The following is a 57,671-nucleotide window of genomic DNA, read 5'->3' on the forward strand; positions in this document are numbered from 1 at the left end:
ATTGCTTTGGAGAAAATTCTACTTTTAACCACCGCTAATTTTCGGGGGGATTACCTCACATTTCATGATCTCAGACATGAGGCAGCAAGCTGGACAGTTGATTTGTAGTAGTTCGATGTGGTCTGGCAGTAATGCCATTAGCGTGAGGAGACCTGCTTGCGAAATGCATTGGTGGGTTCCACTACGAGAACACGTTGTACGGTCTATAATAATTCTAGCGTCATCATCAGTGATGTCTTGACGTATTTCAGTGGGTAAACGGTGATAGCTGGGTCGTCATGTGTTGATACGTGAGCAAGTACTGCGTGTATGGAACTAAGCTGGATGATGCTCACTCCATGCCCTCTGACTAGGCGAACGGTCTCAACCTCAACTCGGTGTCCTTCAAATTAAGGACAGGCCAATACCAGCGAAGACTGGATGTTGTTCCTGAAAGCACATAATCTTGAATCCAGCATGACCTGCTGGCCAATCTCATCGAATTGGGGAGTGGAGTGCAGACTCAAGCTAGCAATTTTCCTTGGGGTCAAACTTGATCAACTCGTATTGACCGTTGTTGTTTCGATAGCCTATGCCCATCATGAGGGAAGTGCCTCGTGCAGCGATGTAAGCTGCTGTTGCTTTGCGTTCGGTAGAGTATTCATGTTCCGTGAAGACCAATCTCAAAAAACCTAGAGCGTCATTTTTTCGACGTGTCTCGTCGCGCAGAAACTGAATAAATGATTGCTGTTTTAGTGCAAAGTCCGCCTCCAAATCCTTCGGGTATCCATCTTCAAATTCGATGCCGTAGATGAAAGCCATGCCGCCGGACTCGACAAACAGTATGTTCTCGAAAATCTCGTGCTGAATATCTTGATGACACACTTTTAAGTCTGCCATCCAGAGTTCATCTGGACTGTCTGGGAAGTTAGATATGCGTCGTGCGTTCGTCGCTGTAAACGTGATTAAAGAAATATTAAAGTTATTAATATCAGACATTTATTCTCTCCATAGGTGGTTTAATTTGACCGTTGTCTAGGCTTCATAATGTCTCCTCAACCTCTATAGTTTGAGGCTCTTGAGGTGGGCTAAGAAGGTGGTGGCGATTTAAGGTCTTTGTAATTCCTGATCCACGCGCTGCACTGCGAGATAATGCCTTATGTGTCAATGTCGGGTACTATGAATCACAAGCTAATGGTGTTTATCATTCTGTGTAGAATCAATTCACTGTGCACGCGGGGGGGGGATTACCGTATGGCGCGTAGCAATTTTGTGTCTACATCTCGTTGGACATGACGAGTTTACTATATGAATAGACTTTTTTGAGGTTTGGGAATAATAAGGTCGGTGTCTTTTGGCAGCCCTGACCTACTTTTTATTTTTCCATTCTTTGAGACTATCAGGATATCAGCTCTAATTTCTGGAGTGCAGAATGTTTCTCTGATAAATTTCTCTGTGGCAGGTGTGTAATTGGCTTGTTCAGTGATCAGCCTTTTGAAGCTGATACCTTGGGTATAATGATCATGGATTAATTTGGGTAATTGGCATTGTAAGGTATTCAGTGTTAGTGCTTTTGCATCCTTGCAAAATCCATACATGTCTGCCGTGGTATTAGTATTATACCCTCTCAAAGAGTACATATCTAAGCCAGCTCCACCATAATGAACAAAATGATTACCATGCGTCCAATGAATATCTACCATTACATTACGGGCAGTGATATTTCTTGATAAATGCACTAACCAGTAATCACCCAGTCCATTAATTCCGCGAATATAAAAAGTTGTGTGATGCCCTGCGGCATTAGGTAGGCAATCTCTAATAAGATCCTGATGTAATATCGCTTGAGCAGCTAGTCTCCATTCTTCCGGCCTAGTGTTTTTATCATGAAGTCCACTATCTAGTAAGTGAGTTATTGAAAATCCTGTTTTCTTATGAAAGTTCTTTAGATTTTTCTCATTTAGAAATTTTAATAGTGAGTCTACATGAAAGGTGAGTAGGATTTCAGCGCCTGGTAATTCATTGAAGATATATTTAATAAGGTCTCTAGGTACTTCGGAATAACCATATTGATCTAATAAAAATAATGATCTAGCACGCTTTGACCGGTGTTTTATGTCGTCAATGATTCCTCGGACTTTATTCTCAAAATAATCATGAAATAACCATATATCTTGATTGTTATTAATTCTATCACTATAGCCTTTATCAATCAGCGTTTGTTTTAAGGTGTTGAATCCATCAGAATCTTTTTCGACGAAGTAAAACTTAGCATCTAATTTGAATGGTTTGTGACGAATGGATTGTGCGTCTCTCTGTGCATCTTGACATGCTTCTAATATCGTAAATGGTGATCCATAAACTATTTTTGAGGAGTCCCATCCAGCAGTATAGCGACCACTTCCAGCAAACCCGTCTACAATCGCAATTTTGAAAGAATCTATCTTTATATTCTGAGTAAGAGTTGCTACATATTGTTTAATATAGTCTCTTAGTATCTTGTGCTTTACCGTACTGTGATAGTCAATCAATGGGGTGTTAGCGTAGTCATAGTGTTTCTGGACCATTACTTGAATCTTTCTTCATTAACTTAAAAATTAATTTAGCTAATATCGGAGTTCGGAAATATAAATTCCAAAATTACGCTACATACTAATTACTCATCGAAGGTTGAGAAAAAACACTACTCAATCATTAAACTTTTGATTTAATTTTTAGCATAGCAGATTTCTTAATTTACCTAGGAGGTTATTACATGTTGATAGGCACTTTGCTTTTCAAGTCTATGTAAATGATATATATTTCATAGTCTTAGAGTTTAGGTTGCTAAATCTATGATTAATATTCTATCTCTTGCTCCTCCTGTCCCCGATGACTATCCAGGTGCATCTATAGAAAAAGCAAAAAATGGTCAAGGTGTTGGGTCTTGGGTACATCAAGACAAGCATACTCTACTTTGTAAATTTTTGATTGGCTCTCATGCTGCTGCAAAAAGGTTTCCCAGCTGGGTATTCATCGATCCATTTTGTGGGCCAGGTCGATTACAAGTTAAAGGGGAAAGTTTTACCAGACCAAATGGAGCCATGATTGCCTGGCTTCAGTCTATAGAATGTGGAAGACCATTTGACGTAATGTTAATTAATGACTTTGACAGCAATAGAACAGAGGCTTGCAAGAAAAGGCTTGAGTTAAAAGGTATGCATAATGTAATAGCCTTTTCAGGCCCTGCCAAAGATGTAGTGCCTAAAATGATTGAGCAGGTTCCAATAGGAGCTCTTTGCACTGTTTACCTCGATCCTTATAACTTAGCTTTGCTTAATTACGAGATGATCTCTGCGCTCAGTACTCTTAAATATGTGGATTTTGTAATAAACTTTTCTACAATGGACCTAATGAGGAATGGTGATCTTGAACTGGATCCTTCCAGAGCTAGATTCGATGAGGTGTTGCCCGGTTGGAGTAGCTCGGGACCAATTGCGAAACAAAGGCTGCAAGAGGTATTTATCTCTACATGGATGCAAAAAATAGAGAGTTTGGGATTTACTTTTAGTAATAGCGCACCAATGATCAATAATGATGATCACCGAGGAATTTATAGGCTAATGTGTTTTGCTAGGCACGAAATTCCGCTTAGGGTATGGCGTGATATTTCCAGAAATGCTACAAAGGACTTATTTTCCTAAAGACTAACTGAACGAGGATAATTGTCATGTATTTTGCCATTTAAAGCGCGGCCATTGGATTTTTTATCTCGTTTTACGCCGTCAGGCCCATATGCTCCCCATTGTTTAAAGAAGAAAGCAACTTCCGCCGCAGTACACTGATTGTGAACATTTTGTACCCACTCTTCCTTCATAGGCCTAGCGCCATGTCCTGACTCTCCACCAACAATCACCCAGTGTATGCTATCAAGGTTAATGCAGCCAATATCTTCAAGTAATGGTTCTATTGATAAAAATCGAGTAGCAGCTCGTACTTTCCTTAACTCATCGATACGTGGCACGCCGTACTTTTTATCCTCTACTGATACGCCTAACCACATATTCTCAGGTACTGATCGATTGGCAAAATATTCTGGCAGTCGTGTTGCCCGTTTCGTTAGTACCTGATAGGTGTGATGTGGTGTTTGCATGATGACATCTACCACTTGATCAATAAATGTGTCAGGCACACTCTCATGGAACAGATCACTCATAGAGTTCACAAAGTAAGTGGTGGCACGTTTGCGATTTAAAGGTTGGCTAAGCCTTTCTGGATGCAAAGTGAGCTTAAAACCATCTTCATAGCCTGGTGTACCCATTGCTTTCAATCGGTGAGCCATTACTTCAGCATAGCAATGTTTGCAGCCAGGGCTGATCTTGGTGCACCCAGTTACAGGGTTCCATGTTTGCTCAGTCCATTCAATTCTGCTTTCGGTAGCCATGATTCGAATTGTCCCATTTAAATCAGTAAATAACAACGTGTTCTGAGTGTGGTTAATTAAGTTGTTACTTCTGGTAAATGGATAGTAGGGGAGATTCAATGACAACCATTGGATCAGTGATACCCATATCTAATTAATGCGATTCCTTCTCTATGACATTCAGTTCGTGTTTAATAAAAGTTACTTCAAAAGCCTTGCATGGGCGGTATTGCTGTAGTCGATTAGTGAAGGTAAAGGTATCGTTCATCTCGTAGTGTTGGAAGATGTCGAGGCCACGATCCAACGAGATTTTCCAGCCGTGGTCGGTCATGATGTGGCGTGCGTGGATTGTGCCGGTACAGTCGAATTCCCAGGTGAAGTTCACGCCCACTGCGCTAGCGGACTCCTTCATTTTCTCGAAGTTTTCCTTTTGTTGTTCGCCTTTGAACTCGTCTTCCGTCGTTACCAGATGAACGGACACCTCCTCATCTGGAGTCTTGTGCTTGACTACAGTCTCCAAAAACTCCATGAAGTTGCGCACTTGATAGAACAGGCGGATGTATGGATCAGTGACTTTGATCGTATTCGAACCCTTAAGATAGGGGCCAAGTAGCGTATCGAAGGATAGGCCTTTTTGATTCTCTTGAAATGTGAGATGCTTTTCCTTGAGGCCGGGCTCGGTAGGAGCCAGTAGTTCGGATGGAGTTGACAGAGTGTCCGTTTGTGCGGCTTCTACGATTACCCCTTCTTTGCCTTCGACAATGGTCTTATGGTAGTAGCTGGGGTATTCCTCCTCTTCGAGCGTGGTGACAGGCTTGTCCCGACCGTCCGTTCCAAGATAGGAAAATTGAACATTACCGTAGGTTGAGTCGATGCGCATCAGTTGGTCTTTGACGCGCTTGCGGCCCTCAATCGCGAAGCGCAGCAGCTCTTCGACCTCCTCCTTGGTCGCTCCATCATGCGGGAAAATGATTTTCATCAAACCGGAGAATGTTTTGTTGATGCCATCACGGTCTCTCGTCGAAATATCGGAGGAGAGGAAGAAGTACTCCTTATAGCGGTCCGAGTAATCGTGATTGCGCAACGAGCGAAGGATCTCGGCTAGGTAGTCCACTACGAATCCATACCCACTGGAGAACATCTCGCCTCGAATGATATCGGCCTCCCAACCAGGAATGTAAAAGTGGATGCGATCCAGAAACGCGGAGTCGTAGAACTTATCGGGTAGCTCGCAAAACAGGTCAGAATGCTTGAGCATGTAAGGTACGGTGTGCTGAGTATTGCCTACTAGCACTATGGAGGCTTCCGCGCCAAGGGTTTCAACACCTCGTGAGAACGATTTGTTTGCCATGTAGTTCTTCATGATGTCGACCAGGGCCTTGTCCACACGCTTTTGTTTTCCGGCAAACTCGTCGAAGGCGATGCAATCCCAGTAACCGACGAGGCCAATCTTTCCGGAAGCGTTGTTTACGAATAGCTTGGGAACCGTTACCTCGCCGCCTGAGATCAAGATGCCGTGCGGTGAGAACTCTGAGTAGATGTGTGATTTGCCGGTTCCCTTGGGACCAAGTTCAATCAGGTTGTAGTTTCGCTCGCAAAACGGGATCAGGCGGACCAGTTGGGTCAACTTGCTGCGCTTACCAAACATATCTGGGTTGAAGCCAATGCTTTGTACTAAAAGGTCGATCCACTCATCGGTGGTGAATTGTGCTCTAGCCTCAACGTAGTCGTCGAAATCGAAATGAGAGAGCTGGATCGGTTTGAGGGCCGACAATATCCAGGGGCTGGTACTTTTGTCTTCGGCAAACTCGTATTCCAAATCAGCAATGCACCACACTCCACTAACCAAGAGCTTGGGATGCTTTTTCACCGTCCCGGAATCAACAAGAACCTCCTTGATTCCGAGGTTGGAGAACTGTGCTTCGTAGAGATCCTTCTTGTCGTTCAGGTCAACGCTGATCTTGTCGATGATCTTGTAGCGCCCTTTTTCTTTGATGTTCGAGCGGATTAGCCCGGCTTCATTCCGGTGAACATAATGCTTAGCGAGAATCTCCTTGACCGTCTCGATACCGGTCTGTATGGTCGACTCATCACTGGTGGCGCAATACTGACCCAGCAGGTATTCCAGCACGTAGGAAGGAACGATGGCGTTACCCTTGACCGTCTTGACGAGATCTTTTCGGACAACAAGCCCTGGGAAGTATGTGTTGATTTTCTGGTCAAGCCCGTTCATTGGATACCTGTCCTTTAAAAGTCAAAGTCGCTGGTAAATGAGCGCCGCATCAAGTACCGGAGCGACTTGTATTCCTTGTAATGTGAAGTCCCGGCGTGTTTTTCCTCCAGCCGTAGAATGACCTCCTGGCCGTTGGCCTCATCGGCCTTGCGGGTCAGCACGAAGCGCACCTGTAGCTCCCGCTCCCGGGGGTTGTCCGAGCTCAGGTCGAAGGTCAGATCATGGCTGTCGGAGATCAGGTCGCCTGCCTCGGTGTAGATGCCAGCCCGCAGCACACGCGGCTGGATCTTGTCCGTCACCGGCCCGGCCTGGTACATGGTCACCGCCAGTTGCCCGGAGGTAATCACCGAGCTGGCTCCACGCAGGATGTCCACTTCAACGGCGGTGACATCGCTCTGGCGCTTCTTGTTGATCTTGAGCACCGGGATCACCACTTCCTGCAGCGATGCGCCGCCATGTACAAAACGGCTCCCGGAGCCCTTCAGACGCAGGCGGTTGATCGACTTGGGAATCTGGACTTCGACCTCCCCGGAAAGACCCAGCTGTTCAGACGAGAAGCTGTGCAGGCTGGCTGACTCAGCAAGCCCCTTGCCGAGCACGAAACGCCTGTCACGGTACAGAATCACCTCACCCTTAGCCTCGACACTGGCAAAGTCGCTCTCGTCCAGCGGTCGATGTTGGTAGATGAAACCATGATCGGCGGTGACCAGAATATTGTTGGCATTCGCCGCGGTCAGTTTCTTCACCAGCCTGACGATATCGCCTAGCGTTTGCTCAGCCGCTTCAAACGCTTGCCCCTCCGAATGCATCTTGTCGCCAGTATGGTCTATGCGATTGTGGTAGATGTAGAGCACATCGTTGCTTTTCAGCAGTTCGCGGCTGCCATCCCGATCCAGCTGCATAAAGTCTTCGGCGGTAATGGCTTCACCACGGCCATTCAGTGCAGCCTGCAGGATCTTGGTGCGATTAACCGTACCCTGGGAGCTTTGCCCATCCACCAGCACGGTGCCGGTTTCGTTGTCGACAATCGCCAGCGCCTTGTTTGGCAGGAGCGCCGCCATGCCGAGCTGGGTGTAGCTGGGCAACATCGATAGCGCCGGTTCCAGTTCGGCGCTGTAACGGTCCTCCTGCCGGATCAGGCTCAGCAGCTCATCGCCGATCTCGTAGCGCATGGCGTCGGAGATGATCACGCAGACCTTGTTGTCCTTGCGCAGGAACGGCCGTACCCAGTACTCGAAAAACTCCTTCTGCTTACGCACCGGGAAGGCTTCCCACTTCGATGCCGCATCCACGAAGGTCTGGAAGCGGTCGCCCAGCTTCAGCAGGTAGTTGTTGGTATAGAGGTTTTCAATCTGCTCGGTCAGGCTGCCCATCAGCGACGCCTGTCCTGACATGCGCACGTGGTAGGTGAACTTGCGGTAGAGCTGATCGAGCAGATACCAGAAGCGGCTGTAGCGCTGCACGCCTTCGGCTAGGCTGTCCATGGCGAGTTTGGCCTCGCCCAGGGCGTGGGTAAACTGGGCGGCGTAATCGACTGCCTCGTACAGATGCCGGTATTCGCGGTACCAGTGGCCTTGTCGCCGCTGTCGAACCCAGATCGCCACGTCACCGCTGGAGGCCGTGCGGGCTGCCACCGCCCGCACCAGGTCGCTGATGATCTTCTGGTCGATCAGGCGGAAGTAATCCAGCTCGATCAGCTGGCGGAAATCCCGCTTGGCCAGATCCTGCTCAATGCCGAGGACCTCGGCGCATTCTCCCGAGAGGGTCTCGAAGCCGCCTTCGAACTGACGGCTGTCCTTCCAGCGCTTGAGAAACACCATGGCGTCGCCGGTCAGTTTCACATGGCCGTCGGTGCCCATGGCGTAGCAGGACTTGAACAGCTCGATGGCGAAGTCGCGGATGCCCGGCTCGTCGGACTTGTAGCCATAGCAGCGGCTCATCTGTTCCCAGAGAAAGCCGTCCAGGCTGCATCGGCCGATCAGCTTGATCTTCTCGTCCCGGCCGTCGGCCAGTTCCTGCAGCAGGTTTTCCACCACCGCATCCATGCGCGGCTCGCTGCCGGTGCATACCGCCAGCATCTTCAGGCGAATCTGTCCGGCGGTGTCGTCCGCTTTCAGCAGTTTCTTGAGGGCATCCTTGCGCTTGATCGCCTGAAAGAACTCCGCATGGGCCTGCACCACATCCGTGAACTCCAGCCCGAGCTCCAGTTCGGACAGCCAGATGGCCACCTGGTCGGTGCGGAACTCGCCATGGGCCAGTTGCACATCCAGCAGCCAGTTATCCAGGTCGGCGGGTTGAGGGCCTTCACGGTAGAGCAGGAATTTCTGTTCCGGTTGCTCGCGAAGCAGCTTGTACTTGATTCCGTACTCGTTGTTGGTCAGCTCCTGCTTCTCGACGCCGGGTAGCTGGAGCGCCTCAAAGTCTTCGCGCAACTCCTGCTTGGCGTCGTACCAGAAGACGATCCGGTGCCGGTCAAAGAGTTTTACCAGTGCTCGCTCAATCTGACTATTCATGCCGAAGCATCCTCAACCACTTCCTCATCCTGATCCTCGGGCTCTGGCTCTGCTGGGATCAATTGGGAGATAAACACACGGCTTCTCAACCGCGCTTTAAGTGCCGCCCTGCGAGCGGCAAAAAAATCCGGAAACGCCTCGAAACTGAGATCGACATCCTCTACCAACAGGCTTGCCGCAGTCAGGTGAACAGTAGCATCCTCAAGCCAGTCCTTCAGGGGCCGATCAGACTTACTCTGGTTCTGAGAGTTGTTGAGCAAGTGCAGGTTGGCAATAGTGTTCCAATGACGGGGATCCGCATAAAACGCGATTCGATCGGAGTCGTTGAGAAGACTGTCCTCTTTCGCCAAACGCTTCTTGTCAAAGTGGCTGCGTGGGTGTAAGTGATCGATATGAAAAATCTCCGTTGCATTCATCTCTGGGAACAATAAATGGAGTAGCGCGCGGCAGCGACCTTCGCCATGCTCAATGTTTAGCAAGCTCTCCATGTACTCGTCATCAAAACGCAAATCCTTGTTGGTGGCGGTGTATCGATCCACTATCTGTTGCAAGGGAAAGTACTGTTCATCCAGATATTGATCCAGCACATCGCGCATGGATTTCAAAATAGTATCTGCCTGCCCACCAAACACCCCTTTCAATAACGCCATATAAAACCATCGACTGATCAAATCCCGTTGCTCATTATGTCGAGAAAGGTTGTTTATGCTTTTGAAGAGAGACTCATTACCAACCCGCTTTTTGTACAAGTAATAACAAATCGGAATCACCGCATTTTTCGAGGTCAGTGACTGCGAATTAATACCAAACCGGCGGACAAGCCGCAGGGTTTCAAGAATGCAGTCCTTGATTTCGGACCAAGACAGCTGAATCTGACGCACCTGATCGGCATTGAAGTTTCTTACTTTGAAGCGGACGTCTGCACCGATAAGGACCAGACAGGTTTTCAGCACCCAGTCGCGTTCCATGTAAAAACCCATATCAGCACTCTGGTGAATCTGGCGAATCAAACCATCCAGATCCTGGCGGAAGTCACCATCCCAGTTGGCTACCGCAATCGACATCAAAAGATCAGAGAAATCGAGCTTGGTGCCACCGCTGTTGGTGCGAATAAACACATCCAGTACATGATCAATTTCCTGGCTGTTTTCGTTGAAGTAATGAATGATGCGCTGCGAACGGATGACGTCATATAACTGACCTAAGGTGTCAGCGGCAAAATCATTGTTTTGTAGGCTATTGGCCTCCAGATAAGGCCGGGTCACCTTACTCCAGATATGGTTGCCTCCATCAACCTGCGGCATCCTGAGGATTTCATGCAGGCAAAACCAGTGATGTTTACTATCTGAAGACACTAAAGAATTCTTGTACTGTGCATCGGTCAGGAATTTGAAGTTGTAGTACATCAGTGATTCGTTGTCTTGCGCCTCTACGGGCTGAGCCAGGTCAAGGTACAACTTGCGTGGTGGTAACGCATTATCATCCCGGGTTGTCGGCCAATGCTTGCGCGGTTGCTTATACGCATAAGTGCCGCACAACCCAATATACAGGGAGGTAAGACGCTGCTGGCCGTCGATAATAGCCTTGAAGTTTTTATAACTGGCGGTTGTCGGTTTGTGCGGGTTTTCCTCGCTGAAACGCTGGCAGTAGGACTTCAGAAACTCATAAAATTTGTAGTTGTTCTTGATTTCTGCACTGTTCACCTCCCACATCATGAAGGTGTTAATGGGGTAGCCCCGCATAATGGAATCGAACAGCACACAGATCTGGTGGCTGCTCCAGACAAACTTACGTTGAATAGCAGGCAGCAAATAATCGCCGCTATTAATGGCGGCGATAGCATCCTGAATCGTAATGGCCTTTTCATATTCGCCAGCCATGCTCAATCCTCTTTCGCATCCAGGCCGACAATCTTCTTCAAGGCCGCGCCGAATTTCGGATAGTTCACCTTCACGCCGTCGTCGAGGTCGATCTCCACCTGCTCGGTGGCCAGCGGGTACAGCACTTCGCGTTCGTACTCCTCCAGCTCGGCGATCATCTTGGTGATCTTCTCGATCTCTTTCAGGGCTTTGGTCTTCTCGCCCTGGCTTGCGCTTCCGCTGATGCTGACCGCCTCCAGATGGTTCTTGTGCGAGGTGAGCTTGGTGCGGAACTCGCGTAGGTAATCGTTGAGCACCACGCTGACGGTATCCGGGCGATAGCGGTGCATGTAGATCAGCGCGTTGAAGCTGCCCTTGGGGCTGGAGAACAGCCAGTAGATGGGCCGCTTCTTGTAGCGCTTCACATGGTCGGTGTAGAACTCGCCGAGGAAGTAGTCGCGGATGCCGTAGTTACGCTTGCCCTTGATGTTCAGGCCCTGCTCAACGAAGCGGAGGTTGTCCTCGTAGTGCTCCTCGCCAAAGGCCACGCGCAGGAACTTGCGGAAGCGCTCGGCGATGTCGTCGGTGAACCAGTCCCCGTCCAGCATGGGAATGACGTTGTCGTCGTCCGCCGGGAAGCTCGGCTCCGGAACCCGATTCAGGTAGTCCTCGATGGTCTCGCCCTGGTTGGCCAGGATCAGCCCCGGCTTGTCCAGCGCATAGCGGCCGAACATGCAGCCCACGGCATAGGAGATCAGCTCGCGCATGGTGTCGGCCAGCAGCAGCGCCTCCAGCTCCTCCTCGCTTTTGTCGTTGCCGTAGCGGTAGTACGGGTTGCAGGTCAGGGTAATCTCGTTCAGCGGCACATCGGGTGTCAGCTCGTCCTGTAGGCCGTAGGCATCGATGAAGATCCGGTTGTTCTCTTCCTCCAGCCGCTGCATCTCCAGCGTCATCTCCCGCCAGTGGGCGCGGAGTTTCTGGTAGGTGGCTTTCAGGGTTGGTTGGCGGCAGTCTGGATTAAGTAAAGGCGTGCTGATGAAGTCCCAAGAGATCTCATAGGAATCCCAATCACTTTGTGAAAGATTGATAGCCCTGGTAACGGCATCTATGTTCTTATTTTTCAATGAAGAGGTTAGTTGCAGTATGGGAACCTCGGCCACAACTCCCGTTGTAATATTCAAAGTGCTACCACGGATGGTCAGTATTTTCCTTGTTACAACAGAGTTAAGCTGTCCAAGCAGTTCAAAGACACCATCACCGAACAAGGTTGGAGCAGCGTCGTTAAAGCCGAAACCCGGTGCCCTCCAACGAAAGCTGGGAACCCCAGAACCTATTTTTCCCCATGAAACCCCAGGCTTAAAGAGAAACTGTGTGTTTTGTGGCCTTGATCTTAAGGAGCCATCTTCATTGCGATAATTTTTTATTCGATAGCCATCATCTTCCCAATCCATCAGATAAATTGAGCCCATGTGCCATCTTCTGAAGTCACCAGCCTTGTCTGTTAAGATCCACCTTGCGTCCTGAGACACATTTTCATGCGGCACTTCCCAAGCCATACGCATGAAAACGTCATCATTACGCGTTCCAACTCCTTCTTTTGCTTCAAACTTGCTTCCAATCAGGGGTTGTTCATATAGAGATATAAAAGAATTGCTTACCCAATATGCGATTGGACTTCCCGGAACTTTTCGGAAATCAGTGGCTGATGCACGGTAGAACCAACCGCAATCAGGATTCTTAATAGCCTCCAGAGTTCTCGGCCCTTGGTTTTCTGAGCCACGAAAATCGGAAAGCCTGACATATCCACCTTTGAAATCGGGGCGATGGGCATTCTCAACAGTGAATGTGCAAATTGGCACGGTAGCACCATCGAAACCTGAATACTCAAGCTGAACCAGTGATGTGATTGTCTTCTGGTTAATCAAAAAGCTTCGTAGTTTTTCGTAGGATGATATAAACATCCACACAAATGGTGACATGAAGCCAAGCTGACCTTTTGGCAGCGTCATCTCAGTGTTGCGAACGATAAAGGCTGAAAATAAATCTGACTTTACATCCTCGTAGTTGTCTTTAAGCCACGCCCCCAGCCGCCCATTCATCCCCTTGCCACCCATATACGGCGGATTGGCAATTACCACATGGTATTTGGGGCTCAGGTAATCGGCCTGCCGCAGGGCTTGCAGCACCTTCTGATGGGTCATGCTGATAAACAGCTGCCCGGAGACGTTCTTTGACTCCAGAATCCTGAGCATGCCGTCCACGTCGGTGACATCCGGGCGGATCAGGGAGCCGAAGTTGTCGGCCTCTTCGAACTGGCGCAGGGTGGTTTGCAGCGGCGCGGTGAACAGGTTGCGGCCGACAAAATCCATGTAGTCCTTCAACTCATTGCCGTCGAAGTGGACATTCTCCAGCACGCAGATGTTCGGCTTGACGCCCTTGTTGAAGAACCGACGCTGCTTGGCGCGAGCCTTCATGGTCAGGGCAAAGGCGGCCAGTTCCCCAGCACGTTCGTCGATCTCGATACCGTAGAGATTGTTTGTGAGGATCTTCTCCGGGATCTCGGCGGGCTCGTAGCCTTCCTCCTCGTAGATGGCATAGAGCAGGTCAAAGGCATAGGTGAGCATGTGGCCGGAGCCGCAGGCCGGGTCGCAAATCTTGATCTCTTCCGGCTTGGCGATGCGCAGGAAGTCCGTCTCGGCCTGTTCGGGCTTGATGTAGTAATCCATCTGCAGGGCCAGCTTCGAGCCGGGACGATTGAGCAGCCACAGGCGGCCGAGGGAGTTTTCCACCAGGTAGCGCACGATCCAGTGCGGAGTGAAGAGCTGGGTGGCGGCGGGGATGTTCTCGGGCGTGATCTTCTTGTTCTTCTTCAGGCCGTCGAACACCTCGTCCTTCTTTTCGGAGATGTAGAACTGGTAGAGCCAGCCGATCACCTCGACATCTTCGCAGGCACCGGGCGTCATTGCCTCGCGGGTATAGGCGAGGATGGAGTTGCCCGAGAGCAGGTCGTCGGGCATGAGTAGTTCGGTGTAGTCGTCGATGCGCTGGAACAGGAACGGCATGGCCTTGTTCCAGAAGTTGCTGGCCGCTACCACCAGCAGACGGTAAGCCTCGCCCTGCGGGTCGCGGCTGGGCGCTTTGCCGTCGAGCAGGGCGAAGATCTGCTGCCGGACTTTGTCGTGCACCATCTCTTCATCGATGTGGCCCATCTTGGCTTCGGCCAGAATTTCGGGCTGGAACTGTCCTTCGGCGGGCGACACCACGCCGATGCGGGTATAGCGGTTCACGTCCATGAAGCGCAGGGCGCAGAAGCGGTTGAACCAGATGTAGGCCACTCGCTCGATGACCTGTTCCTTGCCGTGCCCCTTGATCACCTCCTCAAGCTTCTTGATGGCCTCGGTGCTTTCCCGCCGGGCGGCGCTGTTTTCAGCCAGCACCAGTTTTAGCTTGGCGGAGACCTGCTCCAGCAGACTTCGCCGGGCGAACTGGGCGAATTTTTTTAGTTTTGCGGTTTCCATCTATTCAGGCTCCTCCAGCTGCAGCAGCGGCCAGGCGGGTGACCGGCCACTTGGGGAAGTTTTCATTCCATTTGTCCAGGTTGACGACATGACAGCTTGTAGCCAGAGCCTGGACCCAGCGGCGTGATGCTTTGCCCACCGGCAGCTCCTGTTTCAGGGATTTCTGCATCCGGCTGTTCAAGGCGTTGTCAAAGGTGATCAGGCAGACGTAGTGAACCGGCTTATCCACCTTCTGCTCGGCATGCCGGTAGAGGTAAGAATCCCGGAACTTGTATTTCAGGTAGTTCTTCAACCACTTGAAGCTGGCTTGCCGCGAGTTTGTCTCGTCTTCGGTGGACGCGCCGAGGACGTCATAAATCGACGGGTCGTCGTAGTCCTTCAGTTCCACGTAGACATAGGCCTCAGCGAACTCTGCGACGATGTCGACGCCTTTCATGGGCGCACCGTGAAACGTGGGTTTGGTGCTGTCCGTCTCGTCGAAGACGAATGCGTCCAGGGCATCCTCAAAACGGAATTCGAAACCGTCAGCCTCAACGATCTTCATTTACCGAGGCCTCCCATGTCGTTTTTGATCTCCTGGTTGATGAGAAAGCCAAAGGCCTCGTCAATCGGATTCGGCGTGATTTTCAGGTAGTCCTCGGTGGAGGCGACTTTGATCTCGGAGGTGTCCGCATCACGGTACAGGCTGTGGAAGCGCACGTGGTCATCTTTGCCCTTGTCCGTAAGCAGATCGAACCACTTGAGCAGCACATAGTCGTGGGTCGCCAGAATGATCTGCTGGCCGTTGCGTGACAGCTCCAGCAGGATCTGCACGAGCAGCTTCATCAGCTTCGGGTTCAGGTTGGATTCAGGCTCGTCCCAGAACAGCGGGCCGCTGACACCGGGCTGGATCGCTCCGGTTTCCAGCAGGCGCGAGAGTATCCCCGCCTTGCGGAAGCCTTCGGCCATGGAGTTGGCGGAGTATTCGGCATTCTCGGTTTTGAAGGTGACCTTGCCGCCACCATAGAAAACGAAACGGCCGCCGCAGATGCCTTCGATCTCCGACATGGCCCATTTGGATTTTTCGTGCAGGGTTTCCGGACGGACCTCGGGGAGATCCAGCAACAGGCAGATGTCCTGGTAGGTCTGGTCGAAGGAGAGGCCGTATTTCTCGTACAGGCTGTTGAACCCCTTCATGAACGAGAGGACTTCCTTGGTCGGGATGAATACCGCCTCGGCCTGGTACTGCTCGTAGTTGGTGCGATCCTGGACGGCCAGCGCCTTCGAGTTGTTGAAGAAGGTTGCGGCGATCTTCTGCCCACCTGCGAATCGGGCTGATAGATAGGCCTGATCGGTGGCGCTATGGCGATGCATTTTGCCGAGCTTGTCGTCCAAGGGCATGAAAAGGCGCAGCAGCTTGGCGGTTAGCGCCGCTTCAAGCTCATCGTCGCTGGTCCCGGGCTTGTTTTTAAACAGGGGAGCACCGGCGCAGAGCCCATAGGCCGCCTTGAGCAGATGGGTTTTGCCGGTGCCATTCTCGCCGATGATCACGTTGATTTTGGGCGAGAAGTCCAACGTCAGATTGTTGAAGCCCATGAAGTTTCTTAGATTAAGGTGTTGAAGCTGCTCAGTCATATTTGAATCCTCTTTCCTTTGCGGATTTCATCCAGCAGCGCCTCGCGCATGGATTCCAGGTAGCGTTCCACGTCGGTCTCGTCGGCCAGCCAGGCTTTATCGAATGAGACCTTCACCGAGCGGCTGGGCACGTACTCGATGCGCGGTTCCGGCTTGGCGGGTGGAGTGGGTTTCGTACCTTCATCCGTCCTGGCGGTATTACCGGGTTGCGGCGCGGGCTCGGGTGCCGGTGCCGGTGCCGGTTGCGCCCAGGAGGTCATCTGCGAAAGCAGCCGCTGGTAGTCGCTTTCCTCAAACCGGCGCAGGGTGTCGCGGATAACGGCAATCAGCTTCTGGCGCTCAATGCCTGAGTTGAATTCGTTGAACGGACGGGTGATCTGCTCCTGCTGATCGCCGTTCAGTGCGTCGAATTCGGCCATGCCGCAGAGGCGGCCCTTGAGGGCGGCGACCGTTTCCTTGGCATTGGCAATCTCGGCCTCGATCTGGGCCGTGACCTTCTCCTGCAGGGTTTCGACTTGCGTCTTCACCTGCTGCATGCGGTTGCCCTTGAAACACTCCGGATCGGTCAAGCTGGCGAGCACCTGAGCGGTTTCGTCGCCTTCGATGTAGGCGAAGTTGGGCTCCTGGCTTTGAACGAACTTGCGGGCGTTATCGAAGATGCCTTTCTGCGGGCCGCTCATGAATTTACGGACAGGATCGATGACGCTTTCCTTCATATCGAGCAGCGCGTCTTCCTGGCGGGTGAGTTCGGTCAGATACCAGGTGTAGGGCTTGCCGGTTAGCTCCTTGAGCTTCTCAAGCACCGGTGTCAGCGCATTCAGGAACGGATATTGGGATGCCTGAGCCGCCAGCGGGGTGAGCTGATGCATGAGTTCCTGGAGCGCGGTACCGGTCTCCTTACCGAGCGCCTTCGCTTCACTGGCGCGGGGCGGGGCATCGAAGAAGTCCTCAAAGAATTCCTTCAGGGCGCGGACCTGCGATGCGGTAAATTCGACCTGGGGCTCCAGCACCACATTGCCGTGGCCATGGGTGTTGCGCAGCGCCCGTTCCAGTTCGTCCTCTTCCAGCAGGTTGCCGTCGGTGCGGACTTCGACCTTACCGCGAGCGCACAGTTTGGCCAAGGTGCAAAGCACGGCGGCGTAGTACCAGCCGTAGGGTTTGCGTTCGAATTTCTCCAGCAGGTTCTTCAGCGTGGTACGCACGCCACCCCGATTGTTGCTCTGAATAAACGCCAACAGCTCCTGCTCGGACTCGGCCAGGGAGGTGGCGTCATTGCCGAACAGCCCCTGCTGTGAATGCTTGAGGCATTTGGCGATGTCGTTTTCGGTGTAGGTGATGCCGCGCAGCATGCGAAGGTTCGGATAGGCGCGGGAGATGAGCTCGTGGAATCCGCGCAGCACCCGGGTCTGGGCATCCTCGGAACCGATTTCAATGTCGGCTCCTGCCACGAACAGCTTGGCCTTGCCCATCAGGCTTTGAACGCGCTGCTGCAGCTCGGCATACCGTTCCCGGTTCTGGAAGCCCTTGTCGGTCAGAATGCGTTTGACTGCCTCCTGTTGCGTGATCGAGATGTTCTGGCGGATGTATTTCTCCGTCCGCTTGTACATCAGAATGTCGCGGATCAAGCGTTCGTCCGCTGGCAGGATCAAAAACAGTTCATCAGACTTATAAGTTGAGCTTGTGCGCAGCATTGGCTCATTTTCTGCGTGCTCATGGAACGGGCTGATGACATGGATGGCCAGCTCGTGCTCGCGCCCGTGCAGCCGATCATCGAGCTTTCTGGAGAACGGATAATCCTGGCCCTGATCTTTTGATGAAGAGGCGTCGTAACGAATCTTCCGATGCTTGATGACGTGGTCGAAAACGATCTTCTCAAGCTCGGCGGCCACGTCTGCCGACTCCACCTCGGTGTTCTTGATTTCCTGCTCGACGTCTTTTTCCTCGTCGGTCAAGTATTCGTAAAGCTCGCCATTGCGCTGCACATAGGTCTGCTGTTCCAGTAGGCTCAGGGCCTCCTCGACACGTTTTCTCAGTGCGGGCAGGTCCTGATTGAAGCCGTCCAGCATCAGCACGCACAGGTTGCGAACGGTCGGCTTGAATTCCTTGACGTACTTGACCAGGAAGAGCGTTTTCAACAGCCGGATCGCGAAGGGACCATCAAGATGGTTCTCTGCCTGGATGATGGCCCGCTGGATATTGGATTTCAGCGCGGTGCGAATGCCTTCGAACATCAGGTCGAAGGTCGCCAACTGACCGATTTCATGATCCCCGATCTGGATCGCCACCTGCTGGAACACACCCAGCATGGAGCGTTCGCCCACCGAGCTGTGTTTGCCCTCAAAGGCGTTATGCTGCGACAGATTCTGAATGGCCGACTGGAACAGCGCGAACTGGTACGGAATGAACGGATAGCTGTGAATGAAGTGATCCCGATCCTGATAATTCCGGTAGGTTTGCGAGCCGTCGGCAAAGTCGAACAGGGTCTTGAAGTTGTTGGACTGCGCGTGGTAAGTGTCCGACAGAAGGCGGACGCCTTCTTCGGTTTTCATGAGCAGACGCTTCTGAATAACCTCCGCCACGTCGGCGCTGGTCAACTTCATGCGATTGGCGAACCGGGCCTGGATTTTCGAGAAGTCGTTGCCTTGCTGTTTGCCCATCTCGCCGACAACCGTCCCCATGTCCTCCTGGGCGGTCACGATGACCCATGCGCGGCCGCGGCATTTGGTTGCCATGCTCTCGGCGATGGTCTGGAGGTTGGTCATCAGCTTGACGTTTTCAGCGATGTACTGACCGACCTCATCGACAAAGAAGTTCAGGCGGAAATCGGGCGATTGCCGCTCGATATATGCATGCACCTGTTCGGCAAAATCTTCGATGGAGACACGGTATTGGCTGCGGTATTTATCGAGTATCCCCATGGCCGATGCCTCGTCACCACCGGTTGCCTGGGCATAGGCTTTGGCAATGTTTTTCGCTTCAAGCAGGGCCTGCTCGCGGCCCTTTTGCCATGTTCTGCCCGCTGCGGATTCATAGGCCGACTTGAACTGTTCATAGAGGCCACGACTGTCGAGGTCGCGCTCAAACTGGGCGATGTGCCCTTGTTTGCCGTAGTACCCGCACATCTCGTCAAAGACCTTGACGAAGACAGCGAGGAGCGCATCGAGCTGAGTCTTGCTGATGACGTCCGCTTTCTGGTCAATGTTGAACAGAATGCTTTTCGACGGGAAGGCGACCGCTCGCTTGAGATCGCCGCGCAGGATTTCATTGTCGCCACACTTGGGCAGGAACAGGTCAAGAGCCGAGGCCCCGTCGATCTGCCGGTTTTCGAGCAAGAGCGCCAGCATCTTCAACAGGTGGGATTTACCTGACCCGAAGAAGCCGGAAACCCAAACGCCATTGGCGCCTTCATAGTTGTTGTAGGCATCTAGAAAGGACTCAAGTCGCTTTTCGACTTCGTTGGTCAGAACATATTCTTCAATTTCGAGGCGAAGACTGGCCTCATCGTCAGCTTTGATGACCCCTTCAATCGGGCGGTCAACCGGCTTGTGAAAAATGGTCTTAAGAGTCATCACGCTTCCCTCAGCTCTTTTCATCAAAATCAGGCTTCGCAGTGAAAGATGTTGAATGCCCGGTAGTACTTGTCGTCATGCAGCCTTCCGAAGAGATCGAGCGATGCTCCGGACTCCAGAGAGTGGGTATAGGCTCCCGGGAAAAACATGACCGTCGGCTTTTCTTTCGCGGTGCTCTGCAAATTGTTCAAAACGTTGTGCGAGCGGATGTAGGGGAACACCTCGCCAACGCCGGATAGAAAAAGAACCTCGAAATCCGTGCTTGCCAGCTTGGCTGCGATGGCCGGAACAAGATGCGCTTCTGGGTCCAGCACACCTTGCAACAGTTCCTTTAGCTGCTCTTTTGAGACAGAATCCTCCATCTCGACAATCTGGTCCCAGATGTCACGCTCTTTAAGGATTGCTATTGAAAGGTCATACAGATTGATCTCCAGAATCCGAACGCCGGCCTGCTCAAGGCGATTGATCAGCTGACGCTGGAGCCGCTCCATTTCGACGGACTCTTCCGGTTTGAAGGGACAGATGAAGAACGGGACCTCGTTACCGAGACCTTGCTTATTGAGAAAACGTTGGCCCGAGATCACAGCAAAGAGATGCTGAAATCTGTCCTGCATCGGCATTCTGGCTATATCTGCTGTCACCGCTTCATCCCCTTCACATCGGATTCAAATGCAGGGAAGTACAAAACATCCCTGCGGCTGCCTTGATGGATCAGATCCAACAGTCTCGGACTGGGCATGGCCGCATGTATCATGTTGTTGGCCGTTAGGAGATCGGCCTCGCGAAGTATCTTGAACAAGACCTGGCGCAATTTGCTTCGCGTCGCCGGGGTGATCTCATCCAGTTCTAAATGCCACTCGGATTTCCGGTTGAAGAAGGAATCAAAATCCTCGTGGGTCAGATCACTTTTCAGTGTGATGTATCGCTCTCGAAGCACTTCGACGGCAAAATCAGCGATGAATCTGTACCGACGGCAAACGGCGAGCCACAGGAGATAGGCCTGCTCTTGATGGCTGGCCTCAACAAGGAATTCAAGTTCGCCTTGAGTCAGCGCCCTAAGCCGAGAGACAACTTCGCGGCAGACTCGCTTGAGCGTATTCAGTGTTCTTGTCTGCAGTAAATTTTCTGCGATGACCTTGTCTCGAACAGAGTTCCAGTCGCCAAGATCAAGATACAGCGCGGCCAGCTTCACCGATTCGCGGTGAAAGAGACTGCCCGTTGTAAATGACATGCTGTATCTGTCGTTACTCATTCTTGGTCAGGATTCCTTTTTGTGATGTTCGGCAGCGCCACCGGCCTTCACCCATTCGTCCACCTCATCCTTCTTGAACTTCCAGAGGCGGCCCATGCGATGCGCGGGCATTTCATGTTTATCAATCCACTTGTATACGGTGTCATTGCTGACCCCGAGGTACTTGCAAATTTCACTTATCGATAACCAGCGGTCTTCCACCTCAGCCATTTTTTAAGATCCTCGTTGGCGATTGGGATAAGCCATGTGCTTTCCCGATTAGATCATTTAAAGTACATGAATGATTTTTCCGATATCAAACGATCTTTACCGATTAAAGCCGATTAATCCTAATATTCTATCCGATTGGTATTAATTGATCATGCTTTTACTGCATCTTGGAAGCAGAGGTATCGCGATGGGAGCTGGCAGACGGATGGTTCAATTGTTATTTGGTCATGTTGACACATCATGCCGTGTTTTTTCCGCAGACAAGGGCGCTGTTTCTGTTGCCGATATCGCAGGCCCGGATGGCAACCAGCAAGCTAAGCTCGTTTTGCGAAAATCCGTTGTGCGGGTCGGTTGCCAGACATTGCAAAGAAGGCCGTAACAGACCAAGCTGGTCCAGTTGCATGTTGATTTCAGGGGTGATATCGATCATGTTGAATTCTCAAAGCAGTTATCCATGAGCTACGTATAGGCACCAATTCGGATTTTCGACGAAATTTTTTTCGAGACCCGGCTCCCGCTCTGGTAGGTCCAATCCAAGTTGGATTTGAAGCAGACTTGGGTTGTGCAACCAGACAAGCCCGCCGGAGGCGGGTTGGCTGCCAAGGGGAGGCGGGTACAAAGGGCAGAGGCCGAGGGGTGAAGTCCGGAGGACGAGGGGAGCCTGGCTAAGGTTCCCCTAGTATAAATTATTGATTAATTAAGATATTGGGCGAAACCCAGAAAAGAGAGACCTGCTGTAACATGGGATTTATTAAACACTCGGATGTTGATTTATTTTTCAAATGGAACTTAGATTTTAATCTGAAAAATAAATCGATCGCCTAGAATAATTAATTAATCTAAGATTTATATACAACTAACGCGCGCGCGATATTAAATATATATATTAATCTCTAGTTTAATTATAAAAAAATATCACTGTTATAGAATAATTAATTACTGGAGGTTAATTTGCGTGCGCGTGCGCGCATCGCGCACGACCCCCCTCGACATCCGCAATTTCCTCTCAAAATTTCCCTCAAAAAATCCAAACCTGTGCCTATACAGTACCTGATGCATGACATTTCCGCCCAAGCCTCCCTGTTGGCGGGGATGAGCATGCAGCCATTTGAAAATCACTAGAGGCGGAACGCAATGACGACCAAGCTGCTATCGAGTAATCAACCTGAGACCATCAACCCGGCGTATTGTCTGGACTTGCATCCAGCAAAATCGCTTGGGTTCCGCATCCCCAGCAATATTCCAAACGCGCCGTCACATTGCGCTGACGCGCCATCCTACCCAGGGCGAGGCCAAGGCGAAGCTCGGAGATCAATTGATAGCCACCGACCACATCTCGGTGTGGGCGGGGAGGGCGGTATTGGGCCATCTGCTCCCGCATTCACCAATGCCCATCGCAGATACGCATTGCCCTGCCACCAGCGCCATGACCTTCCCAGAAAAATGGCCATCCATAGGGGATATGCCTTGGCGCTTGCAACATGCTACTGGCGCAAAACCTACCCAAACCTCACATCATGGCATCCAGTGCTCCCACGTTGGCATAATGCAGGAGGCAGTATTCTTTCAGGGGCTCGAAGAAGTGATGCTGATATGCAAAAAACCGAAGCATTTTTACGAACTGCGCCGAGTAATTGCAATGGCATGTGGCATACCAACTGTAGGTCAAACAATGATTGGCGTTGTGGGGAAACAAGCGACACCAATCGCAACAATATCAAATACAGAAGCAAGACCGCACGGTGTGCGGGTAGAGCACCATTGGGGAATGGAAGCATTGGTTTCACTACCGTATCAATCCACCAGCCGGTGCCCAATATCAACCCCATACAGCGCTGCCGCGCACTCTACCCAAGACGAAGCCAAGGCCGATATGAAACATGGGATTGATAGCCACCTGCCTCCCTCTCAGTGCAGAGAGCAGAGTGAACGAAACTAGCAGCGGATCGCGTCAGCGATGCAGCGTCGCGGGATCAATACCCGCCTCCAATGCAAGCTCATATCTCATCCCCATGCGTTCTGCATTTGCACATACCGGCGGCTCCCCCTACTGCATTCACTAATGTCCAGTATCTACCCTCATCACCACCAGCAATGCCAATGAAAGTCCCCTGGCCAATTGACCTCGCCACCCTGTAGCAGGGCAGCCTCCTGACCGAGATGCCTATCAGTAATCCGCGCAGGTTATCCAATACAGACCGTGTCCGATACCGCACCAGCTTGGCTACAGATCAGTGACCAATACGCCCAGGTCGGCGTATACTAAGCTGGGCCAATCCGACCAGCACTCCAATTCAGCAATGCGTTCCATACGCCTAGGTTGGCTAATACAGGGGGCCGGATCTACGCATTGAATCCCTATAAGGATCAGCCATGAATACGCCCAGGTTGGGTAATGCAGTACGCAAGGGGCTTGGGTATACATCTCCGATGATTGGCCTCCGGCCACCAGCGTGGGTTCGAAATAGATGCCCGCTATCTTTCGCTTCGCATACTTTCGTACCCACCAGCGAGCTCTGTATCAGTGTTCATGATGGACACTCATCAGGCTGCGCTACCAGCGAATAATGTTGCATATCGACACTCATGGCGCAGCCCAGTATCGACCTATCCATCATGCATGGGCCAATGCGCAAGCATCGATCGCTACCCTGAATCAAACGCCCATACCCCATCGGCTAATAGAACATCGCGCCCCAATACGCCACCTGGTATTAGCCCCCGCTGCTGGCGATCCATCCCCAATCCAGTCGTAGCGGGGGCAGGTTACATACCCCACGGCCGATCGGTGGGCGGGTAGTACCCAACCCGGGGATATACTGATCGGAGCCCATCCCGCCCCGAAGTCCGCCCGGCAGGATAGCCCCTCAGCACAGGGAAGTGGCCCGGCAATCCTCCGCATACCGCGATGTTTTTCTAAGCGATGCTGGTGGGAAATCGGCCCCCGTTGCGCTGTATCGATGTCGCTGCCGTACTGCCGCATGTCACCCACCAGCCCCTGTTTTTGATCGGCGCCGAAGGCCGGGTCGGGGATCAGCCGCCCATTTCCACCACCAGCCATTGCCCAATATTCACCTCCCATTCAGCGCTGCCGCGCCACGCTACCCGGGGAGAGCCAGGGCCGATACGAGGCCCGGTATCGATCGATAGCCGCCGACACTCATCTCAGTGCAGAGAGCAGAGCGAACGGAACTGGCAGCAGAGGACGATAGTCATCTGCGTCGCGGGGCCAGGGGAGAGCCATCCCCACCAGCCGCCTACTGGTATCCATCCCTGTTGTATTTCTGTAGAGATTCATCGTCAATATTGGCGCCCGATACCCCTCGTATTGACCCAGGTTCTGGCCTCCGGCCACCAGCGTCAGTCGTGTATATATCCCACATTTCACCCACCAGCCTGCGGTGTCGTATACAGGTTATACCCGCATTGGACATCGATACTGTATTCCTCATTCACGCATCAATGCCCAGGGTGTACACCGTTGCATCAGCGGAGGTTGATCTCATGATCCCCACTCCAATACGCCTCCAATGGGCATAGCCCACCAGCCCGCAGGAGCTCGATTGCGCAAGCAAACCGGGGGCAATATTCACCGCCAGGTCGATACAACAGGGGTGCATCGTACACGCCGATCAATACAGAAATGTGCGCGGTATAGGCCAGTGCGTGAGCCTCAATGAGCCGTGCTTGTCCATTGCTGACGCCGCACCGGAGTCCAATATTCATCCACCAGCGTATACAGAAATCACCACACCAATACCAGGCACTGCGCCCAACATCGGCCAATAATTGGGCATCGAAATAGCCCGCAGACGGTATCCAAGTTCAATACCACATACAGCCCTATTCCGGCTGCGGGCGGCTAGGGCATGCTTCGCCGATACCAATTCCGGGTCAATTGGCGCACGGAGGCAGCCCGGCAGGAAAGAAGCTCATCGCAGGAAAGTGGCCCGGCAGTCATACCTCAGAGCGGGGGATTGGAGAGGGTGGATTGGAGGGGTGATTTAAGGGGACAAATAAAGTGATAAGGGGGGGGTCTTCCGCATGGGAGGAGTTTGGGGATGATTAGGGGGGGGAGCTCCGCATGTCTCGGCAGGTGGTTTTTAGGGGAGGGAAATTGGACTTGGATTTGTAATCCCGGATATAGGGGTCGAAGATCAATCACCCATACCTCAATAATGGGTATTGGGTGCTGGTGGGAAATTCCTCCAACAATGCTTCATCAAAATTCCGACACGGTGCCTATACGTTCCCGGTACCTGTTGGCCTGTACATGACGGAACACTCCGAAGGCCTGTTGAGTTGGAGACTGGGAATGAAGAATCTTGATACAAGTGTTGCAAAGATCCACAACTGGGCAGATGCCATTGCGGCATACATCCTGGACTACGATAAAAGCGCATCAAAGCTGTACACCTGGGACTCGCCTCGGGTGAAGGCGGTGCTGTACGCCGGGGTGCTGCATATCCCTGCCTCTTTGCTTGAAGGAAATCTGTCACCAATCTCGGGCGAGGAGCTGTCCAGGCTGTTGCACCAGGGTCTGCTCAATGCATCAGTACCATTTAAGCTCGACACTACGATCAGGGCGGTGTACCAACTGGACATCAGCATGAATCAAGAACTGGTGAACAAATTGACGCTCGGTTTGGTGTTCAACCAGCGCTCACGGGATCAGGGCAAAGCAATGGTGACCAGTGTCAGGTGAAGACATCACACTGCTGCGAAGAAAGCAGGCATCGTTCCGCATGACGATCGCGCATTCGGCGCCGTGTTTCAACAAGCAATCAGGAACAAGATACTGAAGGTGGTAGATTCGTGTTCACGACGGCGTGGCCATGGAACAGTGGGCGGTGTGATGGTGTAGAGGTGGGGGACATGTCCTCCGCTTCTGCCATGCTACACGCCGCTGGGGCGGTAGGAGCATGCGCAGGCATTCGTCACCAGGCTGTGATTTCTGATCAAATACTGTACCGATTGTAGAGTCGTGGGTTGGGCCATTCGCTGTACTTGAATTGGATCTTGATCGTGTACCAATTCGTGTCACAACAAATCACACGGATTGGTACACCGCGATACTCGCTTCCTGTACAGCATCCGACTCGCGCCGTGAAGTGGATGGGGGCAGGGTAGGCGTCCGGCATCACACTCACCTTGGTCGAGAGGTATGTACTGTGCACGGGACAGTAAGCAGTGAGACATCAACCCCAATGCCATTGTTTGCCGTTGGCCCTGATTGGTTAGCTACCGAGGTTGCACGGCAGAGTAACCGAGCTTCCGCCATCTCAAACGTCCGATCAGTCACTGTGTTAGACAAAGATCCCTTCCACTGTCAGCAAATGAAAATTTTATGCACAAAAATCCGTGCTGGTGCCTATACGTAGTACCAGGCCAAGAGTCACTGTGATTCAGAGGGTGTTTGGGGAGGCGAAAATTGGATTGGGAGTTCCGGATTAAATCGTGGACAGTCATCTGCGTTTAGTGCAGCCGGATAACATGGTGAATAACAGTGGGTTGTTATCCAGTAAATCTCTTGTCTTGGTCGTGGCTTGGATAAATTGATTTATAGATCAATTTTGATAGAATTGATCTGAGTTCATTGGAGAAGGTGCGGTCATGAGTGCAATCGTGAATACGCTCATTGAGGTTGCGGCAAAGCAAGGCATGTCTCAGAAAGAACTGGCCAAACAGGCTCACATGACTGAAGAGAATCTCTCCAGGATGAAACGTCGTGGGGGTAATCTGGACTCTATCGAACGTATCGCGACGGTACTGGGATATTCCATAGCGGCTGTCAAACAGTCACCTTTCCCTCGCCTGGATCACGGATTGTCCGTGTGGTCAGCGCCTTCGAAAAAAAATGATAGAGCGATGCTTTACGCCAGGTTGGTGAATGCCTCATTCAAGGATCTCCTGATGTTGGCAGATTTGCACGGCATCAATACGGTCGAGGAGTCCTTGGAGAGGATTCGCCCCGAAATCAAGGACGCACGTTACCGTTTACAGAAAGACATGCTGAACAATATCAAGGCAGCTTATGCGTAAGGACACCAAGCATCTGCTGGATGAAATATGCAAATTGGAAAGCATTGAAGACTTCCTGTTCGTGGGCGGTACTGCGATGGCTTACCATGTCACGCACAGGGTATCTGAAGACCTGGATTTTGGGTTTCTGGGGTTTAAATTACCGACAACCAGCATCAAAGACATAATCTCCAGATTATCGCAATCTCATTCAGTCAGCATGCAGACGGATGTGACGGCAATCCAGGAGGCGGAAAACGAAGGGATCAATTTACTGGATCACCATCAGGACTGGCTTGTGGGGGAAGTGAAAGTCACTTTTTTCACGCTCGGTGAAGATGTGAAAGAACGTGAAGCGATCCAGGCATTCTCCACTTCAAAATATGGGCATGTGAATGTGCTGGATCTGGACGGACTGTTTTTCACAAAATGCATGGTCTTGACCAGACGGGTGAAGTCCAGGGATATTTTTGATCTCTGGTGGTTTACTGAGCATGGCAATAAAACCATTCAGGATATCTTCAATACGATCCAGCATGTCATGCCCTATATGACCTACGAAATGATCAGGCATAGATTGCTTGACTGGCCAATATCCTTAACAGACGAAGGACTTGAGCCTGTGGGTATCAATCTTGGAATAGAGGGCGTCAGAAACCTGCTGCGAGAGAAAGTCAATCAGCTGGAAGTCAATATGGCAAAAGCATACCTGTCTGATTCAAATCACTAGATCCAAGTGGTCAGGTAGAAGCCAGAATCCTATCCCGCTCTCTGATTTTAGGCTTGTGGCGCATGTTGACTAAGCCACCAACCGCTCCACCTCGGCAGCCTCAGGCACGATATTTACCCGTTGCCTCAACTCCAGCCCCGGTTTGAAATGCGGTACCACCTTGGGCGGCACCATCACCTGCTGACCGTTCTTCGGATTCCTGCCCCTACGGGCAGGACGATGATTGATCATAAAACTCCCAAACCCGCGAATCTCGATACGCTCCTGATTCGCCAACGTCTTGCTCATGGCCCCCAGCATCAGATCCAGCGCCATGCGCACATCCTGTAGCTTCAACGACTCGAATCGCCTGGCCAGCCTTTGCTCCAGCTCCGACTTCACCATCCCCCATCCCCTTGATATCCACTCATCACACCATGATCACAAGCGCGTCATCTATCGGCGGATTATAACAGGGCCACCCCAATGAACAGATGCGCAGAAGACGCCAGCTGAACGCCTGACATCCCCATGGTGTACCACCACATAACGCAGTAACATGTACACAAGCCAAGCAATAATCGACATATTCTGTGGCGATGTCTAACCCACCCATGCCCTGATTGACGCGCTAGAAAGGCCCCACATGCACTGGCACCCCGACAAACCCTACAACCACCTGCCCCTGCTGCCACCGGCACACGCCCAGATCGAAACCCGGCCCATCCTCAAAGCCTGCATCCAGGCACGAGTCGCACTGGCAGAACTGAAACAGGCAGGGGAGTGCATGCCCAACCGCGAACTCCTCATCCACCTGCTTCCCCTCCTGGAAGCCCGCGACAGCTCAGACATAGAAAACATCGTCACCACCACCGACCGACTGTTCCAATATGTGCATCAAGCCCAGGCAGCAGACCAGGCCACCCAGGACGCACTGCGCTACCACACCGCCCTGCAGCAGGGATTCCTGCAACTCCAGCACCGCCCCCTATGCAGCAACACCGCCGTTGACCTGTGCAGCCACCTCAAGGGCACCATCATGGACATCCGCAAAGTCCCCGGCACCAATATCAAAAACCAACACGGCGACATCCTTTATACCCCGCCCGCAGGCGAACCCATCATTCGCGACCTGCTGGGCAACTGGGAACAATACCTCCACCGCCAAGACGACACCGACCCCCTGATCAAACTCGCCATCAGCCACTACCAATTCGAAGCCATCCACCCATTCCATGACGGCAACGGCCGTACCGGACGCATCCTCAACCTCCTATATCTCGTGGACCAAGGACTACTGACCCTGCCCATCCTCTGCCTCAGCCGCTACATCCTCCAACACAAGGACCACTACTACCGCCTACTCAACCACATCACCGCCACAGACCGCTGGGAAGACTGGATACACTTCATCCTCGACGGCATCACACAAAGCGCACACTGGACCTGCGCTAAGATTGCCGCCATCCGAGCACTCATCACCACCACCGAACAGCACATCCAGACCCAGCTGCCGCACCTCTACAGTCCTGAACTGATGCAACTCCTCTTTGCACATCCTTACTGTCGCATCAGCACCCTGGTCGAACACCACATCGCCCAGCGTCAAACCGCCTCCATCTACCTGAAACAACTCACCAGTCCCGAAGTAGGCGTATTGAGGGAAATACAGATCGGGCGGGAGAAGCTGTTTGTGCATGGCAAGCTAATGGCTGTGTTGGTGGAGGATAGCCATCACCTGGATTCTGATGCCTGATGCATGGCTTGACTCACTGCAATGGGCTGGGTATCCGCAAAGGAATATTGCTAAACTTATGCTGGAGAGTAATGCTCATCAGGCAAATAGTGCAAAGACAACGGTGAAATGACAAATATGACATCAGTAAGGGCAGCGCATCAGCATGTGACATTTCATCGCATGGCGATTGAAGCGAGCACGCTATGCGTATGTGGCCATTGTCACGAACGCTATCCACCCACAGCCATTCATCAATGGACGGATTGGCTGGCCAATGTGCCAACCCAGGAGCGATCGAACCTGAACGGACAAACCGCCATTTGCCCGCACTGTTCCATTGACGCCGTCCTGCCTGACACTGTCGGGCTGGATCTCAGCACGGAATTCCTGATCGCTTTCTACAAGGAATGGTTTTAGCGACCAACAAATCAGTCTTGCATGGGTGCCCAAGACCCCGGTTGGCGGGTATGGTTGTGGGGGCATTTCACAACGGTAGCGGTATTGGGTCATCTGTTCCCGTATTCACCAATGTCCATCGCATACCCGCATACCCGAGCAGGGCATCGATTGGTCACGCAAGAAATGATTGGCATCGTGGAAAAATAACTGGCATCACTTACAAAATGCCGGGGCCACAAAATTCATAACACCCATATCCTTAAGTAACAGGGTATATACAAGAATTACCATTACAATTTCCTGATAATAAATTCTTCTGAAAAGTTTTTTTAAGGACTTAAGCTCCTTGCTTAAGGTGGTAGTCTCTTCCTTGATGGTCTCCATGCTGAACCCTTGCTCTAACAATCATGTAAACGACTATACATGACTGAGCGATACCAGTAATCAAATCATGCAATGTCCAAGCAGCACGCGGCATGTGCAGGGGGAGGATCCAGTATCGCAGCTCCCATCACCTCCATGGCCCTGTATCGGAGATGGGTGATTACACCTGGCTGTGGCCATGAATATAAAATACAGAAGCAAGGCCTATCGATGTGCGGGTCACCATCTTGTACAAACTTGCGCTACTGAACATGGGGGGTGTTGAATGAGGTTTATATTGACGCGTACGGACATGTGGCGTACATTAAAAGGCGGAATTTGAACCAACTTCCTGTGAGGTCAACCATGATACAAACACCTGAAACTCAAGGCAAGCCGCGCAATGCGCGGCTGGAAGCGCGCGTGTCCAGCGATCAGAAGGACCTTTTCCAGCGTGCAGCCAACCTGACTGGGCGCACCCTGAGCGAACTCGTTATCGACAGCACGCAAGAGGCCGCCGCGAAGATTGTGCAGGAGCACGAGGTCATTCGACTGAGCCGCGAAGAACAGGTAGCGTTCGTGAGCGCGCTACTCACGCCTTCTGAACCGGGGCCACGCCTGCAAAAGGCTGTCCAAAGCTACCGTCAGAAGGCGGGGTTGTGATTGACGCTTATTCTTGCCCCGGAGCACATCAGTCCGCTGACCAAGACCCATGAGCGCAAGTCATTCGATTGTGGTCATGAAGACCTGAATCGTTATCTGCGCGAGCAGGCACGGCAGGACGCTGAAAAGCGGGTGGCCGCACCTTTTGTGCTAACACAGCCGAACGATCCGAAGGTGATCGGGTTTTATACCCTTTCGTCATCGATCATCCCTGTTGACGAACTGCCATCAGACCTCATGAAGCGGCTGCCACGCTACGGTCAGTTGCCCGTCACGCTGTTGGGACGGCTGGCGGTAGATCGCGCAGCGCGCGGTCAGGGTGTCGGGGAGTTCCTGCTGGTCGATGCCCTGCGCCGCAGCTTGGAGGCTGCACAGCAGATTGCGGCCATGGCGGTGATCGTAGACGCGAAAAACGAGCGGGCCGAAAGCTTTTACCGGCATTTTGACTTTCAGCCGTTCCAGCAAACGCCGCTTCGGCTGTTCCTGCCCATGGCGCAGATTGCAAAGCTGTTTTCATAGCCACTTCTCGGTAAATAATTGATTGCCTCTCGGAAACATGGGAAACAATAAGGAGGAGAGGAATCGGTTTCCAACTCTCCCTGTAGTGGTCCAATGAAACCAGACGCCCTGTATTATTCCCAGGGGGGTAGTATGTTTTCCTGCTTTGACTTCAGTAGTGTTTGCGTGGGGATAAACCAAACGGATGGTGAGTGAAGTCAGTGATGCTTGTTCATCTTGAAGCGAATGCTTTCCGCCTTGGATGGTCTGCCGCGTTTGCGGGGTAAGTGTGGTAATTCATTAGCAGATGAACATTGAGTATCAATCCATATTTGGACATCCTCAATGGGAAATTTGACCAGTCTGTTTAATTTGATATGGCGCGGTAATGATCCCCCAGTGCTGATTCTGTTATAAATGGTTTGAACTGCCAAGCCGATGATTGAAGACAGTTCGGCGGGGGAAAGTAACTTTGTCATGACATTGCACTCCATTGAATGTAGAGTCATGTATAGATACCAATGATGAATATAAACTGACTGCATCAAAATTATTTGGATGCTACTGCCTTTGTATTTCACATAATGAAGATGAGATAATAGGACTCGATATTGGGCGATGGTTGAGGCTGTTTTTATGCCGCAATTTTGCCGCAATTCAAGGGTAATTTGAGGTAAACTCAAGTAAAGACAGGTAGGCTAATAGTCGAATTTTAAAGTGATTCCATTCTAACATATTGATATTATGGCGGATTTTATCCACTCATAATCCGTTGGTCGCAGGTTCAAGTCCTGCTGGGCCCACCAAAGTACCAAGGGGTTACGTTCATTCGTAACCCCTTTCTATTATTCAATGTCCATAAAGTGTCCAGTTTAATTTAAAGGATTGAGCGTTTTGGCGTCTCTCAAGTGCTCAGGTGATAAATGGGCATATCTCATTGTCATCATGATTGAGCTATGGCCAAGGATGCGTTGTAGATTTAGTGATGTTGTGTTGCCGCCGTTCATCATGAAAAGGCTCGCAAATGTATGGCGTAAAACGTGGGTAAGTTGGCCTTCTGGTACCCAAATATTGCATCAGCCTTCACTAGTGGGCTTTCTCCTGAGCTTGTTCTGTTTATGTACCGCCGAATATTGGCGTACATTGTCGCCGATGTGTTCCTCACCACGCTGGCGGGCTAGTTCGATCTGTTTTTGGCGTTCTACAATGCTGGCGCGTTTTTCTGGTGATAATTTGTCATAGCAGTGTGGGCAGGAAATGCCTTTGGCGTATTTCTCGGAGGCCATATCTGCTGCTGACACAGGGTGGCGGCAGGCGAAGCATTGGTCGTAATCGCCAACTTCCAGGCCGTGTTTGACTGCCACACGCTGGTCAAACACAAAGCATTCACCTTCCCATAAACTTTCTTCCTCAGGCACGGTTTCCAGATATTTCAGGATGCCGCCTTGCAAGTGATATACCTCTTCAAAGCCTTGTTGGAGCATATAAGCGCTGGCTTTCTCGCAGCGAATGCCACCAGTACAGAACATGGCGACTTTCTTATTTTTGGCTGGATTCAGATTGTTTTTCACATAGTCTGGAAATTGACGGAATGTAGTTGTCGCCGGGTCGATCGCGCCCTTAAAGGTGCCGATGTCATATTCATAATCATTGCGCGTATCAATGACGATTACGTCCGGATCGGAAATGATCGCATTCCAATCTTCTGGTTTGACGTAAGTGCCCACTGTCTTGTTTGGGTCTATGCCGGCTACGCCCAGGGTCACGATTTCTTTCTTGAGCCGCACCTTCATGCGGTAGAACGGCATCTCATCGGTGAACGATTCCTTGTGCTCGATATCGCTCAGGCGGGCATCCTGGCGCAGATAGGTCAGCAACGTATCAATAGCCATGCGGCTGCCTGCAACAGTGCCGTTAATGCCTTCTTCAGCGAGCAGCAAAGTGCCTTTGATGTGCTGGGCATTGCATAAGGCCAGCAAACCCGGCTGCAGGTCTTTGTAATCGGGCAGGCTGGCAAATTTATATAAAGCGGCAACGACGATCTGTGACACGGCAAAACTCTCGCAATGATGTGATAGCAAAAAATCAAGGAAGTGAAGAGGTTAAATCCAATTCCCTATGCATGGCAAACGTAACTGAGGGGCAATATTGTAAATAAAATTCCATAATTTTTATATGGATATTGTGTTGTTTGTTTGCAACAAATTGCCATATATGGCAATAAAATTGCAAAATATACTTGAAATAATAACTATTGTTATTTAGATTCGTCGCCTTGTTAATGAAGTTGTCAGGAGATGGGATTTTGAAGTCCAAGCAAGAGTTTTATTTGAAGACAGTGACCACATCAGTTGCAGTGGCCCTGTCGGGCATGGCGAGTGCGGCGGAAGAAGGGGCGTTACCGGAAGTCAGTGTTTCAGCCAAGAAAGAAGCAAGCTATAAGGTTGATCGTGCTTCTTCACCTAAATTCACGGAACCGCTGTTGAACACGCCTAAGTCCATCACCATCATCAATGAAGAGTTGATTCAGGCGCGTGGCTTGGTGTCGCTGACCGAAGTATTGCGCACCACACCGGGCGTAACCTTGGGCGCAGGCGAAGGCGGCACACCGCTAGGTGATCGCCCGTTCATTCGTGGATATGAGGCCAGTACCGATATCATGGTGGATGGTATTCGTCAGGTAGGCCGTTTCTCGCACGAAATTTTCAACCTTGAGTCTGTGGAAATTATTAAGGGGCCAGGCTCCATGCAAAGTGGCCGTGGTTCTACTGGCGGCGTTATCAATATGGTGACCAAGAAACCCAAAGCAGAAGATTTCACTACTGCTGGCGTGACTTGGGGTACCGATCAGACCAAGCGTCTGACTTTGGATACTAACTGGGCGATCACTGATGAAGTTGCTTTGCGCGTTAATCTGATGCATCACGATGCCAACGTCGCAGGCCGCCAGTCTGTAGAGTTGGAGCGCAAGGGGATTGCAGCAGCATTGGCGATTGGCCTGAATACAGCCACTCGTGCCAATGTCAGCTTTTACCACTTTGAATCGGATGATATTCCCGATCAAGGACTTCCTTTTGATACTGGTGGTACATTGAAAAAGCCACCGCGTGTTGATCGTGACAATTTCTACGGTTTCAAGGATCGTGACTTCCGCGAGCAGAATGTCGATCAGATTACGTTAAGGCTGGAACATGATTTCGATCATGGTTTTACCTTGCGCAATACTTCAACATACACTCGCTCTACCAATGAATACATTTTTACCCGGCCAACATTTGGTGGATGCGGTAATAGTGTGAGTAATGCTCAAAAGCAAACTGCTTATGCCAATGGTGTGGTAAGCCAATGCTATCGTGGTGGCCGTAGATTGTCCGAAGGTTATCTCAACCAGACCGATTATTTCGGTAGTTTGGATTTGTGGGGCATGAAGCATAATGTTGCGACAGGGTTTGAAATCAGTAAGGAAGAGCTGTCTGATGGGGGCTACACAGCCACTGGAGCCACTGAGGGCACAACGGGCTTGTACAATCCTAGCCCTGTAGGTGCGCCTGGTGCGCCATTCAGTCGTACAGGATATGGTGATCCTTTTAAATTCAATACTCGTGCTTGGTATGTGAGCGATACCATTCATTTCAATGAGCAATGGCAGGCAAATGTAGGTGTCCGCCTGGATTATTATCGTGTTGTCGATACAGGTAATCCAACTGTTCACCGTAGCGATCGGATGTTCAACTATGCGGCGGGATTGTTATATAAACCCGCACCTAACGGCAGTGTGTACTTTAATATCGGAACATCCACCAACCCCACAGGTGAGACCGCAGGACAAAGTGGAGGGGCAGACGGTGTGGCTGGTGGGCGCTTGTTTGCTGGTAATATGAATGTGGCACCTGAGAGGACAAGAGCGATTGAGCTTGGTACCAAGTGGGATATTCTGGATAACAGGCTTTCGTTGACTGCTGCAATCTTCAAAACCAAAAAGACTGACGCGCGAGCATATGATGCAGCCACTAACTCAAATGCTTTGGTTGGAGATAATAGTGTCGAGGGGATTGATCTGGGCGCTGCAGGCAACATTACCGATAAATGGTCGGTATGGGGCGGTATAGTGTTTATGGATCCAGTTCTGGATAGTTTCAAGTCTAGTGCAACTGCTGACTATTCTGGCAATCAATCCAAGTTCATTGCCAAGCGCTCTGGTTCGTTGTGGACTATGTATAAGGTAACGCCAGAACTCTCTGTTGGTGGTGGAGCTACCTATACTGGCAAGCGCTATGTCAATGATGCCAACACCATGTATTTTGATCCTACATGGCGTTGGGATGCCTCAGCGACATACCAGGTTAACCAAAAGCTATCCTTGCGCTTGAATGTGTTGAACCTGACCAATGAGCGCATTTACGATGCATCGCACGTTGGTATTTTCGCTGTCATGGCGCCAGGCCGTTCCGCGCTGTTGAATGCTACTTACCACTTCTAAACCTGAATCATTTTGATTTAAGTAGGAATCCCTGCCAGAATTCTGGCAGGGATTTTTTTGTTTAAAGGTATCAAGAGACATGCTGATCGAGATTCCAGCAGTATTGACCAAGGAGCAGGTCGCACAGTGCAGGCAGTTGATGGATGTGGCGGAGTGGGTGGATGGCAATGTGACATCCGGCAGTCAGTCTGCATTGGCCAAGAATAATATGCAGTTGCCGGAAGGCTCCCAGGTGGCGCGGCAGGTAGGCGACCTGATCCAGGATGCCTTGGGTATGAATCCGCTGTTTATTTCCGCCGCTTTGCCGCTTAAAGTATTTCCCCCCTTATTCAACCGTTATGCGGGCGGGCAGTCGTTCGGCACGCATGTGGATAATGCTATCCGCCAGTTGCGTGGTACCAATTTCCGTATCCGCAGCGATTTGTCGGCCACTTTATTTTTCTCCGAACCGGAAGATTACGATGGCGGTGTGCTGACGATCGAGGATACATTTGGTAAGCAGGAAGTGAAGCTGCCTGCGGGCCATATGGTGTTATACCCTTCCAGCAGTTTGCATCATGTGACGCCGGTCACGCGCGGCGCGCGGGTGTCTTCCTTTTTCTGGATGCAAAGCATGGTGCGCGACGATGCGCAGCGGACTTTGTTGTTCCATCTCGACCAAAGCATCCAAGCGATTGTTGCCGAGCGCGGCGGCAAGGATCCGGAAGTGATTCGCCTGACCGGGGTGTATCACAATCTGCTAAGGATGTGGGCGGATAGCTAGCGCACGCTCCCATGCTTATATATCTGGTTTTACAGTATTGTTTTCTGTCTGGTAGATATTGGCAGCACGCCGGGCTTAACCCGGCATGGATATGGAAACAGATCAGGCGGATCCGGGCACATGATTGTTTTGCAGGCGGATGGCCATTTGCCTGAGGAAATTCATGGTGATGCGCGGCTCGCCCATGAACAGGGTTTCGATATTTTCCGCGCTGATAACCACGACCTTGGCTTCGTCGGATACCACGATGGCGTTCGCTACTCTCGGGGTTTGGGTGAGGAAGGCCATTTCACCGAAGTAATCGCCGCTTTCAAGTTCGCGCAGCAGGCGGTTTTCCAGCATGAGTTTGATGCGGCCTGATACCAGGTAATACAGGTCGTGGCTGCTGTCGTTGATCCTAAATATATAGTCTCCCTTGCGGAATGTCCGGCCGTAACGCTCCATCAGCTCTTCCAGGTAGGTAGCCTTGTCTTCCGGCATCTGGTCAAACAACCCCTGTAGTAGCAGCACATCTTTTTTGCGCAAAGTGGCAATGAGGGTGGTGCCGAGCATGAAAACGACAAAGGTGTAATACAGCCAGGCAATGGAGATGAACAGATTTTTCATGCCGCCGAAGACTGCGCCATAGGCCGGGTTGACAGAGAGGAACAGGCTGAAAGCCGGGCGCATGGCGAGCCAGAGGATGGCGGTGACGATAGCGCCGATCATGATGTATGAGAGGCGCAGGCGCACCGGAAAATAGACGCGGTAGAACACTGCGGTCAGCAGGGTGGTGAGTATGATCGAGGTGGCGGAGTTGATGTATCTGGCGCTGGAACGCGCCATGTGCGGCTCCACGATGCCGATGATTTTTTCCACGCCCAGACCCAGGATGGTGAACAGGAAGAACATGAGCAAGATGCCGAGCACGCCGAGGATATCCTTGAACTGACGCCGCAGAAAGGAAGGCGCTTCATGGACGCTGGCGATGGTATGGAACGCCGAGCGCAACGCGCCTGCGAGCGGCACGGCCAGCCAGAACATGGCGATAAAGCCGAACACGCCCCAGGCGGCCTTGTGCTGCGAGGCATTGTAGACCTCGACCATGATGCGGTTGCTGAGGTTGGGCATCAGGTTGCTGACGATGATGGCCAGCTTGACGGTGGCGTAATTGGAGGACACCACTAAATGACTCAGCAGAAAGAACATCAGCACAATCAGCGGAATCAATGCGAACGTGGCATAGAAGGACAGCGAAGCCGAAATACCGAAACCGTTGTATGCCTGGAAGCTGCTCAATGTTTCGCGTAGCACGAAGAACGGCGTGCTGTAGCGCTGCCGCGCATAGGCACGTCGTGATTTGTGCAGGGTGGGATGGCTGCCTAAATCCCTGACTCTGAAAAATTTGAATGCCAACTATTGCTCCCGCAGGCTTGCTGAATAGGAAGCTTGCTTGAATTTTTCTGTCGCGGCAATCAGTGCGCTTCTGGTGCCGGGCTCCATGCCGGAATGCCCTGCATCTGGAACCATGTGGAATTCCGCATGCGGCATAGCCTGATGCAATTCATGGGCAGTAAGAGGTGGGCATACCATGTCGTAACGTCCCTGCACAATGATGGTGGGGATATTTTGCAGGCGCGAGGCAGCTTCGGCCAGCAAGTCGCGATGCCCGACAAAGCATTGGTTTTCTATGTAATGAATCTGCACGCGTGCACGCGCTAGTTCGATTTTAGGGACGGTGGACTGATTCTCCGGGCTGTAGGGCTGGAGCGTCATGATGCTGGATTCGAACGCATTCCAGTGAATGGCGGCCGGTTCGCTAACAGCGGGATCGTCGGCAAATACGCGCTTGGCAAATGCCCGGAGAGGATCATGCTGCTCTGCTTGCGGCAGGTAGCTGAGCAATTTCTCCCAGGCCTCAGGGAAAAATTGCCGTACATCCCGCAAGAACCAATCCAGTTCGCTTGAGCGGCTCAGGAAAATACCACGCAGTATCAGGCCTGTTATATGTTGTGGATATGCCAAGGCATAGTTGAGGGCAAGCGTGCTGCCCCAGGAGCCGCCAAATACCAGCCAACGATCAATGCTCAGATGCTGGCGTAGCTTGTTCAGGTCCTCTACCAGGTCGGCAGTAGTATTTTCCCGAATTTCCCCTTGCGGCGTGCTGCGCCCGCAGCCGCGCTGATCCAACAGGATGATGCGATAGTGGGCAGGATCAAAATAGCGACGATGGCCTGGATTGCAGCCGCTGCCAGGGCCGCCATGCAGAAATACTACTGGTTGGCCGTCCGGATTTCCTGACTGTTCGTAATAAATGGAATGCAGGGACGTAACGGCCAGCATGGCGTGTTGGTAAGGCTGGATTTCGGGGAAAAGGGCATGGCTCATTAGTGTTTCCTTGGTCATTCCGGGATGATGTTTGGGATTTTTTGGGAAATTGTCTCAGAGAGTTTAGGAATTATTTAATTGTAAGTAAAATGTAAATGGAGTATTGCAAAACATTTTTTCCTGCACTAAGATGCAATCTACTCACGGAAAAGGTGAGTGAGGGACAAAGTCTCAACTATGCTGCGGAAGACCATAATTATAAATGGGATCAGGTATATGCGGGGCTGGGTCTTGTTAAACCCTTAGTAGTATCACTATGGAGATTTATAAAAATGGAGATGAGCAAAATCAAGCTGGCGCTTGGTATGGCATTCGGTATGACCTTGGCACTGCCAATGGTCGCTTCTGCTGCCGCTGACCAAGAAGCTGCGATGAAGGACCCTAATAACTGGGTTCACCCACGGGGTCAACACAACAACCAGGGTTACAGCACGTTGAATCAGATCAACAAGGGTAACGTCAAGAACCTGAAGGCTGCCTGGCAATTTGCAACTGGTGTGAACCGTGGTCACGAAGGTTCCCCCATTGTGCTTGGGAACATGATGTATGTTCACACAGCATTCCCTAATAACGTATACGCACTTGACCTGAACAATAATCAAAAGATTGTTTGGGCATATTTCCCTAAGCAAGATCCATCCGTACAAGCCGTTTTGTGCTGTGATAACGTTAGCCGCGGTCTGGGTTATGGCGATGGCAAGATCTTCCTGCAACAGAACGACGGTACATTGGTTGCTCTGGACGCGAAGACTGGCGCCAAGGTTTGGGATGTGAAGGTAAACGATCCCAAGGTTGGCGCGACCAACACTAACGCTCCGCACGTGATCAAGGACAAGGTTCTGACAGGTTGTTCCGGTGCTGAATTCGGTGTTCGCTGCTTCCTGGTTGCCTACAATATCAAGGACGGTTCCCTGGCATGGAAGGCATGGAGTACCGGCCCTGACAGCGACGTACTGATCGGCGCTGACTTCAACAAGGACAATCCTCAGTACAGCGCTCTGTCTGTTTATGAAGACGTGAACGGTGGTAACAAGGAAGGCGGTTCCTTCAAGCCACTGCCTATCGACAAGCTGAAATTCCCTGAAAAAGACCTGGGCGTGAAGACATGGCTCAAGCCACAAGCTGTCAAGGACGGCTGGCAGCACGGTGGTGGCTCCACATGGGGCTGGTGGCCATATGATCCTAAGACCAACCTGGTCTACTACGGTACTGGTAACCCATCTGTTTGGAACCCGGACGTTCGTCCTGGCGACAACAAGTGGTCCATGACTGTGTTCGCTCGTGACCTGGATACTGGTATGGCGAAGTGGGGTATGCAAAAGACTCCTCACGACGAGTGGGATTATGACGGTATTAACGAAGTGATCCTGTTCGACAAGGGTGGCAAGACTTATGCATGGCACCATGACCGCAACGGCTTTGCCTACACATGGGAAGCTGGCACCGGTACGCTGATTGCTGCGCAAAAGGTACACCCATTCGTCAACTGGGCAACAGGTGTTGATCTGAAGACTGGTGTGCCTGCTAAGGATGGCAAGTACTCTACTCACCAGGATTACAACGCCAAGGGCATTTGCCCTTCCGCTCTGGGTACCAAGGACCAGCAGCCTGCTGCTTACTCCCCACGTACTGGCCTGATGTACTCCCCACTCAACCACGTATGTATGACATACGAGCCAGTTGAGTCCAAGTACATTGCTGGTCAACCATGGGTTGGCGCTACATTGACCATGTTCCCTGGTCCTGATGGCGTAATGGGTGGCTTCGCTGCTTACGATCCAATGACCAACAAGGCCAAGTGGTACAACAAGGAGAAATTCTCTGCTTGGGGTGGCGCACTGACAACAGCCTCTGATCTCGTGTTCTACGGCACACTGGATCGTTGGTTCAAGGCGCTGGACGCACAATCCGGTAAGGAATTGTGGAAATTCCAGGTTGGTTCTGGTGTGATCGGTAACGCATTCACCTACAGCCACAAGGGTAAGCAATACGTTGGCGTACTGTCCGGTATCGGCGGTTGGGCTGGCGTAGCGATGAACCTGGGTCTTGAGAACGAAACAGACGCACTGGGTGCAGCTGGTGGTTACAAGGAACTGAAAGAGTGGAATGCTGCTCCTGGCGGCGGCGCACTGAACATTTTCAGCCTGTAATCCTCTGTGTTGATGCAGAAGATTCAAGCTTGATGTCAAGTTAGTGCCATAAGCACCCTGCCGATCGGTAGGGTGCTTTTTATGTTTGATAAGTAAGTAGTTAGTTGGCTTATCAATTTTGAAGGAAGCAAGCAATGCTGAAAACACTGAAAAAGGTTTCACTAGTGCTGTCGCTGGTAAGTATCAGCCAATTGGCCATGGCAGGTGCTGCCACCAATACATTGGAAGTGGATAGCGAAGTAGGGCGTGGCGGTTTGCCCGTGCGTCAAGACAATCCTGATGAATTAAAAGTCTGTGCAGACTATGACAACTTGCCTTATTCCAACGGCAAGCAAGAAGGGTTTGAGAACAAGATCGCAGAGTTGCTGGCCAAGGATCTTGGCAAGACTCTGTCTTATCAGTTCTGGTATGACCGCATGGGTTTTATCAGAAATACATTGAACGCGCGACGTTGCGACGTGATCATTGGCACGGTTACCGGTAATGATATGGTGATGACATCCAAGCCGTATTACCGTTCTGGCTATGTATTCGTTTACCGCAAGGATAGCGGTTATGACATCAAGGACTGGGACTCCCCAGACCTGCGTAAAGGCATCATCGGCGTAGTGGGGCAGACTCCTCCTTCCCGTCCGCTTGATGATAAGGGCTTGCTGGGTAATTCGCGCCCTTATCGTATTCAACGCGATCTCAATCTGCCACCCAGTTTTGTGATTGATGACTTGATCAAGGGTGATATTGACGTTGCCATCTTGTGGGGGCCGATTGCAGGCTATTACGCCAAGAAGGCTTCCATTCCTTTGGTGGTGGTGCCAGCGCCAGAGTACGAACAGGAAAATATCCATGGCAAGGAATACTGGAATATTTCCTTGGCTGTGCGCAAGCGTGACAAGGAACGCCTGGCGATGTTGCAAGGCGCGCTCGACCGCCAGCATGACAACATCATCAAGATTCTCGATGAGTATGGTATTCCGCATGTACCAGTGATTGAAGGCGACGATATCGAGAAAAAATCCAAAAATAGGGGTGATGCTGTTCCTAAATTTGAATAGTATTTTTCATGGACGGCGTCAACGAGTGTATCGATAACGCGTTAAAGCAATACAGGCTGAGAATCTTTTATAACAGCCGGATCTAGATTTAAGTAGTTTATATAAAAAGCAAGGAGAAAGTATGTTGAACCGTGGAGTGATCAAAGCAACCCTGGCAGCTTCCGTCCTGGCCTTGGCCGGACTGACATTGCCCATGCAGGCAAACGCAGCCTGCAACCTGGTATCCACCAAGGATAATAGTCCTTTGAATATCAAGGTGACAGATGACGATACCCCTGAAGCCAAGCAGTTCCTGGAAACCTGTGTGAACCCTTACACCAAGATTTACGCGGCTGATCCAGAAAAGGCCAAGGCAGGCAAAAAGAAGTTCGCTCTGTATTCCTGTGTTGCCTGTCACGGCCCAAATGGTGATGGCCTGGTAGCAGTTTCCATTACTGATGACCGCTGGCAATATAACAAGCACAGCACTGACAAGGGTATGTTCGAGACGATCGCTGGTGGTACCAATGGTGGTATGGCAACTTGGCATAAGCAACTCGCTGGCAACCCAGATATGGTGTCCACTGATGAAATCCTGAAAATCATCGCTTTCCTGCGTACGCAATACAAGGGTGGCGGAGACAAGCCATGGCTGGATGAAAAGCCACAGTAATAAAATGTGATGCAATGCGTAAGCATTGCCAGCACAAAGAAAACGGTCATTGTGTATATAGCAATGACCGTTTTTTATGCGCGAAACATTGGCTTTAGAGTAAAATCAACGACATTTCGTGCAATGTGTATTGGATATAAAAATAGACTGTGACAACGTCATACTGAGTATAAGCATTGCACGCGCTGGTTTGGATTGATTAGTCTTTGGAAAGTGAAGTGGCACAATTGAAAACGCAAACAGATTTGCATCGTGTCGTGATCGTAGGCGGCGGCGCAGGCGGGTTGGTGTTGGCAACACGTTTGGGCAAAAGCCTGGGGCGCAAGAAGAAAGCGCATATTACCTTGATCGATTGCACGCGCACTCATGTCTGGAAGCCATTGTTGCATGAAATTGCAGCTGGCAGCATGAATCCGGACAAGCATGAGCTTGAATATATTGCCCAGGCGCACTGGAATCATTTTCACTTCCGGCTGGGCCGTATGGATGGCCTGGATCGTGCCAAGCAGGAAGTCTATGTCGCGCCTTATTTTGATGATGGCGTGGAAGTTATTCCGCGGCGTACCTTCAAGTACGACACCTTATTGATTGCGGTAGGTAGCACTACCAACGATTTTGGTATTGCCGGTGCACGAGAACACTGTATTGCGCTGGATACGCAAAATCAGGCTGAATACTTCCATAAACAACTGACCAATGCTTTGCTCAAGGCACAGACACAGGCTGAGCCGGTGCAGGCAGGCCAGCTTGAGGTGGTGATTGTGGGGGCCGGTGCGACAGGTGTGGAGCTGGCAGCAGAATTGCATAACACCACGCGTGAAGTTGCTGCCTATGGCTTGGATAAAATTGACCCCGACAAAGATATTAAGATTTCCATTATCGAAGCGAGTGATCGGGTGTTGCCTGCATTGCCGCCCAAGCTTTCGCTGGCGGTGGATGTGGAACTGCGCAAACTGCGCGTGCATGTCTATGCAGGAGAGCGGGTAACCGAGGTGACGAGCAAAGGTGTGCATACACACAGCGGGCGGTTCATTCCGTCAGCACTTGTTGTCTGGGCAGCCGGGATTAAGGCACCTGATTTTCTGCGCAATCTGGACGGGTTGGAAGTCAACCGCATCAACCAATTAGTGGTCAAGCGTACCCTGCAAACCACCTTGGATGAAAATATATTCGCCTTTGGCGATTGTGCAGCCTGTCCATGGCCAGGGCACGACGAGAATGTGCCGCCACGTGCGCAATCTGCGCACCAGCAGGCTTCCATGCTGGTCGATACCATCAAGGCAAGGATAGCTGGCAAGGAGAAGCTGCCTGAATATACTTACCGCGATTATGGCTCTTTGGTCAATCTGGGGCGATATTCCACGGTAGGCAGCCTGATGGGCGCGATTGCGGGCGGCAGTATGTATATTGAGGGACTGTTTGCGCGCTTGATGTATCAATCATTGTATCAAATGCATTTAATGGCGCTGCATGGCTTCTGGGCAGTGATGTTGCAAGGTATGGCACGCTTGATTACACGCAGAACAGAGGCCAGGGTGAAGTTGCATTAATCTTATTATTTAGCCCTTGGAATAAAAAAGCCCGGACGGATCATCCGGGCTTTTTTATTGGTGATGCTTTCCGGGATACCGTCAGGATGATGGGCCTTGTTTGCCTTGCAGGTTATATATTTGATAGAGCTTATAAATGCCGCCCATGCTTAAGCTGACGAGCAATCCGAAAGCAACAATGATCAGGTTGATATGGATATCGGCCTTGACCATGAGTGTGTAGAGGCTGATTAACAGGGCAATGCCCAGGTTTTCATTGAAGTTCTGCACAGCAATGGAGTGGCCAGCACCGATCAGCAGGTGGCCGCGGTGCTGTAGCAAGGCGTTGAGCGGTACCACCAGATAGCCACTAAAGGCGCCGATCAGCAGCAGCAGGATGCAAGCCACAATCCAGTTGCTGACGAATGACATGCAAACCACCAGCAGGCCGACGGCAATGCCAACTGGCAGCACCCGTGCGGTTTGCTCAAGCTTGATCATGCGTGCTGCTGCAATGGAGCCGATGGCGATGCCGATGGCAACCACGACCATAAGATAAGTGGAATGCTCCTGGCTGAAATCGAGTGCGAAGCCAGCCCAGGCCAGCACGACAAAGCGTAGCGTGGCTGCGACTCCCCAGAACAAGGTGGTGACTGCCAGGGAAACCTGGCCCTGGGCATCCTTCCAAAGCACCTTGGTGGCATGCCAGAAATCCTTGATGAGAAAGATCGGGGTCTTCTTGGGTGGTTTGTGGTCAACCGGGACTTTGGGGATGTAGATATTGAAGATGGCTGCCGAGAGATACAGGATGGTGATGACGACCATGGCAAGCGTGATATTGATGCTGGGCAGGATGGCGCCAATGACGGTGCCCAGCACGATGGCCATGACGGTGGAGCCTTCCATCCAGCCATTGGCCTTGACCAGCATGTTAGGAGGCAGGTATTCGGTCAGGATACCGTATTTTGCCGGCGAATAAGCGGCTGCCCCAATGCCGACAATGCCATAGGCATATAAAGGCGGCATGCCGATCACCATGGCCGTGCTGCCGACAAACTTGATGGCATTGGAAACGAACATTACCCGGCCCTTGGGAAAGGCATCGGCAAAGGCGCCGACAAAAGGCGCCAGGATGATATAGGAAATGACAAAGAACCATTGCAGCAAGGGGTCGTGCCAGCTAGGTGCCTGCATATCCCTCAGGAGGGCGATGGCGGTGAACAGCAGTGCGTTGTCAGCGAGCGCGGATAAGAACTGCGCCAGCAGTATGATATAAAAACCCCAGTTCATCGCTGCTGTATCGCACCTTGTTTGGATGGTATTGCCGGAATGGCTATGTCTGATGGAGTCATTGTATGAATCAATTGTTACAAAACATCTGCTGCAAAATCAGCAAGCCTTGAGCGCTCGCCACGCACCAGGGTGACATGCCCATTGTGCTGCCACCCCTTGAAGCGATCGACGACATAAGTCAGGCCGGAGCTGCCTTCGGTCAGGTAAGGCGTATCAATTTGCGCAATATTACCTAAACAAACGACTTTAGTCCCAGGACCTGCACGGGTAATCAGTGTTTTCATTTGCTTCGGGGTCAAGTTCTGGGCTTCGTCGATAATCAGGAACTTGTGTAAGAAGGTTCTGCCCCGCATGAAGTTCAATGATTTTACCTTGATGCGGGTGCGTATCAGGTCCTGGGTTGCAGCGCGACCCCATTCACCAGCATCCTCATCTGATTTGTTGAGGACATCCAGGTTATCTTCCAGTGCGCCCATCCAGGGCGCCATTTTTTCTTCCTCTGTACCGGGGAGAAAGCCAATGTCCTCGCCGACAGGCACGGTCACCCGCGTCATGATGATCTCGCTGTAGATTTTCTTGTCTAGGGTTTGCGCCAGGGCGGAAGCCAGTGTCAGCAAGGTTTTGCCTGTGCCGGCCTGGCCCAGCAGGGTAACGAAGTCTATCTCGGGGTCCATGAGCAGATTGAGCGCCAGGTTCTGCTCTCGATTGCGGGCAGTGATGCCCCAGATGCTGTTTTTGGGCTGAGTGTAATCCTTGACAACTTCAAGGACGGCGCTGTTGCCATCAATAGAGCGTACGATGGCGTGAAATGGTTTCTCGTATTCGTAATAAACAAACTCATTGACCAGGAAATCCTTGCATAGCGGCCCGGTGATGCGGTAGAACATTCTGCCCGCATCCTGCCAGGATTCCATGGCTTTGCTGTGTTTTTCCCAGAAATTTGCTGGTAGTTCTTTCATGCCGGTGTATAGAAGGTCAGTATCTTCCAGCACCTTGTCATTGAAGTAATCTTCAGCCACGACGCCAATGGCGCGCGCCTTGATGCGGATATTGATATCTTTGCTGACCAGTACTACCTCGCGGTCAGGATGCACGTTCTGTAGTCCCAACACCACGTTGAGAATCTGGTTGTCGGCCTTGCTGCCAGCCAGCATGGGCAGTTCTGCAGTTACGGCTTCTGTTTGCAGGAACAATTTACCGCTGACCAGCTTGTTGCCATTGATCGAGAGCGAGCAGCCTTGCTCCAGGCCGCATAGGCTCCTGCCGATGATTTCTTCCAGATTGCGGCTGGCCTGGCGTGCGTTGCGGGCAACCTCTGTCATCCCTTTCTTGTTATTGTCGAGCTCTTCCAGCGTCACCATCGGCAAATAGATGTCATGCTCCTCGAAGCGGAACAGGCTGGAAGGGTCGTGCATCAACACATTGGTATCGAGTACGAACAGTTTGTGGCTTGCGGTGCGCTTTCTGGTCATCTGACAGCCTTTAAAGGGATTGAATGAATTCGAGCACTTGCTGGACGTGGCCTTCTACCTTTACCTTGCGCCATTCGTTGATCAGGATGCCCTGCTCGTCAATGATAAAAGTGCTGCGTTCTATGCCGCGCACGTCTTTACCATATAGCTTCTTCATCTTGATCACATCGAACAGTTTGCAAGCCAGCTCTTCGGTATCAGCCAGCAATTCAAAGGGAAAACTGAATTTGGCCTTGAAGTTTTCATGAGATTTCAGGCTGTCGCGCGATATTCCCACAACTTCTGCATTGCAGGCCTGAAAGGCGGCGTAATGGTCGCGGAAGCCCTGCCCTTGATTAGTGCAGCCCGGCGTATTGTCTTTGGGGTAAAAATAAATGACCAGCTTTTTGCCAGTGAAATCAGATAACTTGAAGGTTTTTCCACTGGTGGAGGGGAGTTCAAAATCGGGAATTGCTTGGTTCAGCATGGCAGGTAATCAACTTTAGACATGCCATTGTTGATAAAAATGTCCGATAAGGCAAGCTGGTTCTTACATCAATCAGCAGGATTGCAGCTTAATCGGACTGGTAGTTGCGAGGAATGGTGATTTCAGTGCTGGTGCCTCCCTTGACCCTGGCATTGAAGTGGATGTGTCCGGAGAGTGCTTCCATGACCTTGAAAGCAAAAGGAATCCCCAACCCAGTGCCAAAGCGCTTGGTGGTGGGGCCGGGGCTGGCAGCGTGCGGGTCAGGAGTGAAAGGCATACCTGGGCCTTCATCATTGATTATGATATGCAGGCTATCAGTAAAAGCATGGCAGATGATGAGCAGTTCCCCTGCTTGTGGCGATGCTTCCGCAGCATTCAACAGCACATTGTATAAAGCCTGTTCCAGCAGGTTTTCATCGGTGAACAGTTGATCATTAATACTTTCCCAATCAGGCAAGTACAGCTTGAGCTGTTTTTCCTGGATTTTCTGTTGTAGCGGAGTGAGCGCTCCCTGCAATATCTGGCGCAATGTGGTGTGGCCGGCATGTGGTTTCAATGGATGCAGGTAGGCCAACAACGCGCGCGTCCAGCGATCCAGGCGATCTACCGTACTGATGATGGCAGCCAGAGAGTCGCGGGTTTCCTGATCCAGTTGCTCATGATCAGTTACCTGTGCGGTGGCGCGAATGCTGGCAAGCGGGTTGCGGATATTGTGGGCGAGCATGGGAACGAGGAGGCCGAGGGCAGCCTGTTTCTCCGAGCGAACCAGCGCTTCCTGGCTGTGGGCTAGTTTTTCCGCCATGATGTTGATAGCGGCTGATAGTTCGGCGAGTTCGGCGACCCCTTCTTCCGGTGCATGATAATCCAGGTTGCCTGTGCTGATCTCGCGTGTGGCATCCAGAACATGTCGGATAGGATGCACGATGGCCCGGTTCAGGAAAATCCGTGAAAACACCAGCAACAGCAAGGCGAGGCCAATCGGGATCAGCAGCAGGGTAAAAGCTGTATGTCTGACTTCTTCTAGCCTGGAGGAAAGCTCGCCATGCTTCATGAGCAGCAATTTTTCAGCGCGAGCCGAGATGAGTTCATAGCGATGGAAAATATTGGATTCAAGATGGGTATTTAATACCTGCTCCAGATCTATGTGATTATCGTTATTCGCCAATGTGAAGATGAGCTGGGTTTCCCGCGTCAAGCTCCGGTAGCCGTCATTCAATTCCGTGATGGCGGCTTTTTCCTCGCTGTCCGCGGTCAAATCCAATAGATTATGGAAGTGGGCGTCTATGGAAAGGGTATAGGCGTTGTATTCTTCCTGCGCATTGGGGTCTTTCAGAAAATACAGATCAAACAACTCTTTCATTTGGCGATACAAATCGCCGCGGGTCTGTTGGATTTCCTGCACCATCAGGTGAATGCGCTGGGATTCCTGGGACGACTTGTCCCAGATGCGCATGCCGATGACTCCCGCCGTGCCGGCCAGGATGACCAGCAGGAAAAAGGCCAGCTCATGGATAAGCAAAACATGCTTGAGGGATTTGGCTTTAGGGTGCGCGCTCATGATTCATCCAGCGTAAAGGGAACCGGCACCAGGATGACCAGTTGCTTGCTGCTGCGCAATATGTCCGGCGGCTGGGGCAAGGGCGCTGCTTTTTTTACCATGGTAATCGCCTGCTCATCCAGCACTTTATGTCCGCTGGATTTTCGGACAACGGTGGCAGTGATCTGACCTTTATCATCACAGTGCACTTCCAGCAGCACTTCGCCTTCCCAGCCGCGCATCTGGGCGATCTTGGGGTATTGCTTGTATTTGGCAATAGCGCGCGCCAGCTGACTGCCATACAGACTGCGGGCTGCTTCCAAGTCCTGCTGGCTAGGGCCGGCAGGCTCGGGCGGAGGCGTTGGCGCAGGAGGTGGTGGAGCCGGAGCGGGGGCTACAGGGGCAGGATCCGCATTGGCTGGCGCTGTCATGACATCTGGAGCATGGGGAGCGGCGTGTTCGGTTTCTACAGCGGGCGCTGATGTTTCTACTGGTGGCGGCGTGACTTGCTCTACAGGTTTGGATTGCGGCTTGATGACAGGTTGCGGAATGGGTTTGGGTTCCGGTTTGGGCACAAGAACAGGCTTGGGTTCCACTGGTTTGGGCTCAATGGGGGGCTTGACCGGTTCGGGTTCTGGCTGTGGTGTTACGATAGGAGCAGGCGGGGCTGGTGGAGCAGGTTTTGGAGCGGGAGCCGGTGCCAGCTCAACCTGCAATATACTCGGCTTGGGTTCTGCGGGTTCCGTGAAGCTCAGCATGGGCAATTGCAATGCAATGGCGAGATGCAGGACCAGCGAGATCAGGATGAACCAACCCAGGCTGTAATTGTTTTCTGTCGATAGTATGGGTTGGGCGGTAGCAGCCAAAATTATGAACGCAACAAAGGTATCAAGTTAACGGGAAGAGCTGATTATAGGCTGTCGATGACCTTTGATACAGGCTTATTCCCACTCCAATTGCGGATAGATTAGATTGACATTGCGGCGGTTGACCGGGGTGAATAATTGCCATTTTTCCGCCTCGCTGGACGCGGCAGTGTCCATGGTCTGCTCCATGGATTTGCCTTGCTGGATCGCATTGCGCACATCCGTCAGCAGCACATTGAGATAGGCGGCCTCGCGTTGCAGCGCCCCGGCAAGATCCTGTGTGGCCGGGCCATGGCCAGGGATGACGTAGTGAATCCCCTTGAGTTGCTCAAGCTGGGAAATGGCGGACAGCCAGCCCTTGATATCGCCATCAATGGATGGCGCGCGCTCAATAAACAACAGGTCGCCTGTCCACAAGGTGCCGGTTTTCTGGTCCAGCACGGTCAGGTCCGTATTGGTATGCGCGTTGGGGTAGGGGGTCAGGAGTAGTTTTCTGTCGCCCAGGTCCAGCTCCTGGCTGGATTGCACCAGGACGGAAGGCTGCACGATTTCGCTACCGTCAAAATTGTCTCCCAGGAGGTCATGGCCCTGCCGCAAGTAGGCATCCTTGCGCAAGGTCATGGCGTTGGCAAGTTTTGCATGGCCGACAAAGGTGGCGCCCTCTTGCTTGAATGCTGCATTGCCAAAAATATGGTCGGGGTGGATGTGCGTGTTGATGACATACAGCACAGGCAGCTTGGTATGCTGGCGTAACGCATTGAGCAAGGCCATGCCCACTTTCTGGCTGCCCCCGGTGTCGATCACGGCCACGCCCTTGTTGCCGATAATGAAGCCGATGTTACTGATATCGCCGTGATAGCCTTCATCCAGGTCTTCATGCGCTCCCTGGTGCATGAACACGCCAGGGGCTACTTCCTGCATTGCAAACTCCTGCGCCAGGCAGGCGGAGGTTGGGAAGCAGAATAACAAGGCGAGGCAAAGTGAGCGTATCATGACGGCACAACTTCCATTGGGCTGAATGGGAACATGTTAAATGCCTATATACAGCCCTGTAAATACCGGATGGAACTTGAGAAGCATTGAAACGTCTGAAACAATGCGTCATAAACGACAAAAAATAAAATTCTAATACACTACCGGAGAATGTATATGCAATCCAAGTTTGAGTTGAAGCTCGCCGTGGCTGCGGCTGCGCTGGCGTTTTCGGGGACTCTTCTCGCTGCCCCATTTGCTTATTCCACCAATGAAAAGTCTGGAACGATTTCCGTCATCGATACCAAGACCGATACCGTAGTAGAGACTTTTAATGCCGGAAAAAAGCCGCGTGGCGCGGCGATCACCAAAGACGGCAAGTATATTTTCGTCAGCGACCAGAAACAGAACTCACTGCTGGTGATCGACCTCAAGACCAAGAAGGTGACTGACAAGATCAAGCTGGAAGAATCACCTGAAGGCGTGGGCATTTCGCATGACGGCAAGTGGATTTCCGCTGCCAATGAAGAGGACAACACGGTTTCCGTGATTGATACCGGCACTCACAAGATCAGTTTCACGGTCGACATGCAGGGCAAGAACCCGGAACATGCCGAGTTCAGCCCGGATGGCAAATGGATGTACGTCAGCGCGGAAGAGGCCAAATATGTGGATATTGTCGATTTGGCGCAGCGCAAGTCCATCAAGCTGGTGGAAGTAGGTGAGCGCCCGCGCGGCATTGGTTTCCTGCCGGATAGCTCCCGCGCCTATGTCGCCAATGAGGCGGCTGGCAATGTATCCGTGTTTGATACCAGCAAGCATGAAGTGATCGCCACCATTCCTGTCGGCCAGCGTTCCAATGGCGTGCTGGTGCTGCCCAATGGCAAGAAGGTTTATATTTCCAATGGTGGCGACGGCACACTTTCCGTCATTGATACAGCCACCAACAAGGTGACAGCGACCATCCCGGTCGGCAAGCGCCCCTGGAACATGGATATCACACCGGATGGCAAGAAGCTCTATGTGGCCAATGGCAAATCCAACTCTGTGACCGTGGTGGATACCGAGCACGACAAGGCGCTGAAGGAGATTCCTGTGGGTGACACCCCATGGGGTGTTTTCGTACACTAATCACTCGCGTCGAAATCACGGCATCGCATGCTGATTTACACGGCGTGCGATGCCCTTGTTGGCTGGAACCATCATGCATAACCCGGATTCAAGATACACCAAGGTCGCCATATGGCTGCACTGGCTGGTCGCAATCGGCATAGTCGCGCTGCTTGCGCTGGGCTGGTACATGAACGAATTGCCCAAGGGAGGGGCCAAGGTAGCCAGTTTTGATTTGTTCGACCTGGGCGTGTACACCATCACCCTGTCTGAAGCTGTTTCCCCGCGCACCTTTTATTTCAACCTGCATAAATCAATAGGTTTGACAGTATTCTTCCTGATTGCTTTACGCGTCTATTGGCGGTTCACGCATCGTCCTCCGGCATTGACTTCGGTCAAGCCGTGGGAGCGGATATTGGCGCACGGCACCCATCACCTGCTCTATGTGCTGATGATTGTCATGCCGCTCACCGGCCTGCTGACCACGCTGTACAGCAAATATGGCTTGAGCTGGTTCTCCATTCCAGTATTGCCGGGCCTGGATGAGCCAGCGTTGCGGGATATTTTTGTCGAAGCGCATGAAGTAACGGCGATTTTGCTGATCATCTTGATCAGCCTGCATATCCTTGGCGCGTTGAAACATCAATGGATTGATAGAAAGGACATCATGAAGCGCATGTCCTTGTTCAAATGACGTGAGCTTGCCCCAATAAAAAAGGACGCCATGGCGTCCTTTTTTATTGGGTGGGTTATTTAGAAAGCATATGTCGCATTCAAGCCCAACAGCCAGTTGCGGCCTGCGGCAGGTTCGTAGAAACGGCTATTGCCATCGTTGACGCGGATGGAACCGATGTAATCCTTGTCAAAGATATTCTCTACACGAACATATTCGCTGAAGCGCCAGTTTTGCAGCTTTTGCTGGAAGCCGGCGCGGATGTTGAAGATCGTGTAGGAGGTAGCAGACTCCGTATTTCGGTCGTCAGTGTAGACCTTGCTATTGTGGCGAGCTTCGAAGGCAGTATTGAAGCCGCTGGCTTGGTGTTTCCAGGCAACTTCGCCATAAATCTGTGAACGATAAGTACCGGGAATATAGTTGCCTGAATTTACTGTATATGGGCGAGTTATGCCGCCACTGGTGATGGTATAAGAATAGGTATCATCAAACTTTGCATTGAGTAGAGTATAGGAGCCAAACAGCGAGATATTGTTGTCGAGTTTGGACTCTATTGAGAACTCAGCCCCAGTACGTTTAGTTTTGCTGGCATTCATGTAGGCTACATTGTTATTGACGTTCTGCTGCACCACTATTTCGTCGTTAGTACGCACGTTGAACAATGTCAGGTTTGCAATGGTATTGTTACCAACAAATGCCTTCGTACCGATTTCAAAGTTGCGGCTTTCACTTGGCTTTAGACCAAGATTGGGACCAGTAACAGGATTGGCGGTAGCATATGCTGCTTCAACAAAAGTTGGGGTTTCAAACCCTTTACCGTAGTTGGTGTAGATATTCCAAGTTGGTGTGACTTTCCATACTGTACCAATTACAGGAGTGGTTTTTTCATAGGTCACACTACCGCTTTTATCTATACCACCAGATCTTAAATTATCATCCACTTCCAACTTGACCTTGGTACGACGTATACCAAGATGCAAGTCCAAGTCGTCTAGAATTGACCATTGTGCTTGCAGGTACTTATCGGAATTTGTCGCAATATTTTCCTCATCGCGATTTAAACGGTTTGCATCTGTACGTTTCACCCCATTGTAGGCATTAATGTCCATGCGGTCGTCATTCATTTTGCCGTACGTCAAGCCAGCACTAATCGAATATGGGCGACTCAGCAATTGGCCAGTGTGTGTCCATCGTAAGTCTGTACCCCAGAATTCACGATCAATTGAACTAGCCCGCCCAGCCCAGCGACCTTGAGCATCTGCCGCTTGGCTTGTAGAAAGGTATTGTTCATTTCTTCGGTTACCAACATAAGAAATCAGGTTGATGGAATTGTTTTCGTTGAGCTTATGTTCCAAGTTAAAGCCAACTTGAGTCTGGCTGCGGGAGACTCGGGTATCTGCCCCGTAAGCACTGGCAATCGCTTGCTTGCGGTCAGCACGTACATTGGCCTTGCTTAGGCCTAATGGGTCGTCGGCATCCTGATCAAACCAGTTGATTAGGGTAGTAAGCTTGGTGTCTTCATTCAGATTGAAGCGGAATTTGGCGGTCCCTTGTTCTTTTGTGTTCCTGCTGTGGTCGCGGTAGCCGTCGGAGGAGTAATTGCTGTAGTTGATCATGTATTCAAGACCATCTGCAGTACCGGCAGCACGAACATTCTCACGGCGGGTGTTGTAGCTGCCAAACAATACACCAGCAGAGAGTTCATGGCCTTGTGGCGCGTTTTCGGTGAGTAGTTGTACCACGCCGCCGGATGAGTTTCCGTAGAGGGCTGAGAATGGTCCGCGCATGACTTCAATACCCTGCATGACGCCCAAGTCTACGCTGCCTGGTTGGCCGCTGCCGTCAGGGTAAGTCAGTGGAATGCCGTCGACATATAGACGGACGCCGCGTACACCAAACGCGGAACGGGCACCAAAGCCACGTGTGGAAATCTGTGGGTCCTGCGACATTTGCGTGCGGTTTTGTGCGGTGATGCCGGGCACACGAATCAGGCTTTCCGAGAGCGTCATCTGCGCCTGGCCATCCTGAATATTGTCCTTGCTGACAACATCAATGGCGACTGGCAAGTCAAAACTTTTTTGCGCGCCACGGGTAGCAGTGACGACGATCGGGGAAACCACCTGCGTATTATCCCTGGCTTCTGTATCGGTTTCTTCTGCGAATGCCGGGCTGTTGCTGCACACACTCAATACGGCGAGCGGGATAAGTTTGAGGTGAAACCTGGATTGAAACATGATGACTCCCTGATGATGCGTTTTGACTAGTTTTCGATGAGGGAAAGCTTAGGTGAAAAGCCGACTCTTGACCATCAGGATAATCATGAATTTGTATCGAAACCTTGCCTGTCCAGGAAAGATTGCAGGGTTTCCATGGTTGGCAGGTGAGGTAGCAGGCCATGTTGGCGGATAGCCAGGCTGGCGCTGGCGCAGCCATTCTGCAAGGCAGCATCGATTGCATTACCGCGCAACATGCTTGCCAGGAATGCGCTGGCGAAGGCGTCCCCTGCGCCTACGCTGTCGATGACATTTGTTTTTAACCCTGCTTGCTGGCAGGTGCGACCATCTTCCAGCATGGCGACGGCTCCCTGGCCGCCTAGAGTCATGACCAGGGATTTTCCCGGAAATCGTTGATTGAAATGGCTGGAATGTAGCCAGTTGAGCGCGGCATCCCTGCTGGTGAAATATTCTGCCGGGCTCTGTAGCCAGGTTTGTGCCTCGGTCTGGTTGACGATGAGTACATCGGTGAGGGCAAGCAATTCCGGGCTGATTTCGCGGTAAGGCGAGGGGTTGAGCACGGTCATGCGGCCAGCGGCACGGGCTATCGAGAAAGCGGTGCAGATGGCAGCATCCGGTAACTCAAAAGAGGCGTAAGAGAGGTCAGCTTGTTCAATGTCTGTGACATGCTGTTGGATATGGCTGGCATTCAGCACGGCATTGGCGCCAGGGTGCACAACGATCTGGTTTTGCCCCTGGGCATCAACCAGCGCGACGCCATGACCGTTGTATTCACTCGTCAGGGTAATGGCGATGTGGTCGAGCTGCCATTGCGCCAATATGTCCCTGCATTGCTGTTGCGAGAATGGGTGCTGGCCGCAGGGAATGATGCCACTGACCGGAGTGCCAAGTTTATGCAGCCCGACCAGGACATTGAGTCCCTTACCGCCGGTTTCGCAGTAGAAATGCTCTGCTTGCAGCGATTCGCCATTTTGCGGGAAGCGGCGCACGGAATAGATATGCGCGATCATGAGGCTCGCCAGCACATAGGCGGACGAGGCAACTGGTTTGAAATTGGCCAACATGAGATGTTAGCCTTTCATCTTGATTCGGTAGGCGTAAGCGTCGCCGCGGAAGGTGCCTTCTACATATTCCAGCAATATGCCGTCATGAGAATAGCTACGGCGCTTGATCAGCAGACAAGGTTGCGGGGAACTGAAACCGAAAGCACGGTTTTCCACATCGTTGGAAAGCACAGCCTCTACCGTCTGCTCGCACCAACTTAAGTGATGCTGGCATTGCTGGTTGATGGTTTGGTAGACGGAGGTATTGAGGTCGGCATCGCCTAGCTCCGGCAGCCGGGGCAGGTTGTACCAGGCGACTTCGTGCGAGAGCGGTTTCTCGTCCCCATAACGGATGCGCTCCAGTTTGAGGAGCTTGGCACTGGCGTCGAGGCCGAACATCGAGGCCATGCCGCGATCATTGATGATGCTTTTTTCCAGGATACGCGAAGATGGCGTCATGCCCAGTTCGTGCATTTCATCCGTGAAGCCGCGCAGCTTGAACATGTGTGTGTCAAGCCGCCCCGGTGTGAGCACGGTCGTGCCGCCTTTGCGGTTGCTGGTGATGAGCTTGCGGTTGCGCAGCTCCATATAGCTACGCTTGATGGTGATCTTGCTGATACCCAAGGCTTCAGAGAATGCGGTTTCCGTGGGTAGCTGCGTGCCTGGCTTGAGTTCTCCCTGCAATATCAGCGATTCAAGCTGCTGGAATAGCTGGGCATAGAGCGGCGCGGGAATGTTTTTGTCCAACGTGACCATGCTGGTAATAGGAGCTAAACCCGTTTGGGTATTTTTCAATGGAGACACGCGTAAACCTTACAAAGATTCCCTGCAGAAATATCCTGGCAGCTCAGTGTTCTCAACTGCGGCTAGGCGAGCAGAATGCTTTAGTACGCATACTGGCAAGGAGTCAAGGCAGGCTGCCGAGCGCATGACTAGATAATGCCCTCCATGACTTGCACGTGTACTTCTGTGCCAGCAGGCAGGTTGCCTATCGCTTCATCCAGCACAATGAAACAATTGGCCTCGGACATGGAGCGCAGGATGCCGGAGCCCTGGTTGCCGGTAGGGCGGACTTGCCATACACCTGTGGAGTCGGTGAACAGGATGCCACGCTGGAACTCGGTGCGGCCTGCCAGCTTGCGGATGGGCTCGGTGCAGGTGGCTTTCAGTAAGGGCAGGGTCGGGACTGGGTTTTGTCCCATTAAATGGAGCAAGGCGTCCCGCACGAATTGGTAGAAAGTGACCATGACTGCGACCGGATTGCCCGGCAGGCCGAAATAATGCGCTTTACCGACCTTGCCATAAGCAAGCGGACGCCCAGGCTTCATGGCGATTTTCCAAAAAACGACCTGCCCAAGTTTTTCCAGCAATTGCTTCATGAAATCTGCTTCACCGACGGAAACGCCGCCGCTGGTCAGAACGACATCCGCCTGGGTGGATGCCTGGATCAAGGTTTGTTCCAGGGTTGCCGG

47 protein-coding genes (1 of these 47 running past the window's edge) are annotated in these 57,671 nt (G+C 51.7%); 17 read left to right on the top strand and 30 right to left on the bottom strand.

Annotation, left to right across the window (positions count from 1 at the left end):
- Positions 1-507 precede the first annotated feature (507 nt).
- Together V7Z75_RS12110 and V7Z75_RS12115 are read right to left on the bottom strand one after the other, a co-directional pair.
- Positions 508-978 carry a hypothetical protein gene (locus V7Z75_RS12110; protein WP_334108932.1) on the bottom strand — a complete coding sequence of 157 codons (471 nt, stop codon included), beginning with the start codon at positions 976-978 and terminating at the stop codon, positions 508-510.
- Positions 979-1,283: 305 nt separating this feature from the next.
- The gene (locus V7Z75_RS12115; protein WP_334108933.1) at positions 1,284-2,546 is read right to left on the bottom strand and encodes a three-Cys-motif partner protein TcmP; all 1,263 of its coding nucleotides are present in this window, start codon (positions 2,544-2,546) and stop codon (positions 1,284-1,286) included.
- Positions 2,547-2,813: 267 nt separating this feature from the next.
- Between V7Z75_RS12115 and tcmP the strand changes: the two genes are divergently transcribed.
- Positions 2,814-3,662: a three-Cys-motif partner protein TcmP gene (tcmP, locus tag V7Z75_RS12120; RefSeq protein ID WP_334108934.1), complete on the top strand. Its 849-nt coding sequence runs from the start codon at positions 2,814-2,816 to the stop codon at positions 3,660-3,662.
- Here tcmP and V7Z75_RS12125 read toward each other — a convergent pair.
- The 12 genes from V7Z75_RS12125 to V7Z75_RS12180 form a co-directional block, all read right to left on the bottom strand.
- Positions 3,659-4,402, bottom strand: coding sequence for a DUF5131 family protein (locus tag V7Z75_RS12125; RefSeq protein WP_334108935.1), 744 nt, complete (start codon positions 4,400-4,402; stop codon positions 3,659-3,661). The two genes, tcmP and V7Z75_RS12125, sit on opposite strands and share 4 nt — an antisense overlap.
- 133 nt (positions 4,403-4,535) lie before the next feature.
- Positions 4,536-6,614: a BREX system Lon protease-like protein BrxL gene (gene brxL, locus V7Z75_RS12130; protein ID WP_334108936.1), complete on the bottom strand. Its 2,079-nt coding sequence runs from the start codon at positions 6,612-6,614 to the stop codon at positions 4,536-4,538.
- Positions 6,615-6,628: 14 nt separating this feature from the next.
- A complete protein-coding gene (pglZ, locus tag V7Z75_RS12135; protein WP_334108937.1) occupies positions 6,629-9,127 on the bottom strand; it encodes a BREX-1 system phosphatase PglZ type A in 2,499 nt (832 codons plus the stop codon).
- On the bottom strand, positions 9,124-11,007 hold the full coding sequence (locus tag V7Z75_RS12140) for a DUF262 domain-containing protein (RefSeq protein ID WP_334108938.1): 1,884 nt from the start codon (positions 11,005-11,007) through the stop codon (positions 9,124-9,126). The genes pglZ and V7Z75_RS12140 overlap by 4 nt, the downstream gene beginning before the upstream one ends.
- 2 nt (positions 11,008-11,009) lie before the next feature.
- Positions 11,010-14,504: a BREX-1 system adenine-specific DNA-methyltransferase PglX gene (gene pglX / locus V7Z75_RS12145; protein WP_334108939.1), complete on the bottom strand. Its 3,495-nt coding sequence runs from the start codon at positions 14,502-14,504 to the stop codon at positions 11,010-11,012.
- Between the two features lie 4 nt (positions 14,505-14,508).
- On the bottom strand, positions 14,509-15,048 hold the full coding sequence (locus tag V7Z75_RS12150) for a hypothetical protein (RefSeq protein WP_334108940.1): 540 nt from the start codon (positions 15,046-15,048) through the stop codon (positions 14,509-14,511).
- Positions 15,045-16,118, bottom strand: coding sequence for an AAA family ATPase (locus V7Z75_RS12155; RefSeq protein ID WP_334108941.1), 1,074 nt, complete (start codon positions 16,116-16,118; stop codon positions 15,045-15,047). The genes V7Z75_RS12150 and V7Z75_RS12155 overlap by 4 nt, the downstream gene beginning before the upstream one ends.
- Positions 16,115-19,687 carry a BREX system P-loop protein BrxC gene (gene brxC, locus V7Z75_RS12160; RefSeq protein WP_334108942.1) on the bottom strand — a complete coding sequence of 1,191 codons (3,573 nt, stop codon included), beginning with the start codon at positions 19,685-19,687 and terminating at the stop codon, positions 16,115-16,117. The genes V7Z75_RS12155 and brxC overlap by 4 nt, the downstream gene beginning before the upstream one ends.
- A 29-nt stretch (positions 19,688-19,716) precedes the next feature.
- On the bottom strand, positions 19,717-20,307 hold the full coding sequence (locus tag V7Z75_RS12165; protein ID WP_014819602.1) for a DUF1788 domain-containing protein: 591 nt from the start codon (positions 20,305-20,307) through the stop codon (positions 19,717-19,719).
- A 17-nt stretch (positions 20,308-20,324) separates the two neighbouring features.
- Positions 20,325-20,939, bottom strand: coding sequence for a DUF1819 family protein (locus V7Z75_RS12170; RefSeq protein ID WP_003294211.1), 615 nt, complete (start codon positions 20,937-20,939; stop codon positions 20,325-20,327).
- A gap of 6 nt (positions 20,940-20,945) precedes the next feature.
- Entirely contained in the window at positions 20,946-21,149 is a 204-nt protein-coding gene (locus V7Z75_RS12175) for a helix-turn-helix domain-containing protein (protein WP_334108943.1), read from the bottom strand.
- 238 nt (positions 21,150-21,387) lie between these two features.
- Positions 21,388-21,579 carry a hypothetical protein gene (locus V7Z75_RS12180; protein ID WP_334108944.1) on the bottom strand — a complete coding sequence of 64 codons (192 nt, stop codon included), beginning with the start codon at positions 21,577-21,579 and terminating at the stop codon, positions 21,388-21,390.
- Positions 21,580-22,536: 957 nt separating this feature from the next.
- Between V7Z75_RS12180 and V7Z75_RS12185 the strand changes: the two genes are divergently transcribed.
- From V7Z75_RS12185 to V7Z75_RS12200, 4 genes are all read left to right on the top strand, one after another.
- On the top strand, positions 22,537-23,088 hold the full coding sequence (locus V7Z75_RS12185) for a hypothetical protein (protein ID WP_334108945.1): 552 nt from the start codon (positions 22,537-22,539) through the stop codon (positions 23,086-23,088).
- Positions 23,089-25,464: 2,376 nt separating this feature from the next.
- Entirely contained in the window at positions 25,465-25,854 is a 390-nt protein-coding gene (locus V7Z75_RS12190; protein ID WP_334108946.1) for a hypothetical protein, read from the top strand.
- A gap of 908 nt (positions 25,855-26,762) precedes the next feature.
- Positions 26,763-27,191 carry a helix-turn-helix domain-containing protein gene (locus V7Z75_RS12195; protein ID WP_334108947.1) on the top strand — a complete coding sequence of 143 codons (429 nt, stop codon included), beginning with the start codon at positions 26,763-26,765 and terminating at the stop codon, positions 27,189-27,191.
- Positions 27,184-27,900: a nucleotidyl transferase AbiEii/AbiGii toxin family protein gene (locus V7Z75_RS12200; RefSeq protein WP_334108948.1), complete on the top strand. Its 717-nt coding sequence runs from the start codon at positions 27,184-27,186 to the stop codon at positions 27,898-27,900. The genes V7Z75_RS12195 and V7Z75_RS12200 overlap by 8 nt, the downstream gene beginning before the upstream one ends.
- A gap of 69 nt (positions 27,901-27,969) precedes the next feature.
- On the opposite strand, the gene V7Z75_RS12205 is transcribed toward V7Z75_RS12200, so the two are convergent.
- Positions 27,970-28,284, bottom strand: a complete 315-nt coding sequence (locus V7Z75_RS12205; protein ID WP_334108949.1) for an integration host factor subunit beta — start codon at positions 28,282-28,284, stop codon at positions 27,970-27,972.
- Between the two features lie 241 nt (positions 28,285-28,525).
- Here V7Z75_RS12205 and fic point away from each other — a divergent pair, with 241 nt between their 5' ends.
- The 4 genes from fic to V7Z75_RS12225 all read left to right on the top strand — a co-directional run bounded on the left by fic (position 28,526) and on the right by V7Z75_RS12225 (position 31,561).
- Positions 28,526-29,635 carry a protein adenylyltransferase Fic gene (gene fic, locus V7Z75_RS12210; protein ID WP_334108950.1) on the top strand — a complete coding sequence of 370 codons (1,110 nt, stop codon included), beginning with the start codon at positions 28,526-28,528 and terminating at the stop codon, positions 29,633-29,635.
- Between the two features lie 117 nt (positions 29,636-29,752).
- A complete protein-coding gene (locus tag V7Z75_RS12215; protein WP_334108951.1) occupies positions 29,753-30,034 on the top strand; it encodes a hypothetical protein in 282 nt (93 codons plus the stop codon).
- Between the two features lie 711 nt (positions 30,035-30,745).
- A complete protein-coding gene (locus tag V7Z75_RS12220; RefSeq protein WP_334108952.1) occupies positions 30,746-31,042 on the top strand; it encodes a type II toxin-antitoxin system TacA family antitoxin in 297 nt (98 codons plus the stop codon).
- On the top strand, positions 31,043-31,561 hold the full coding sequence (locus V7Z75_RS12225; protein ID WP_334108953.1) for a GNAT family N-acetyltransferase: 519 nt from the start codon (positions 31,043-31,045) through the stop codon (positions 31,559-31,561).
- 197 nt (positions 31,562-31,758) lie between these two features.
- On the opposite strand, the gene V7Z75_RS12230 is transcribed toward V7Z75_RS12225, so the two are convergent.
- From V7Z75_RS12230 to trhO, 3 genes are all read right to left on the bottom strand, one after another.
- Positions 31,759-32,019 carry a helix-turn-helix transcriptional regulator gene (locus tag V7Z75_RS12230; RefSeq protein ID WP_334108954.1) on the bottom strand — a complete coding sequence of 87 codons (261 nt, stop codon included), beginning with the start codon at positions 32,017-32,019 and terminating at the stop codon, positions 31,759-31,761.
- Positions 32,020-32,412: 393 nt separating this feature from the next.
- Entirely contained in the window at positions 32,413-32,610 is a 198-nt protein-coding gene (locus V7Z75_RS12235; protein ID WP_442919916.1) for a tyrosine-type recombinase/integrase, read from the bottom strand.
- A 6-nt stretch (positions 32,611-32,616) separates the two neighbouring features.
- On the bottom strand, positions 32,617-33,591 hold the full coding sequence (trhO, locus tag V7Z75_RS12240) for an oxygen-dependent tRNA uridine(34) hydroxylase TrhO (protein ID WP_334108955.1): 975 nt from the start codon (positions 33,589-33,591) through the stop codon (positions 32,617-32,619).
- A 254-nt stretch (positions 33,592-33,845) separates the two neighbouring features.
- On the opposite strand from trhO, the gene V7Z75_RS12245 reads away from it, so the two are divergent.
- Both V7Z75_RS12245 and V7Z75_RS12250 read left to right on the top strand, forming a co-directional pair.
- Entirely contained in the window at positions 33,846-36,020 is a 2,175-nt protein-coding gene (locus V7Z75_RS12245; protein WP_334108956.1) for a TonB-dependent receptor, read from the top strand.
- Between the two features lie 79 nt (positions 36,021-36,099).
- Positions 36,100-36,783 (top strand): Fe2+-dependent dioxygenase, encoded by a 684-nt coding sequence (locus V7Z75_RS12250; RefSeq protein ID WP_334108957.1) that lies wholly within the window; start codon positions 36,100-36,102, stop codon positions 36,781-36,783.
- A 102-nt stretch (positions 36,784-36,885) separates the two neighbouring features.
- Here V7Z75_RS12250 and V7Z75_RS12255 read toward each other — a convergent pair whose 3' ends face one another.
- On the bottom strand, positions 36,886-38,178 hold the full coding sequence (locus V7Z75_RS12255; RefSeq protein ID WP_334108958.1) for a YhjD/YihY/BrkB family envelope integrity protein: 1,293 nt from the start codon (positions 38,176-38,178) through the stop codon (positions 36,886-36,888).
- Positions 38,179-39,150, bottom strand: a complete 972-nt coding sequence (pip, locus tag V7Z75_RS12260; protein WP_334108959.1) for a prolyl aminopeptidase — start codon at positions 39,148-39,150, stop codon at positions 38,179-38,181. It abuts the gene before it with no gap.
- A 272-nt stretch (positions 39,151-39,422) separates the two neighbouring features.
- On the opposite strand from pip, the gene V7Z75_RS12265 reads away from it, so the two are divergent.
- From V7Z75_RS12265 to V7Z75_RS12280, 4 genes are all read left to right on the top strand, one after another.
- Positions 39,423-41,300 (top strand): methanol/ethanol family PQQ-dependent dehydrogenase, encoded by a 1,878-nt coding sequence (locus V7Z75_RS12265; RefSeq protein ID WP_334108960.1) that lies wholly within the window; start codon positions 39,423-39,425, stop codon positions 41,298-41,300.
- A gap of 134 nt (positions 41,301-41,434) precedes the next feature.
- Entirely contained in the window at positions 41,435-42,352 is a 918-nt protein-coding gene (locus V7Z75_RS12270) for a substrate-binding domain-containing protein (RefSeq protein WP_334108961.1), read from the top strand.
- A 121-nt stretch (positions 42,353-42,473) separates the two neighbouring features.
- A complete protein-coding gene (locus V7Z75_RS12275) occupies positions 42,474-43,004 on the top strand; it encodes a c-type cytochrome (protein ID WP_334108962.1) in 531 nt (176 codons plus the stop codon).
- 227 nt (positions 43,005-43,231) lie between these two features.
- Positions 43,232-44,554 (top strand): NAD(P)/FAD-dependent oxidoreductase, encoded by a 1,323-nt coding sequence (locus V7Z75_RS12280; RefSeq protein ID WP_334108976.1) that lies wholly within the window; start codon positions 43,232-43,234, stop codon positions 44,552-44,554.
- Between the two features lie 81 nt (positions 44,555-44,635).
- Here the strand turns inward: V7Z75_RS12280 and lplT are convergent, their stop codons facing one another.
- The 6 genes from lplT to V7Z75_RS12310 all read right to left on the bottom strand — a co-directional run bounded on the left by lplT (position 44,636) and on the right by V7Z75_RS12310 (position 51,088).
- A complete protein-coding gene (gene lplT, locus V7Z75_RS12285; protein ID WP_334108963.1) occupies positions 44,636-45,823 on the bottom strand; it encodes a lysophospholipid transporter LplT in 1,188 nt (395 codons plus the stop codon).
- A gap of 77 nt (positions 45,824-45,900) precedes the next feature.
- Positions 45,901-47,298 carry a PhoH family protein gene (locus V7Z75_RS12290; RefSeq protein ID WP_334108964.1) on the bottom strand — a complete coding sequence of 466 codons (1,398 nt, stop codon included), beginning with the start codon at positions 47,296-47,298 and terminating at the stop codon, positions 45,901-45,903.
- 10 nt (positions 47,299-47,308) lie between these two features.
- The gene (locus V7Z75_RS12295; protein ID WP_334108965.1) at positions 47,309-47,764 is read right to left on the bottom strand and encodes a peroxiredoxin; all 456 of its coding nucleotides are present in this window, start codon (positions 47,762-47,764) and stop codon (positions 47,309-47,311) included.
- Positions 47,765-47,852: 88 nt separating this feature from the next.
- Positions 47,853-49,322 carry a sensor histidine kinase gene (locus tag V7Z75_RS12300; protein ID WP_334108966.1) on the bottom strand — a complete coding sequence of 490 codons (1,470 nt, stop codon included), beginning with the start codon at positions 49,320-49,322 and terminating at the stop codon, positions 47,853-47,855.
- Positions 49,319-50,167 carry a TonB family protein gene (locus V7Z75_RS12305; protein WP_334108967.1) on the bottom strand — a complete coding sequence of 283 codons (849 nt, stop codon included), beginning with the start codon at positions 50,165-50,167 and terminating at the stop codon, positions 49,319-49,321. Before V7Z75_RS12305 ends, V7Z75_RS12300 begins: the two co-directional genes overlap by 4 nt.
- A gap of 75 nt (positions 50,168-50,242) precedes the next feature.
- Positions 50,243-51,088, bottom strand: coding sequence for a quinoprotein relay system zinc metallohydrolase 2 (locus V7Z75_RS12310; protein WP_334108968.1), 846 nt, complete (start codon positions 51,086-51,088; stop codon positions 50,243-50,245).
- Between the two features lie 228 nt (positions 51,089-51,316).
- Between V7Z75_RS12310 and V7Z75_RS12315 the strand changes: the two genes are divergently transcribed.
- Entirely contained in the window at positions 51,317-52,270 is a 954-nt protein-coding gene (locus tag V7Z75_RS12315; RefSeq protein WP_334108969.1) for a beta-propeller fold lactonase family protein, read from the top strand.
- A 73-nt stretch (positions 52,271-52,343) separates the two neighbouring features.
- The gene (locus V7Z75_RS12320) at positions 52,344-52,943 is read left to right on the top strand and encodes a cytochrome b (RefSeq protein ID WP_334108970.1); all 600 of its coding nucleotides are present in this window, start codon (positions 52,344-52,346) and stop codon (positions 52,941-52,943) included.
- 59 nt (positions 52,944-53,002) lie between these two features.
- Here the strand turns inward: V7Z75_RS12320 and V7Z75_RS12325 are convergent, their stop codons facing one another.
- From V7Z75_RS12325 to moeA, 4 genes are all read right to left on the bottom strand, one after another.
- Positions 53,003-55,156, bottom strand: a complete 2,154-nt coding sequence (locus tag V7Z75_RS12325; protein ID WP_334108971.1) for a TonB-dependent receptor family protein — start codon at positions 55,154-55,156, stop codon at positions 53,003-53,005.
- 83 nt (positions 55,157-55,239) lie between these two features.
- A complete protein-coding gene (locus V7Z75_RS12330; protein WP_334108972.1) occupies positions 55,240-56,220 on the bottom strand; it encodes a PfkB family carbohydrate kinase in 981 nt (326 codons plus the stop codon).
- Between the two features lie 6 nt (positions 56,221-56,226).
- Complete coding sequence (locus V7Z75_RS12335; RefSeq protein WP_334108973.1) at positions 56,227-57,003, bottom strand: GntR family transcriptional regulator; 777 nt, start codon at positions 57,001-57,003, stop codon at positions 56,227-56,229.
- Positions 57,004-57,131: 128 nt separating this feature from the next.
- Positions 57,132-57,671: the end of a molybdopterin molybdotransferase MoeA gene (gene moeA, locus V7Z75_RS12340; RefSeq protein WP_334108974.1), read on the bottom strand. It continues 726 nt past the right edge of the window; only the last 540 of its 1,266 coding nucleotides appear in the window; its start codon lies off the right edge, out of view; it ends in the stop codon at positions 57,132-57,134.

This window comes from Methylobacillus sp. (assembly GCF_036844465.1).
Lineage (GTDB): Bacteria > Pseudomonadota > Gammaproteobacteria > Burkholderiales > Methylophilaceae > Methylobacillus.

Coding starts and splice junctions, on each gene's coding strand:
- V7Z75_RS12185 (WP_334108945.1), top strand. CDS start 22,537: ATGCCCATCGCAGATACGCATTGCCCTGCCACCAGCGCCATGACCTTC.
- V7Z75_RS12265 (WP_334108960.1), top strand. CDS start 39,423: ATGGAGATGAGCAAAATCAAGCTGGCGCTTGGTATGGCATTCGGTATG.
- V7Z75_RS12330 (WP_334108972.1), bottom strand. CDS start 56,220: ATGTTGGCCAATTTCAAACCAGTTGCCTCGTCCGCCTATGTGCTGGCG.
- pglZ (WP_334108937.1), bottom strand. CDS start 9,127: ATGAATAGTCAGATTGAGCGAGCACTGGTAAAACTCTTTGACCGGCAC.
- V7Z75_RS12170 (WP_003294211.1), bottom strand. CDS start 20,939: ATGAGTAACGACAGATACAGCATGTCATTTACAACGGGCAGTCTCTTT.
- V7Z75_RS12220 (WP_334108952.1), top strand. CDS start 30,746: ATGATACAAACACCTGAAACTCAAGGCAAGCCGCGCAATGCGCGGCTG.
- V7Z75_RS12310 (WP_334108968.1), bottom strand. CDS start 51,088: ATGCAGGAAGTAGCCCCTGGCGTGTTCATGCACCAGGGAGCGCATGAA.
- V7Z75_RS12275 (WP_334108962.1), top strand. CDS start 42,474: ATGTTGAACCGTGGAGTGATCAAAGCAACCCTGGCAGCTTCCGTCCTG.
- tcmP (WP_334108934.1), top strand. CDS start 2,814: ATGATTAATATTCTATCTCTTGCTCCTCCTGTCCCCGATGACTATCCA.
- V7Z75_RS12155 (WP_334108941.1), bottom strand. CDS start 16,118: ATGACTGAGCAGCTTCAACACCTTAATCTAAGAAACTTCATGGGCTTC.
- brxC (WP_334108942.1), bottom strand. CDS start 19,687: ATGACTCTTAAGACCATTTTTCACAAGCCGGTTGACCGCCCGATTGAA.
- brxL (WP_334108936.1), bottom strand. CDS start 6,614: ATGAACGGGCTTGACCAGAAAATCAACACATACTTCCCAGGGCTTGTT.
- V7Z75_RS12205 (WP_334108949.1), bottom strand. CDS start 28,284: ATGGTGAAGTCGGAGCTGGAGCAAAGGCTGGCCAGGCGATTCGAGTCG.
- V7Z75_RS12110 (WP_334108932.1), bottom strand. CDS start 978: ATGTCTGATATTAATAACTTTAATATTTCTTTAATCACGTTTACAGCG.
- V7Z75_RS12325 (WP_334108971.1), bottom strand. CDS start 55,156: ATGTTTCAATCCAGGTTTCACCTCAAACTTATCCCGCTCGCCGTATTG.
- V7Z75_RS12290 (WP_334108964.1), bottom strand. CDS start 47,298: ATGACCAGAAAGCGCACCGCAAGCCACAAACTGTTCGTACTCGATACC.
- V7Z75_RS12200 (WP_334108948.1), top strand. CDS start 27,184: ATGCGTAAGGACACCAAGCATCTGCTGGATGAAATATGCAAATTGGAA.
- V7Z75_RS12215 (WP_334108951.1), top strand. CDS start 29,753: ATGACATCAGTAAGGGCAGCGCATCAGCATGTGACATTTCATCGCATG.
- V7Z75_RS12175 (WP_334108943.1), bottom strand. CDS start 21,149: ATGGCTGAGGTGGAAGACCGCTGGTTATCGATAAGTGAAATTTGCAAG.
- pip (WP_334108959.1), bottom strand. CDS start 39,150: ATGAGCCATGCCCTTTTCCCCGAAATCCAGCCTTACCAACACGCCATG.
- fic (WP_334108950.1), top strand. CDS start 28,526: ATGCACTGGCACCCCGACAAACCCTACAACCACCTGCCCCTGCTGCCA.
- V7Z75_RS12250 (WP_334108957.1), top strand. CDS start 36,100: ATGCTGATCGAGATTCCAGCAGTATTGACCAAGGAGCAGGTCGCACAG.
- V7Z75_RS12115 (WP_334108933.1), bottom strand. CDS start 2,546: ATGGTCCAGAAACACTATGACTACGCTAACACCCCATTGATTGACTAT.
- V7Z75_RS12180 (WP_334108944.1), bottom strand. CDS start 21,579: ATGATCGATATCACCCCTGAAATCAACATGCAACTGGACCAGCTTGGT.
- V7Z75_RS12165 (WP_014819602.1), bottom strand. CDS start 20,307: ATGCCGATGCAGGACAGATTTCAGCATCTCTTTGCTGTGATCTCGGGC.
- V7Z75_RS12295 (WP_334108965.1), bottom strand. CDS start 47,764: ATGCTGAACCAAGCAATTCCCGATTTTGAACTCCCCTCCACCAGTGGA.
- V7Z75_RS12190 (WP_334108946.1), top strand. CDS start 25,465: ATGAAGAATCTTGATACAAGTGTTGCAAAGATCCACAACTGGGCAGAT.
- pglX (WP_334108939.1), bottom strand. CDS start 14,504: ATGGAAACCGCAAAACTAAAAAAATTCGCCCAGTTCGCCCGGCGAAGT.
- V7Z75_RS12315 (WP_334108969.1), top strand. CDS start 51,317: ATGCAATCCAAGTTTGAGTTGAAGCTCGCCGTGGCTGCGGCTGCGCTG.
- V7Z75_RS12150 (WP_334108940.1), bottom strand. CDS start 15,048: ATGAAGATCGTTGAGGCTGACGGTTTCGAATTCCGTTTTGAGGATGCC.
- V7Z75_RS12300 (WP_334108966.1), bottom strand. CDS start 49,322: ATGAGCGCGCACCCTAAAGCCAAATCCCTCAAGCATGTTTTGCTTATC.
- V7Z75_RS12320 (WP_334108970.1), top strand. CDS start 52,344: ATGCATAACCCGGATTCAAGATACACCAAGGTCGCCATATGGCTGCAC.
- V7Z75_RS12140 (WP_334108938.1), bottom strand. CDS start 11,007: ATGGCTGGCGAATATGAAAAGGCCATTACGATTCAGGATGCTATCGCC.
- V7Z75_RS12270 (WP_334108961.1), top strand. CDS start 41,435: ATGCTGAAAACACTGAAAAAGGTTTCACTAGTGCTGTCGCTGGTAAGT.
- V7Z75_RS12195 (WP_334108947.1), top strand. CDS start 26,763: ATGAGTGCAATCGTGAATACGCTCATTGAGGTTGCGGCAAAGCAAGGC.
- lplT (WP_334108963.1), bottom strand. CDS start 45,823: ATGAACTGGGGTTTTTATATCATACTGCTGGCGCAGTTCTTATCCGCG.
- V7Z75_RS12125 (WP_334108935.1), bottom strand. CDS start 4,402: ATGGCTACCGAAAGCAGAATTGAATGGACTGAGCAAACATGGAACCCT.
- V7Z75_RS12230 (WP_334108954.1), bottom strand. CDS start 32,019: ATGACAAAGTTACTTTCCCCCGCCGAACTGTCTTCAATCATCGGCTTG.